Source organism: Streptomyces sp. NPDC046870, assembly GCF_040704595.1.
Classification (GTDB): domain Bacteria; phylum Actinomycetota; class Actinomycetes; order Streptomycetales; family Streptomycetaceae; genus Streptomyces; species Streptomyces argyrophylli.
Genome location: NZ_JBEYXM010000001.1, coordinates 512437 through 570107 on the forward strand (window position 1 = coordinate 512437; position 57671 = coordinate 570107).

General features: G+C 71.6%; 48 protein-coding genes and 2 tRNA genes (2 of these 50 only partly in view). 19 read left to right on the top strand and 31 right to left on the bottom strand.

The features are described from left to right. The 11 genes from AB0946_RS02285 to AB0946_RS02335 form a co-directional block, all read right to left on the bottom strand. Positions 1-819, bottom strand: partial view of a TIGR03960 family B12-binding radical SAM protein gene (locus AB0946_RS02285; protein WP_366758745.1) — the beginning only. 1143 nt of this gene lie to the left of the window's left edge; only the first 819 of its 1962 coding nucleotides appear in the window; it begins with the start codon at positions 817-819; its stop codon lies beyond the left edge, outside the window. Between the two features lie 39 nt (positions 820-858). Beyond that, complete coding sequence (locus AB0946_RS02290) at positions 859-2391, bottom strand: CYTH and CHAD domain-containing protein (protein ID WP_366758746.1); 1533 nt, start codon at positions 2389-2391, stop codon at positions 859-861. A gap of 48 nt (positions 2392-2439) precedes the next feature. Further along, the gene (rodA, locus tag AB0946_RS02295; RefSeq protein WP_366758747.1) at positions 2440-3636 is read right to left on the bottom strand and encodes a rod shape-determining protein RodA; all 1197 of its coding nucleotides are present in this window, start codon (positions 3634-3636) and stop codon (positions 2440-2442) included. Continuing rightward, positions 3633-5885 (bottom strand): penicillin-binding protein 2, encoded by a 2253-nt coding sequence (mrdA, locus tag AB0946_RS02300; protein WP_366758748.1) that lies wholly within the window; start codon positions 5883-5885, stop codon positions 3633-3635. Before mrdA ends, rodA begins: the two co-directional genes overlap by 4 nt. Before the next feature lie 131 nt (positions 5886-6016). Beyond that, positions 6017-6694: a rod shape-determining protein MreD gene (gene mreD / locus AB0946_RS02305; RefSeq protein ID WP_366758749.1), complete on the bottom strand. Its 678-nt coding sequence runs from the start codon at positions 6692-6694 to the stop codon at positions 6017-6019. A 13-nt stretch (positions 6695-6707) separates the two neighbouring features. Continuing rightward, the gene (mreC, locus tag AB0946_RS02310) at positions 6708-7646 is read right to left on the bottom strand and encodes a rod shape-determining protein MreC (RefSeq protein WP_366758750.1); all 939 of its coding nucleotides are present in this window, start codon (positions 7644-7646) and stop codon (positions 6708-6710) included. A gap of 164 nt (positions 7647-7810) precedes the next feature. Next, complete coding sequence (locus AB0946_RS02315) at positions 7811-8830, bottom strand: rod shape-determining protein (protein ID WP_014672705.1); 1020 nt, start codon at positions 8828-8830, stop codon at positions 7811-7813. A gap of 259 nt (positions 8831-9089) precedes the next feature. After that, on the bottom strand, positions 9090-9503 hold the full coding sequence (gene ndk, locus AB0946_RS02320) for a nucleoside-diphosphate kinase (RefSeq protein WP_366758751.1): 414 nt from the start codon (positions 9501-9503) through the stop codon (positions 9090-9092). A 65-nt stretch (positions 9504-9568) separates the two neighbouring features. Beyond that, positions 9569-9931: a DUF4233 domain-containing protein gene (locus AB0946_RS02325; protein WP_366758752.1), complete on the bottom strand. Its 363-nt coding sequence runs from the start codon at positions 9929-9931 to the stop codon at positions 9569-9571. 9 nt (positions 9932-9940) lie between these two features. Continuing rightward, positions 9941-11455: a folylpolyglutamate synthase/dihydrofolate synthase family protein gene (locus tag AB0946_RS02330; RefSeq protein WP_366758753.1), complete on the bottom strand. Its 1515-nt coding sequence runs from the start codon at positions 11453-11455 to the stop codon at positions 9941-9943. Between the two features lie 200 nt (positions 11456-11655). Continuing rightward, complete coding sequence (locus AB0946_RS02335) at positions 11656-14280, bottom strand: valine--tRNA ligase (protein WP_366758754.1); 2625 nt, start codon at positions 14278-14280, stop codon at positions 11656-11658. Positions 14281-14417: 137 nt separating this feature from the next. On the opposite strand from AB0946_RS02335, the gene AB0946_RS02340 reads away from it, so the two are divergent. Further along, positions 14418-15356, top strand: a complete 939-nt coding sequence (locus AB0946_RS02340) for a hypothetical protein (RefSeq protein WP_366758755.1) — start codon at positions 14418-14420, stop codon at positions 15354-15356. Between the two features lie 83 nt (positions 15357-15439). Here the strand turns inward: AB0946_RS02340 and clpX are convergent, their stop codons facing one another. The 5 genes from clpX to AB0946_RS02365 all read right to left on the bottom strand — a co-directional run bounded on the left by clpX (position 15440) and on the right by AB0946_RS02365 (position 20179). Further along, on the bottom strand, positions 15440-16726 hold the full coding sequence (clpX, locus tag AB0946_RS02345; protein ID WP_014672712.1) for an ATP-dependent Clp protease ATP-binding subunit ClpX: 1287 nt from the start codon (positions 16724-16726) through the stop codon (positions 15440-15442). A gap of 171 nt (positions 16727-16897) precedes the next feature. Next, positions 16898-17563: an ATP-dependent Clp protease proteolytic subunit gene (locus AB0946_RS02350; RefSeq protein ID WP_030648613.1), complete on the bottom strand. Its 666-nt coding sequence runs from the start codon at positions 17561-17563 to the stop codon at positions 16898-16900. Between the two features lie 67 nt (positions 17564-17630). After that, positions 17631-18236 (bottom strand): ATP-dependent Clp protease proteolytic subunit, encoded by a 606-nt coding sequence (locus AB0946_RS02355; protein ID WP_051009690.1) that lies wholly within the window; start codon positions 18234-18236, stop codon positions 17631-17633. A 283-nt stretch (positions 18237-18519) separates the two neighbouring features. Next, positions 18520-19908 carry a trigger factor gene (gene tig / locus AB0946_RS02360; protein ID WP_366758756.1) on the bottom strand — a complete coding sequence of 463 codons (1389 nt, stop codon included), beginning with the start codon at positions 19906-19908 and terminating at the stop codon, positions 18520-18522. A gap of 194 nt (positions 19909-20102) precedes the next feature. Beyond that, positions 20103-20179: transfer RNA gene (locus AB0946_RS02365), tRNA-Pro, on the bottom strand. A gap of 158 nt (positions 20180-20337) precedes the next feature. Here AB0946_RS02365 and AB0946_RS02370 point away from each other — a divergent pair. Next, positions 20338-20408 (top strand) — tRNA-Gly (locus AB0946_RS02370). A gap of 323 nt (positions 20409-20731) precedes the next feature. On the opposite strand, the gene AB0946_RS02375 is transcribed toward AB0946_RS02370, so the two are convergent. Further along, positions 20732-20926 carry a hypothetical protein gene (locus AB0946_RS02375; protein WP_030648672.1) on the bottom strand — a complete coding sequence of 65 codons (195 nt, stop codon included), beginning with the start codon at positions 20924-20926 and terminating at the stop codon, positions 20732-20734. Between the two features lie 440 nt (positions 20927-21366). On the opposite strand from AB0946_RS02375, the gene AB0946_RS02380 reads away from it, so the two are divergent. Further along, the gene (locus tag AB0946_RS02380) at positions 21367-22542 is read left to right on the top strand and encodes an acyltransferase family protein (protein ID WP_366758757.1); all 1176 of its coding nucleotides are present in this window, start codon (positions 21367-21369) and stop codon (positions 22540-22542) included. A 29-nt stretch (positions 22543-22571) separates the two neighbouring features. Here AB0946_RS02380 and AB0946_RS02385 read toward each other — a convergent pair whose 3' ends face one another. Both AB0946_RS02385 and AB0946_RS02390 read right to left on the bottom strand, forming a co-directional pair. Beyond that, positions 22572-23018, bottom strand: coding sequence for an HD domain-containing protein (locus AB0946_RS02385; protein ID WP_366758758.1), 447 nt, complete (start codon positions 23016-23018; stop codon positions 22572-22574). Positions 23019-23088: 70 nt separating this feature from the next. Next, positions 23089-24261 carry a PP2C family protein-serine/threonine phosphatase gene (locus AB0946_RS02390; RefSeq protein ID WP_171156339.1) on the bottom strand — a complete coding sequence of 391 codons (1173 nt, stop codon included), beginning with the start codon at positions 24259-24261 and terminating at the stop codon, positions 23089-23091. 160 nt (positions 24262-24421) lie between these two features. Here AB0946_RS02390 and AB0946_RS02395 point away from each other — a divergent pair, with 160 nt between their 5' ends. Beyond that, positions 24422-25663: a GNAT family N-acetyltransferase gene (locus AB0946_RS02395; protein WP_366758759.1), complete on the top strand. Its 1242-nt coding sequence runs from the start codon at positions 24422-24424 to the stop codon at positions 25661-25663. A 22-nt stretch (positions 25664-25685) separates the two neighbouring features. On the opposite strand, the gene AB0946_RS02400 is transcribed toward AB0946_RS02395, so the two are convergent. Together AB0946_RS02400 and AB0946_RS02405 are read right to left on the bottom strand one after the other, a co-directional pair. Continuing rightward, positions 25686-26495 carry a DNA-formamidopyrimidine glycosylase family protein gene (locus AB0946_RS02400; protein WP_366758760.1) on the bottom strand — a complete coding sequence of 270 codons (810 nt, stop codon included), beginning with the start codon at positions 26493-26495 and terminating at the stop codon, positions 25686-25688. Positions 26496-26527: 32 nt separating this feature from the next. Then, positions 26528-27016, bottom strand: a complete 489-nt coding sequence (locus AB0946_RS02405) for a ribose-5-phosphate isomerase (RefSeq protein WP_014672723.1) — start codon at positions 27014-27016, stop codon at positions 26528-26530. Between the two features lie 214 nt (positions 27017-27230). Here AB0946_RS02405 and AB0946_RS02410 point away from each other — a divergent pair, with 214 nt between their 5' ends. After that, entirely contained in the window at positions 27231-28649 is a 1419-nt protein-coding gene (locus tag AB0946_RS02410) for an amino acid permease (protein WP_366758761.1), read from the top strand. A 555-nt stretch (positions 28650-29204) separates the two neighbouring features. Here the strand turns inward: AB0946_RS02410 and AB0946_RS02415 are convergent. After that, positions 29205-29786 carry a biotin transporter BioY gene (locus AB0946_RS02415; protein ID WP_366758762.1) on the bottom strand — a complete coding sequence of 194 codons (582 nt, stop codon included), beginning with the start codon at positions 29784-29786 and terminating at the stop codon, positions 29205-29207. Between the two features lie 436 nt (positions 29787-30222). Between AB0946_RS02415 and AB0946_RS02420 the strand changes: the two genes are divergently transcribed. The 8 genes from AB0946_RS02420 to AB0946_RS02455 all read left to right on the top strand — a co-directional run bounded on the left by AB0946_RS02420 (position 30223) and on the right by AB0946_RS02455 (position 38738). Continuing rightward, positions 30223-31422, top strand: coding sequence for an ROK family transcriptional regulator (locus AB0946_RS02420; protein WP_366758763.1), 1200 nt, complete (start codon positions 30223-30225; stop codon positions 31420-31422). A 206-nt stretch (positions 31423-31628) separates the two neighbouring features. Then, on the top strand, positions 31629-32672 hold the full coding sequence (locus AB0946_RS02425) for an ABC transporter substrate-binding protein (RefSeq protein ID WP_366758764.1): 1044 nt from the start codon (positions 31629-31631) through the stop codon (positions 32670-32672). Beyond that, positions 32669-33514 carry an ABC transporter permease gene (locus AB0946_RS02430; protein WP_366758765.1) on the top strand — a complete coding sequence of 282 codons (846 nt, stop codon included), beginning with the start codon at positions 32669-32671 and terminating at the stop codon, positions 33512-33514. Before AB0946_RS02425 ends, AB0946_RS02430 begins: the two co-directional genes overlap by 4 nt. Further along, entirely contained in the window at positions 33490-34224 is a 735-nt protein-coding gene (locus AB0946_RS02435; RefSeq protein WP_366758766.1) for an ABC transporter ATP-binding protein, read from the top strand. Before AB0946_RS02430 ends, AB0946_RS02435 begins: the two co-directional genes overlap by 25 nt. Beyond that, the gene (locus AB0946_RS02440; protein ID WP_366758767.1) at positions 34221-35558 is read left to right on the top strand and encodes an LLM class flavin-dependent oxidoreductase; all 1338 of its coding nucleotides are present in this window, start codon (positions 34221-34223) and stop codon (positions 35556-35558) included. Before AB0946_RS02435 ends, AB0946_RS02440 begins: the two co-directional genes overlap by 4 nt. Before the next feature lie 11 nt (positions 35559-35569). Next, a complete protein-coding gene (locus AB0946_RS02445) occupies positions 35570-36460 on the top strand; it encodes a TauD/TfdA family dioxygenase (protein WP_366758768.1) in 891 nt (296 codons plus the stop codon). A gap of 122 nt (positions 36461-36582) precedes the next feature. Then, positions 36583-37968: an amino acid permease gene (locus tag AB0946_RS02450; protein WP_366758769.1), complete on the top strand. Its 1386-nt coding sequence runs from the start codon at positions 36583-36585 to the stop codon at positions 37966-37968. A 122-nt stretch (positions 37969-38090) separates the two neighbouring features. Further along, positions 38091-38738: a superoxide dismutase gene (locus AB0946_RS02455; RefSeq protein ID WP_366758770.1), complete on the top strand. Its 648-nt coding sequence runs from the start codon at positions 38091-38093 to the stop codon at positions 38736-38738. Positions 38739-38849: 111 nt separating this feature from the next. On the opposite strand, the gene AB0946_RS02460 is transcribed toward AB0946_RS02455, so the two are convergent. Continuing rightward, positions 38850-39488, bottom strand: coding sequence for a DsbA family protein (locus tag AB0946_RS02460; protein WP_171156315.1), 639 nt, complete (start codon positions 39486-39488; stop codon positions 38850-38852). Positions 39489-39626: 138 nt separating this feature from the next. Here AB0946_RS02460 and pepN point away from each other — a divergent pair, with 138 nt between their 5' ends. The 3 genes from pepN to AB0946_RS02475 all read left to right on the top strand — a co-directional run bounded on the left by pepN (position 39627) and on the right by AB0946_RS02475 (position 44392). Further along, entirely contained in the window at positions 39627-42206 is a 2580-nt protein-coding gene (pepN, locus tag AB0946_RS02465; RefSeq protein ID WP_366758771.1) for an aminopeptidase N, read from the top strand. Positions 42207-42413: 207 nt separating this feature from the next. Next, positions 42414-43475 (top strand): hypothetical protein, encoded by a 1062-nt coding sequence (locus tag AB0946_RS02470; RefSeq protein ID WP_366758772.1) that lies wholly within the window; start codon positions 42414-42416, stop codon positions 43473-43475. A 107-nt stretch (positions 43476-43582) separates the two neighbouring features. Then, positions 43583-44392, top strand: coding sequence for an SGNH/GDSL hydrolase family protein (locus AB0946_RS02475; protein ID WP_366758773.1), 810 nt, complete (start codon positions 43583-43585; stop codon positions 44390-44392). Positions 44393-44396: 4 nt separating this feature from the next. Here the strand turns inward: AB0946_RS02475 and AB0946_RS02480 are convergent, their stop codons facing one another. From AB0946_RS02480 to AB0946_RS02505, 6 genes are all read right to left on the bottom strand, one after another. Then, positions 44397-45581, bottom strand: coding sequence for a glycosyltransferase (locus AB0946_RS02480; protein ID WP_366759128.1), 1185 nt, complete (start codon positions 45579-45581; stop codon positions 44397-44399). A 141-nt stretch (positions 45582-45722) separates the two neighbouring features. After that, positions 45723-46850, bottom strand: coding sequence for a serine hydrolase domain-containing protein (locus AB0946_RS02485; protein WP_366758774.1), 1128 nt, complete (start codon positions 46848-46850; stop codon positions 45723-45725). Positions 46851-46945: 95 nt separating this feature from the next. Continuing rightward, positions 46946-48697, bottom strand: coding sequence for a TIGR03767 family metallophosphoesterase (locus tag AB0946_RS02490; RefSeq protein ID WP_366758775.1), 1752 nt, complete (start codon positions 48695-48697; stop codon positions 46946-46948). A gap of 200 nt (positions 48698-48897) precedes the next feature. After that, entirely contained in the window at positions 48898-49362 is a 465-nt protein-coding gene (locus AB0946_RS02495) for an NUDIX hydrolase (RefSeq protein ID WP_366759129.1), read from the bottom strand. Between the two features lie 27 nt (positions 49363-49389). Continuing rightward, a complete protein-coding gene (locus AB0946_RS02500) occupies positions 49390-50295 on the bottom strand; it encodes a pyridoxamine 5'-phosphate oxidase family protein (protein ID WP_366758776.1) in 906 nt (301 codons plus the stop codon). 2 nt (positions 50296-50297) lie between these two features. Continuing rightward, positions 50298-50744, bottom strand: coding sequence for a VOC family protein (locus tag AB0946_RS02505; protein WP_366758777.1), 447 nt, complete (start codon positions 50742-50744; stop codon positions 50298-50300). Between the two features lie 124 nt (positions 50745-50868). Between AB0946_RS02505 and AB0946_RS02510 the strand changes: the two genes are divergently transcribed. Beyond that, a complete protein-coding gene (locus tag AB0946_RS02510; RefSeq protein WP_366758778.1) occupies positions 50869-51411 on the top strand; it encodes a CGNR zinc finger domain-containing protein in 543 nt (180 codons plus the stop codon). A gap of 153 nt (positions 51412-51564) precedes the next feature. After that, positions 51565-54861: a S8 family serine peptidase gene (locus AB0946_RS02515; protein ID WP_366758779.1), complete on the top strand. Its 3297-nt coding sequence runs from the start codon at positions 51565-51567 to the stop codon at positions 54859-54861. Positions 54862-54930: 69 nt separating this feature from the next. On the opposite strand, the gene AB0946_RS02520 is transcribed toward AB0946_RS02515, so the two are convergent. Both AB0946_RS02520 and AB0946_RS02525 read right to left on the bottom strand, forming a co-directional pair. Then, positions 54931-55869 (bottom strand): hypothetical protein, encoded by a 939-nt coding sequence (locus AB0946_RS02520; protein ID WP_366758780.1) that lies wholly within the window; start codon positions 55867-55869, stop codon positions 54931-54933. 1 nt (position 55870) lies between these two features. After that, positions 55871-56422 (bottom strand): sigma-70 family RNA polymerase sigma factor, encoded by a 552-nt coding sequence (locus tag AB0946_RS02525; RefSeq protein ID WP_171160015.1) that lies wholly within the window; start codon positions 56420-56422, stop codon positions 55871-55873. 329 nt (positions 56423-56751) lie between these two features. On the opposite strand from AB0946_RS02525, the gene AB0946_RS02530 reads away from it, so the two are divergent. After that, positions 56752-57671, top strand: the 5' portion of a protein-coding gene (locus AB0946_RS02530) for an aspartate-semialdehyde dehydrogenase (RefSeq protein ID WP_366758781.1). It continues 100 nt past the right edge of the window; only the first 920 of its 1020 coding nucleotides appear in the window; it begins with the start codon at positions 56752-56754; the stop codon falls past the right edge of the window.

A 57671-nucleotide genomic window follows, 5' to 3' on the forward strand; every position in this document is an offset into this window, starting at 1 on the left:
GCCGCGGAAGATCTCCACCGACATGCGCTCGTGGACCGTCTCGGCGAGGGGGACGAGGGGCTGCTTGGGGTAGGGCCACTCGTCCAGGTCCATGACCGTGTGCTTGGACACGCGCCACGGGACGCCCGACTTGTTCGGGACCACGCGGGCGATACGGCCGTCGGGGAGGTACTCGACGTCGTAGAACGCCGGTACGTAGACCCCGCCGGTCTTCGCGAGACGGAAGAGGACCTCCTCGCGGCCACCGGGGCGGCCCTCGGCCTTCCACTCACGGACGATCCGGGTCATGTCCAGCACGGCCTGCTCGCCGTCGCCGATGACCGCCGCGTCGATGAAGTCGGCGATCGGCTCCGGGTTGAAGGCCGCGTGACCGCCGGCCAGGACGATCGGGTCGTCGACCGTGCGGTGCCTGGACTCCAGCGGGATGCCGGCCAGGTCCAGCGCGGTGAGCATGTTGGTGTAGCCCAGCTCCGTGGAGAAGCTGAGGCCGAACACGTCGAAGGCCTTCACCGGGCGGTGGCTGTCCACCGTGAACTGCGGGACGCCGTGCTCCCGCATCAGCTCCTCCAGGTCCGGCCACACGCTGTAGGTGCGCTCGGCGAGGACGCCCTCCTGCTCGTTGAGGACCTCGTAGAGGATCATGACGCCCTGGTTGGGCAGACCGACCTCGTAGGCGTCCGGGTACATGAGCGCCCAGCGGACATCGCACTCGTCCCACGGCTTGACCGTGGAATTGAGCTCTCCGCCGACGTACTGGATCGGCTTCTGCACGTGCGGGAGCAGAGCTTCGAGCTGCGGGAAAACCGACTCGACAGGCATCTCGCGACCTTCATGAGCTGACAGGGGGGACCATCAAGCCTAACCCGCCCGGCGGCCTCCCCCGAACGCCCTCCGGGCCGCCTTCGACCCGTTCTCCTTCCAGCGCCGGGGCAGCTCCGCCTCCGTCGCCGCCGCCCGTGCCTCCTCCCTGCCGTACAGCACCCCGTAGGTGAACGTGCTCTCCCCCGCCGCGTGGGCCACCGCCGCGAGCTCGCGGAGGGTGCGGCGGGCCATGACGCTGTCCTGGTGGTCGCCCAGGAGGGTGGTCAGGGACTTCATGGCCCCGGTGAGGGCGCGGGCGGGGGTGCCGAGCGCTTCGGTGGCGGCCTCGGCGGCGTAGCGGGTGCGCTTGGCCTTCTTGCGCGCCTCGTGCAGGGCGAGGTCGCGGTCCTGCCCCGGCGGCAGCGCCAGCGCGTGCTCCATGACGTCCGTCAGCTTCTTCACGTCCTTGCGTACGGCCTTGGCGAGGGCCTTGTCCGGCTTCTTGCCGGCGGCCCCGCGCAGCGGCGGGTCCGCGAGGAGGGCGTCCAGGGCGTCGAGCAGGGCCAGGTGGCGGCGGGAGTCCAGCACGCCGGTGAGGTGGGCGTGGGCGCCGCTGTGCCGGGCCCGGGACCAGGCGGCCAGCCGCTCGGGCACGGGGCCGGTGACCAGGGCGGGCGGGAGAGCGTCGAGGGCGGTGGTCAGACGGTCGGCCAGCACCTCCTGGTCGCGGTCGACGCCCAGCTCGCCGGCGAGCCATTTCAGCTCGGCGCCGAGGGGGTCGGTGACCGTGCGGTCCAGGAGGGCGCCGAAGGTGCGCAGGGTGCTGCGGGCGCGGCGGGTGGCGACCCGCATGCGGTGCACGGCGTCGGGGAGGTCACGGCGGACGGCGGGGTCCAGCTCGACCAGGGCGTCCCGCTGGGCGCGGAGGTAGGCGAGGACGTGATCGCCGGCGGTCACCGGAGGAGGGGGGCCGGCCTCCTTCCGGCGCTTGCCAGGGGCCGTCTGTTCCAGGGCGCGGGCCAGTTTCGACGGCGACCGGGACGGACGCACGCCCGCCTTGCGCAGCCGCTTCTCCATCTGGTCGAGGAGGGCCGGGTCGCCGCCGTCGGCCAGTTCCACCTCGATCTCGGTCCACTGGACGACCCCGCCCCCGCCGCTCAGCCGCTCGGCGGTCACGGCGTCGACGCTGGCCTCGGCCAGCAGCGCGCCCTGGGCGTCGAGCAGGTGCCGGACGTCGCGGGCGGAACGCAGCCGGACCAGTGGGACGAGCTCGCTGTCCCGGACGCGGGAGCGGACGAGGGCCGCGATCTCCTCGGGGACGGTGTCGGAGAGCGGGGCCTGGATCTCGTCGCGGACTCCGGGGGCGACCGGGAACTTCAGGTGCCAGCCGGCGTCCGCGCCGCCGGTGCGGCGGCGCAGGGTGAGGGCGGCGGCGGCCAGACGTTCGTCGACGGTGTCGTAGTACGTGGCGTCGAGTTCCATCAGGCCCTTGTCCAGGACGGCCGCCACCGGGCCGGCGCCGGTCAGGTCGGGCAGCCCGCTGTCGTCGGACTCGTACTTGCGCTCGATCTCGCGTTTCGCATCCGCCATGCACCGAATCTAGTGTCCGGAACGCCGGTACGGCGAGGGGCGCCGGGGCTACGCCGACATGGGCCGTTGCACCTTGATCGATTGCAGCAGTCCCACCGCGACCCACACCGCGAACATGGAGGAGCCGCCGTACGACACGAACGGCAGGGGCAGACCGGTGACGGGCATGATGCCGAGGGTCATGCCGATGTTCTCGAAGGACTGGAAGGCGAACCAGGCCACGATCCCGGCGGCGACGATCGTCCCGTACAGCTCGGTCGAGTCACGCGCTATCCGGCAGGCGCGCCACAGGAGGACCCCGAGCAGGAAGATGATGAAGCCGGCGCCGACGAAGCCCAGTTCCTCCCCGGCGACCGTGAAGACGAAGTCGGTCTGCTGCTCGGGCACGAACTGGCCGGTGGTCTGCGAGCCGTGGAACAGTCCGGCGCCGGTGAGTCCGCCGGAGCCGATGGCGATGCGGGCCTGGTTGGTGTTGTAGCCGACACCGGCCGGGTCCAGGTCGGGGTTGGCGAAGGCCGCGAACCGGTTGATCTGGTACTCGTCCAGGATGTGCAGCTGCCAGATCGCGATGCAGCCGATGACACCGGCGGTGAGCAGACCGAAGACCCAGCGGTTGGAGGCGCCGGAGGCGAGCAGCACGCCGAGGATGATCGCCACCATGGCCAGCACCGAGCCGAGGTCTGGCATGAGCAGCAGGATCAGGATCGGGACGGTGGCCAGGCACAGGGACTGGAACACGGTCCGGTGGTCGGGGTACGGCTTGTCGCCCGCGTCCACCCGGGCGGCCAGCATCATGGCCATGCCCAGGATGATCGAGACCTTGAGGAACTCGGCGGGCTGGAGCGAGAAGCCGCCGATCACCAGCCAGTTGCGCTGGCCGTTGATCGTGGCGCCGAGCGGGGTGAGGACCACCAGGGCGAGGAGCACGGACAGGCCGTAGAGGATCGGCACGGCGTTGCGCAGGGCGCGGTGGCCGAGCCAGACGGTGCCGATCATCAGGGCGATCCCGATGCCGAGGTTCATCAGGTGCCGGAGCAGGAAGAAGTACGGGTCGCCCTGGTTCAGTTCGGTGCGGTTGCGGGTCGCCGAGTACACCAGCAGGGAGCCCAGCAGGGACAGGGCGGTGGCCGCGAGCAGTATCGGCCAGTCCAGCCGGCGGGTGAGCGAGTCGCGGGCGAAGAGTCTGGTCCAGCCGGCCCGCTCGGGGCCGTACCCGGAGACGGAGAAGCTGTTCGCGCCGGTCATGAGGGCATCCTCCGGCTTCCCCTCCTGCGAGGCCGTCTGCGGGTGTCGCGGTTGCCCGTGCCGGGCGACGGCGTGGTGCCGGCGGGCTGCTGGTCGTCGCCGTTGGTCGGGTTGTCCTTCTGGGCGGCCTCGGCGTCCTTCGCCGGGTCTCCGGTGATCTTCGGGGCGGTGATGGTGCCGTCCGTGCGGACCTTGGGCAGGCCCTTCTGCGGCTCGGGCAGCAGCGCCTTCCCGCTGTCGATGGAGCCGTCGCCCCGGACGCCGTAGAGGGCGCTGTAGATGTTGCGCACGGCCTCACCGGAGGCGCCGGAACCCGTACCGGCCTGGGCGATCGTCATGATCACCGTGTAGTCCTTGGAGTAGGTGGCCAGCCAGGACGTGGTCTGCTTGCCGTAGACCTCGGCCGTGCCGGTCTTGGCGTGCAGGGGGATCTTGTCCTGCGGCCAGCCGCCGAACTTCCAGGCCGCGGTGCCGCGGGTGATGACGCCGGCGAAGGCGTCGTCCATGCCCTTGAGGGTGGCCTGGCTGACGGGGAGCTTGCCGCGCTTGGTCGGCTTGATCTCCCGCACGGTCTTGCCGTCGGCGCTGATGATCGCCTTGCCGATGGTCGGCTGGTACATCGTGCCGCCGTTGGCGACGGCGCCGTAGATCACGGCCTCCTGGATCGGGGTGACGAGGGTGTCACCCTGGCCGATGGAGTAGTTGATCGAGTCGCCCTCGCGCATCTTGTTGCCTTCGAGGCAGTTCTCGTAGGCGATCTTCTCGACGTAGGAGCCGTCCTTCTTGCCGCTCTTGCACCAGGCGTCCTTGTTGGCCCTCCAGTACGCCTGCTTCCACTGGCGGTCCGGGACGCGGCCGGTGACCTCGTTGGGCAGGTCGACGCCGGTCTCCTTGCCGAGGCCGAACTGGTGGGCGGCCTTGTAGAAGTAGTCCTTCGGCTGGCCCTTCCTGGGGTTGATGCCGCCGTCCTTCTTCCACTCGCGGTCGGCGAGGCCGTAGAAGACGGTGTCGCAGGAGACCTCCAGGGCGCGGCCCAGGGAGATGGGGCCGAAGTTCTCGCCCTCGAAGTTCTTGAAGACCTGGCCGCCCACCGAGTAGGAGCTGGTGCACGGGTAGCGGCCGTCGAAGGGGTAGCCGGCCTCGACCGCGGCGGCCGTGGAGACCACCTTGAACGTCGAACCGGGGGCGGCCTGACCCTGTATGGCCCGGTTGAGCAGGGGGTAGTCCGAGTCCTTGCCGGTGAGGGCCTTGTAGTCCTTGGCGGAGATGCCGCCGACCCAGACGTTCGGGTCGTACGTCGGCGCCGAGGCCATGGCGACGATGCGGCCGGTCTTGGCCTCCATCACCACGACGGCGCCGGAGTCCGCCTTGTAGTTGGTGCCCGTGATCTTGTCGAACTGCTGGCGGGCAACCTTCATCGCCCTGTCCAGCTCGTACTCGGCGACCCGCTGGACGCGGGAGTCGATGCTGGTGACCAGGTTCGAACCGGCCTCGGCCGCGTCCGACTTGGCCTTGCCGATGACCCGGCCGAGGTTGTCGACCTCGTAGCGGGTGACGCCGGCCTTGCCGCGCAGCACCCTGTCGTACGTCCGCTCCAGGCCGGAGCGGCCGACCATGTCGGAGCGCAGGTAGGGCGAGTCGGTGTCCTTGGCCTGCTGGATCTCGGCGTCGGTGACCGGCGAGAGATAGCCGAGCACCTGCGCGGTGTTGGACTTGCCGGGGCCCGGGTAGCGGCGGACGGCCTCGGGTTCGGCGGTGATGCCGGGGAAGTCCTCGGAGCGCTCGCGGATCTGCAGGGCCTGCTTGGCGGTGGCCTCGTCGGTGATCGGGATCGGCTGGTACGGCGAGCCGTTCCAGCAGGGCTGGGGGGTCTTGGCGTCGCACAGCCGGACCTTCTGCATGACCTCCTCGGGGCTCATGCCGAGGACGCCGGCCAGCTTGGTGAGGACGGCCTTGCCGTCGTCCTTCTGCTTCAGCAGGTCGGTGCGGGAGGCGGAGACCACCAGGCGGGTCTCGTTGTCCGCGAGGGGGACGCCCCGCGCGTCCAGGATGTCGCCGCGCACGGCCGGGTCGACGACCTGCTGGACGTGGTTGCCCGACGCCTCCTTCTGGTACTCGGCGCCCTCCCGGATCTGGAGGTACCACAACCGGCCGCCGAGCGTGCCGAGAAGGGAGAGAACGAGGATCTGGATCACGACGAGCCGGATCTGGACCCGTGGGGTCCGACCGGTCTCGGGGATGTTGGTCACTGCGGCTGCCTCCCCCTCTCAGTGCACCTGTGCGAGAACGCGTACGAAGGTTGAACGACCAGCCCGTGAAGCCGCGTTCCGGCCAGGCTGACCCGTTCGGGTGAACTCACCCGGGTGGAACTCCCCGCCCCTCACAGTCGCTTGACCCCCTTGATGCGGCCGACCCGGGCGGAGCGCGTGCGCGCCTTGGCCTTCAGGGCGCCCAGGCCGCCGCGCTGGCTGCCGATGCGCAGACCCGTGCCGGAGGAGAGCCAGCCCGAGGAGATGTCCCCGGCCTTGGCCGCGGGCCCGGTCTCGGTGAGCGGGTCGTTGTCGGCGCGGCGGGCCAGCCACATCACGCCGGGCACCACGAACGGGGCGAGCAGCAGGTCGTACAGGGCGGCGGAGAACAGCAGCCGGGGCAGGCCGACATGGCGGGCGGCGGTGTCGCCGACCAGGGCGCCCACCCCGGCGTAGAGCAGGGTGGAGCCGATGGCGGCGGCGACCACGACGGCCATCGGGCCGGCCGCCGACTTGAGCCGGCCGTTCTCCGGCCTGACGAGCCCGGCGAAGTAGCCGATGACGCACAGCACGAGCGCGTACCGGCCGGCCGCGTGGTCGGCCGGCGGAGCCAGGTCGGCGAGGAGTCCGGCGCCGAACCCGACGAGGGCGCCGCCGACGTGGCCGTAGACCATCGCCAGGCCGAGGACGGTGAGCAGCAGCAGGTCGGGGACGGCGCCCGGCAGGTGCAGCCGGGCGAGGACGCTCACCTGGATCACCAGGGCCACGACGACCAGCGGGATGGAGAGCAGGATCCGGTTGACACGCATGGGGATACAGCTCCTACTGCTGCTCGTCGCTGGCGGGGGCGTCTGCCGACGGGGTGACCGTCACGGTCACCGTCGGCGTCGGGACCGGCTTCGGCTTGGCCGGGAGCACGGTGTCCCGCGGGTCCTGTTTCGGTGGCGCCACGACCACGCCGACGATGTCGAGCTTGGTGAAGCTGACGTACGGGGTGACGTACAGCGTGCGGGTCAGGCCGCCGCCGGAGGGGTCGACGCGGGAGACCACGCCGACCGGGACACCGGGCACGAACGGCTTGTCGGCCTGCGAGCCGAAGGTGACGAGCCGGTCGCCCTTCTTCACCTCCGCCTTGCCGTTGAGCAGTTCCACGCGCAGCGGGCGGTCGCCCTGGCCGGAGGCGAAGCCGAGTTCGTCGCCCGCCTCCATGCGGGTGCCGACGGTGAAGTCCGGGTCGTTGGCGAGCAGCACGGTGGAGGTGCTGGGGCCGACGGTGGTGACCCGGCCGACCAGGCCGTCGCCGTTCAGGACGGTCATGTCCCGCTTGATGCCGTCGTCGGCTCCGGCGTCGATGGTGATGGTCCAGGAGAAGCCCTGGGCCGAGCCTATGGCGATGACCTGGGCGCCCTTGATGCCGTACTGCCCCTCGCCGGCCACCTTGAGCAGCTTGTCGAGCTGCCGCAGGCGGCTGCGGTTGCGGTCGTCGCTGCCGAGCTTGGCCTTGAGGGCCGCGTTCTCCTTCTCCAGCGCGGCGAGCCGGTCGTGCCGGCTGCCGGAGTCGCGGATCGCGGAGACGGCGTTGCCGACCGGGTCCACCGCGGAGGACAGTCCGTTCTCGACCGGGCCGAACGCCGCCGCGGCGGCGTGCCGGGCACCGTCGACCGGGGAGTTCCGGCCTCCGCGGATGTCCACCGTGATCAGCGCGAACGCGATGGCGACCAACAGGACCAGGAGCAGCCGGCTCTCTTTCGTGTCCCTCACGTGCGGCGGCCGTGCCCTTCCTCAAGTAGGAATCGGTCGGGCCCCTGGACGACGCGCATGCGGTGGCGCGGCCCAACAGGCCCGTTCGTGGGAGCTTATGCCTCTATATCAACGATCCGCCGCACGAGAGGAGAACGTCTCGTACGGCGGAATCGCAAGTCGCGTCATCTGCGCGGCTGGGCGTCCAGGACCTGCTGCAGCGCCTCGAACTCCTCGACGCACTTGCCGGAGCCGAGCGCGACGCTGTCCAGCGGGTCCTCGGCGATGTGGATCGGCATGCCGGTCTCCCGCCGCAGCCGCTCGTCGAGCCCGCGCAACAGGGCTCCGCCGCCGGTCAGAACGATTCCCCGGTCCATGATGTCGCCGGAGAGCTCCGGCGGGCACTTGTCGAGGGTGGTCTTCACGGCGTCCACGATCGCGTTGACGGGCTCCTCGATCGCCTTGCGGACCTCGGCCGCGGAGATGACGACGGTCTTCGGCAGCCCGGACACCAGGTCCCGGCCGCGGACTTCGGTGTGCTCGTCGGTGTCGAGGTCGTACGCCGAACCGATCGTGATCTTGATCTGCTCCGCCGTGCGCTCACCCAGGAGGAGGCTGTACTCCTTCTTGATGTACTGGATGATGGCGTTGTCCAGTTCGTCGCCGGCGACGCGGATGGACTGGGCGGTGACGATCCCGCCGAGCGAGATGACCGCGACCTCCGTGGTGCCGCCGCCGATGTCCACCACCATGTTGCCCGTGGCCTCGTGGACCGGCAGGCCGGAGCCGATGGCGGCGGCCATGGGCTCCTCGATGATGTGCACCTGGCGGGCGCCGGCCTGGGAGGACGCCTCGATGACCGCGCGGCGCTCGACGCCCGTGATGCCCGAGGGCACGCAGACGACGACCCGCGGCCGGGCCAGATAGCGCCGCTTGTGGATCTTCAGGATGAAGTAGCGGAGCATCCGCTCGGTGATCTCGAAGTCGGCGATCACGCCGTCCTTCAGTGGACGGACCGCCACGATGTTGCCCGGAGTCCGGCCGATCATCTTCTTCGCTTCGGCACCGACCGCGAGGATCCCACCCGTGTTGGTGTTGATCGCCACGACGGACGGCTCGTTCAGTACGATCCCGCGACCCCTGACGTACACCAGCGTGTTGGCGGTCCCGAGGTCGACAGCCATGTCACGGCCGATGAACGACATTGAGTTCCCCATCCGGATTCATCTGGCCGTCCTGAGCCTTTGAGGGCATGTCAGGTCGGCGAGGCGGGTGCTGTGACGTGAAGGCTTCCATCGTAAACGCGCCTGCACGAACACTGCGCGAGGGTCTCCGCCATTGTCACCAGATGGCGTGCCGCCCCGCTTGTGGAGACGGGCGTTCGGGGGCGCTCGTTCCCTCAAATGCCAGGACTGTGCCGGAAAGGGCCGGGCGTGGCCCGGACCTTTCCGCGGCGGGCGGGCGTTACGCGCGGCCCGGGAAGAAGATCTTCACCTCGCGCTCGGCGGACTCCTCGGAGTCGGAGGCGTGGATCAGGTTCTCGCGCACGATCACGCCGTAGTCACCGCGGATCGAGCCGGGCCCGGCGGCGATCGGGTCGGTGGGGCCGGCGAGCCGGCGCACGCCCTCGATGACCCGCTCGCCCTCGACGATCATCGCCACGACCGGACCGGAGGACATGAACTCGACCAGCGGCTCGTAGAAGGGCTTGCCCTTGTGCTCGCCGTAGTGCTGCTCCAGGGTGTCCTGGTCCAGGGTGCGCAGCTCCAGCGCGGTGATCTGCCAGCCGGCCTTGCGTTCGATGCGGCTGATGATCTCGCCGGTCAGGCCACGACGGACGGCGTCGGGCTTGAGCAGGACGAGGGTGCGCTGGCTCACGAGGGGCTCCTTACACGACGTGCGGGTGCGGTGGGACGAGGTTACAGGGCGTGTCGGGCCCTTCGTCACGCAGCGTCAGCCGTGGAGGAGGAGGACTGGGCCTGGGCCGCGAAGCGGGCCTTCGCCTCGTCCACCTTCCTCCCGAAATGCACCGAAGCCCACCACAGGGCCGCGAAGACCGCGCCCAGGAAGTACATGATCGGGACGAAGACACCGGAGGCGATCAGGGCGATCTGCAGGGCCCAGCCGAGGGCCACGCCGCCGGGACGGGTCACCATGCCGCACAGCAGCACGCACAGCAGCATGGCGATGCCGCTCACCAGCCAGACCGTCGACGTCGACAGGTCCGGGTCCTTCATGGCGACGAGCCCGGCGAAGCCGATGACGAAGAACTCGCCGATCAGGGTCGATGCACAGAGGGTACGCATCTTCGGCTCTCAGCCCTTCCCGAGCAGCAGCCGGGCCTCGCCGACCGTGATGACGGAACCGGTCACCAGCACACCGCCGCCCGCGAACTCGCCCTCCTCCTCGGCCAGCGTGATCGCGGCCTCCAGGGCGTCCGGCAGCCGCGGCTCGACCTGCACGCGCTCGTCGCCGAACACCTCGACGGCGATCGCGGCCAGCTCGTCCGCGTCCATGGCACGGTGGCTGGAGTTCTGCGTGACGACGACCTCCGCGAAGATCGGCTCGAAGGCCTCCAGCAGCCCGCGCACGTTCTTGTCGCCGCTCGCGCCGACGACCCCGATCAGCCGGGTGAAGTCGAACGCCTCCCGCACGGCCTCCGCGGTGGCCTCGGCGCCCGCCGGGTTGTGCGCGGCGTCCAGCACGACGGTGGGAGAGCGCCGTACGATCTCCAGCCGGCCCGGGGACGACACGGCCGCGAACGCCTTGCGCACGGTGTCGATGTCCAGCGGCTCGGCGCGCTGCGCGCCCACGCCGAAGAACGCCTCCACGGCGGCGAGCGCGACGGCCGCGTTGTGCGCCTGGTGGGCGCCGTGCAGCGGCAGGTAGACCTCGGGGTACTCGCCGCCGAGGCCGCGCAGCGTGAGCAGCTGCCCGCCGACGGCGACCTGGCGGGCGACGACCCCGAACTCCAGCCCTTCGCGGGCCACGGTGGCGTCGGCCTCGACGGCCTTCTTCAGCAGCACCTGCGCCGCGTCCACCGGCTGCTGGGCCAGGATGACGGTGGCGTCCTGCTTGATGATGCCGCTCTTCTCGCCGGCGATCTCCGCGTGCGTCTCGCCGAGCCGGTCGGTGTGGTCGAGGTCGATGGGGGTGACGACGGCGACGTCACCGTCGATCACGTTGGTGGCGTCCCAGGAACCGCCCATGCCGACCTCGACGACGGCGACGTCCACGGGGGCGTCCGCGAAGGCCGCGTACGCCATGCCGGTGAGCACCTCGAAGAAGGACAGCCGGTACTCCTGCTGCCCGTCCACCATCTCGACGTACGGCTTGATGTCCTGGTACGTCTCGACGAACCGCTCGGCGGTGATCGGGGCGCCGTCCAGGCTGATCCGCTCGGTGATCGACTGCACGTGCGGGCTGGTGTAGCGGCCGGTGCGCAGCTCGAAGGCGCCGAGCAGCGCCTCGATCATGCGGGCGGTGGAGGTCTTGCCGTTGGTGCCCGTGATGTGGATCGAGGGGTACGACCGCTGGGGCTCGCCCAGCACGTCCATCAGCGCGGCGATGCGGCTGACCGAGGGCTCCAGCTTGGTCTCGCCCCAGCGGGTGGCCAGCTCCGCCTCGACCTCACGCAGGGCCCTGTCGACCTCGGGGTCCTCGGGCCGGGCGGGTACGTCCGCCTGCGGAGGGCCGCCCTGGGTGCGCAGGGTGCGGCTGCCGGCCTCGATGACCGCGAGGTCGGGGTCGCGGGTGGTCTCGGCTTCGATGATCTCGTCGAAGGAGTCGAGGGGGTCGGGGGTGTCGCTGGTGCCGGGCGCTTCGCTCACGGGGCCCAGTCTACGGAGCGGATGCCCGCGGCGCGGCGCCGGTATGGGATGGCTTGTCTTGTCGGCCGGCCGCGGGACGCCCTCGGCCGGTGGGGCCCGCGCGGCTGAGCCGCGCACCGGTACGGACCCGCGCCCCTGACGGGGCACGGCGAAGGCCCCGGTGCCGTGCAGCACCGGGGCCTTCACCCGCGTACACCCCGCTACGCCTGCGGCAGCTTCTCCAGCTGGGCGGTGATGCGGGCGATGTCCTCGTCCGCCTTGGCCAGGCGCGTGCGGATCTTGTCCACCACGTTCTCCGGGGCCTTGGCCAGGAACGCCTCGTTGCCGAGCTTGGCCGTGGCCTGGGCCTTCTCCTTCTCCGCGGCGGCCAGGTCCTTGGCCAGGCGCTTGCGCTCCGCGGCGACGTCGATCGTGCCGGACAGGTCGAGGGCCACCTCGGCGCCCGCCACCGGCAGGGTCGCCGTGGCCGTGAAGCCCTCGCCCTCCGGCTGGAGGCGGAGCAGCTGGCGGATGGCGGCCTCGTGCGGGGCGAGGGCCGTGCCGTCGAGCGTCAGCCGGGCCGGGACCCGCTGACCGGGCTGGAGGCCCTGGTCGGCGCGGAAGCGGCGGACCTCGGTGATGACCGACTGGAGGGTGGCGATCTCCTGCTCGGCCGCCGCGTCGCGGAAGCCGCTGTCGGTCGGCCAGTCGGCGATGACGATCGACTCGCCGCCGGTCAGCGTCGTCCAGAGGGTCTCCGTGACGAACGGGACCACCGGGTGCAGCAGCCTGAGGGTGACGTCCAGGACCTCGCCGAGGACGCGCTTGGAGACCTCGGCCGGCTCGCCGCCCGCCTGGAAGACCGTCTTGGACAGCTCGACGTACCAGTCGAAGACCTCGTCCCACGCGAAGTGGTACAGGGCGTCGCTGAGCTTCGCGAACTGGTAGTCCTCGTAGAACGCGTCGACGTCGGCGACGGTCTTGTTGAGGCGCGACAGGATCCACCGGTCGGTGGCGGACAGCCGCTCCGCAGCGGGCAGCGGGCCGTCGACCGTCGCGCCGTTCATCAGCGCGAAGCGGGTCGCGTTCCAGATCTTGTTGGCGAAGTTGCGGGAGGCCTGGACCCAGTCCTCGCCGATCGGGACGTCGGTGCCGGGGTTGGCGCCGCGGGCCAGGGTGAAGCGGACGGCGTCGGAGCCGTACGTGTCCATCCAGTCCAGCGGGTCGACGACGTTGCCGAAGGACTTCGACATCTTCTTGCCGCGCTCGTCGCGGACCAGACCGGTCAGCGCGATCGTCTTGAAGGGAACCTCGCCGTCCATCGCGTAGAGGCCGAACATCATCATCCTCGCGACCCAGAAGAAGATGATGTCGTGCCCGGTGAGCAGGACGTCGGTCGAGTAGAACTTCCGCAGGTCGTCGGTCCGTTCGGGCCAGCCCAGCGTGGAGAACGGCCACAGGCCGGAGGAGAACCAGGTGTCGAGGACGTCGGTGTCCTGGTGCCAGCCCTCGCCGGCGGGCGGCTCCTCGTCGGGGCCGACGCAGACGACCTCGCCCTGCGGGCCGTACCAGACCGGGATGCGGTGACCCCACCACAGCTGGCGCGAGATGCACCAGTCGTGCATGTTGTCGACCCAGTCGAAGTACCGCTTCGACATGTCCTCGGGGTGGATCCTCACCCTGCCGTCGCGGACCGCGTCACCGGCGGCCTTGGCCAGCGGGCCGACCTTGACCCACCACTGCATGGACAGGCGCGGCTCGATCGTGGTGCTGCACCGTGAGCAGTGGCCGACGCTGTGCACGTACGGCCGCTTCTCGGCGACGATCCGGCCCTGCGAGCGCAGCGCGGCGACGATCGCGGAGCGCGCCTCGAAGCGGTCCAGGCCCTGGAAGGGACCGTGGACGGTGATGACCGCCCGCTCGTCCATGACCGTGATCGACTCCAGGCCGTGGCGCTGGCCGATCGCGAAGTCGTTGGGGTCGTGGGCCGGGGTCACCTTGACGGCGCCGGTACCGAACTCGGGGTCGACGTGGGTGTCCGCGACGACGGGGATGCTGCGGTCGGTCAGCGGCAGCTTGATGTGCTTGCCGACCAGGTGCTTGTACCGCTCGTCGTCCGGGTGGACCGCCACGGCGGTGTCGCCCAGCATGGTCTCGGCGCGGGTGGTGGCGACGACCAGCGTCTCGTCCCCCTCGCCGTACCTGATGGAGACCAGCTCGCCGTCGTCCTCCTGGTACTCCACCTCGATGTCCGAGATGGCCGTCAGACAGCGCGGGCACCAGTTGATGATGCGCTCGGCGCGGTAGATCAGCTCGTCGTCGTAGAGCTTCTTGAAGATGGTCTGGACCGCCTTGGACAGGCCCTCGTCCATGGTGAAGCGCTCGCGCGACCAGTCGACGCCGTCGCCGAGGCGGCGCATCTGGCCGAGGATCCTGCCGCCGTACTCCTCCTTCCACTGCCAGACTCGCTCGACGAACTCCTCGCGGCCCAGGTCCTGGCGGGACTTGCCCTCCTCGGCGAGTTGCTGCTCGACCTTGTTCTGGGTGGCGATGCCGGCGTGGTCCATGCCGGGCAGCCACAGCGCCTCGTGGCCCTGCATGCGCTTACGGCGGGTGAGGGCGTCCATCAGCGTGTGCTGGAAGGCGTGGCCCAGGTGGAGCGAACCGGTGACGTTCGGCGGCGGGATGACGATCGTGTACGGCGGCTTGTCGCTCTTGGCGTCCGCCTCGAAGTAGCCCCGCTCTACCCAGCGCTCGTACAGCGGCCCCTCTACATCGGCCGGCGCGTACTGGGTCGGCAGTTCGGTGTCGGGCGCGGGTGGCTGCTGCTGAGCGTTCTCGGTCACGGGGGTCAGTTTAGAGGTGTCACGGGGTGGTCCCGAAACGCCTTTGTTCTGTAACGGTGCGGCCCCCGGTGCCGTGCTGTTCCCGGGCCTGGGCCAGGATGTCAGGAACACATAAGCTTCTGGAGGGGAACCCAGGAATGAGCAACAACCAGCCGGGCCCGTACGGCCAGCCGCCCCAGCAGCCGGGTCCGTACGGCCAGCAGGGGCAGCCTGGGCCGTACGGCCAGCCGGGCCCCTACGGCCAGCCGCCGCAGGCTCCCCAGCCCGGCTACGGCTACCCCCAGCAGACCCCTCCGGCGCCGCAGCCGGGATACGGCTACCCGCAGCAGGGCGCGCCGCAGCAGCCCGGCCCCTACGGGCAGCCGCAGCCGTACGGCACGCCGCAGGCGCCGCAGCCGGGCGGGGGCAAGAAGAAGACGGGCCTGGTCATCGGCGCGGTGGCCGTGGTGGCGGCCGTGGCGGTGGGCGCGTACTTCCTGCTGAGCGGCAGCGGCGGCGGCAGCGTCGCGGACGACGGCCCCCACAAGCTGACGACTCCGGCGACGGTGCTGTCCGAGTACAAGAAGTCCAAGGGCGACAGCGACACCATGACGGCCAGCGACCTCAAGGACGCCGAGAAGTGGGGTGTGCACGACCCCAAGGACGTCAGCGCAGCGTACGAGGCGGGGGACCCGGACAATCCGCTGAGCAAGAAGGGGATCAACTTCGGCGGTGTCTACGGCACCATCGACGACCCCGAGAAGACCGTCGACGCGATGTTCGCCTGGTTCAAGTCCGAGTCCCAGAAGGACAGCGACAGCAAGGACGTCGCCCTGAAGGGCGAGCCGAAGGCGTACAACCCGGCCGGGCTCGACGGCGCGGTCCTCAAGTGCCAGCAGGCCACGGCCCCCACCGGCGCGGGCAGCGGCGGACCGAAGGACGTGACGCTCACGATCTGCGTCTGGGGCGACCACAGCACCATAGGCATGGTCATGCCGATGGACTTCGCCAACCTCGCGGCGGGCCGGGGCAGCGACCCGGCGACGGACGCCGAGCTGACCGCGAAGTTCCGCAGCCAGGTGCGCGTCAAGAGCTGACGCTTTCCGTGGCGGCATGAGGAGGGGCCCCGGTCGGTCGACCGGGGCCCCTCCTCTGTGCCTCGTGTGCGTGACGGCCGCGGTTACGCCGTCTTCTGCTCCCCCGAGCCCCGTCCCCGGGCGTCCCTCGGGATCAGGGTGGGGTTGACGTTGGAGAGGACCACGTCGGCGGTGATGACGACGCGGGCGACGTCCTTGCGGGACGGGACCTCGTACATCACGCCCTGGAGGACCTCCTCCATGATGGCGCGCAGGCCGCGGGCGCCGGTCTGGCGGAGGATGGCCTGGTCGGCGATGGCCTCCAGCGCCTCCCGCTCGAAGTCCAGCTCCACGCCGTCGAGTTCGAACAGGCGCTGGTACTGCTTGACGAGCGCGTTGCGGGGCTCGACCAGGATCTTCAGGAGCGCTTCGCGGTCCAGGTTGTGGACCGACGTGATCACCGGCAGGCGGCCGATGAACTCGGGGATCATGCCGAACTTGACCAGGTCCTCCGGCATGACGTCCTCGAAGACGTCCTTGGCCTCCAGCTCGCGCTTGGAGAGGATCGTGGCGCCGAAGCCGATGCCCTTCGCGCCGGCGCGTGCCTCGATGATCTTCTCCAGGCCCGCGAAGGCGCCGCCCACGATGAACAGGACGTTCGTCGTGTCGATCTGGATGAACTCCTGGTGGGGGTGCTTGCGGCCGCCCTGCGGCGGGACCGAGGCCGTGGTGCCCTCCAGGATCTTCAGCAGGGCCTGCTGGACACCCTCGCCCGACACGTCGCGGGTGATCGACGGGTTCTCGCTCTTGCGCGCGACCTTGTCGATCTCGTCGATGTAGATGATCCCGGTCTCGGCCTTCTTGACGTCGTAGTCGGCCGCCTGGATGAGCTTGAGGAGGATGTTCTCGACGTCCTCGCCCACGTAGCCCGCCTCGGTCAGCGCCGTGGCGTCGGCGATCGCGAACGGGACGTTCAGCATGCGCGCCAGCGTCTGCGCGAGGAGCGTCTTGCCGGAGCCCGTGGGGCCCAGCAGCAGGATGTTGGACTTCGCCAGCTCGATGGCGTCGTCACGGCCGCTCGCGCCGCCGTTCTCGCCCGCCTGGACCCGCTTGTAGTGGTTGTACACCGCGACGGAGAGCGCCTTCTTGGCGGCCTCCTGGCCGACCACGTAGCCCTCGAGGAACTCGTAGATCTCGCGGGGCTTGGGCAGTTCCTCCCAGCGCACCTCGCTGGTCTCCGCGAGCTCTTCCTCGATGATCTCGTTGCAGAGATCGATGCACTCGTCGCAGATGTACACACCGGGCCCTGCGATGAGCTTCTTGACCTGCTTCTGGCTCTTGCCGCAGAACGAGCACTTGAGCAGATCGCCGCCGTCACCGATGCGTGCCACGGTGTGCTTCCCCTTCGCCTGGGAGACGCCTGGACGCTATGAGTCCAGCGGCTCCTGGTGCTGCCTTATGTCCGACGGTACCTTGCCGGGCCCGGTGTTCGGGCCCCCCTTGGCAGGGTTCACTTTGACGTGCACCGTGCCAAGAGGGGCCGGACGTGCGTGGTTGCGCTGTCAGCGGACCGCGCTGTTGTTCAGCTTGCGGGTGGAGATGATCTGGTCGACGAGGCCGTACTCCAGCGCCTCCTCGGCCGTGAGGATCTTGTCCCGCTCGATGTCCTCGCGGACCTGCTCGATCGGCCGGTTCGAGTGCTTGGCCAGCATGTTCTCCAGCTGCTCACGCATCCGGGTGAACTCGTTGGCGATGATCTCCAGGTCGGAGAGCTGGCCGCGGCCGGTGGAGCCGGCCGGCTGGTGGATCAGCACCCGGGAGTTCGGCAGCGCCATGCGCTTGCCGGGGGTGCCGGCGGCGAGCAGGATGGCCGCGGCGGAGGCCGCCTGGCCCATGCAGACCGTCTGGATGTCGGGCTTCACGAACTGCATCGTGTCGTAGATCGCCGTGAGGGCGGTCATGTCGCCACCGGGGCTGTTGATGTAGATCGAGATGTCCCGGTCCGGGTCCATCGACTCCAGGCACAGCAGCTGCGCCATGACGTCGTTGGCGGAGGCGTCGTCGATCTGGACGCCCAGGAAGATCACGCGCTCCTCGAAGAGCTTCGCGTACGGGTCGTACTCGCGGATGCCCTGGGAGGTGCGCTCGACGAAGCGCGGGATGACGTAGCGGCTGTCGGGGCGGGGCCCTTCGTACATGCCGCTGGCGGCGCCGGGGAAGTTGCTCATGGGGTTCACCGTCCTGGTGGCGTTCGGGGGGCTGGTGTCTCGGCGGTGCGTGGCGTGGCCGGACCGGTCAGGCACCGGTGCCGCCGCCTCCCGGAACACCCGAGGCGTGCGTGATGATCTCGTCAATGAGACCGTACTCCTTGGCCTCCTCCGGGGTGAACCAGCGGTCGCGGTCACCGTCGCGGATGATCGCCTCGACCGTCTGGCCCGAGTGGAGGGCGGTGAGCTCCGACATGCGCTTCTTGGTGCGCATCAGGTACTCGGCCTGGATCTTGATGTCCGAGACCGTACCGCCGAGACCCGCGGAGCCCTGGTGCATCATGATGTCCGCGTGCGGCAGGGCGAAGCGCTTGCCGGCCGCGCCGCCGGTCAGCAGGAACTGGCCCATCGAGGCGGCCATGCCCATGGCGATCGTCACCACGTCGTTCGGGATGTACTGCATGGTGTCGTAGATCGCCATGCCGGCCGTGACCGAGCCGCCCGGGCTGTTGATGTAGAGGTAGATGTCCTTGTCCGGGTCGGCGGCAAGGAGCAGCAGCTGCGCGGTGATCTTGTTGGCGATGTCGTCGTCAACCTGCTGGCCGAGGAAGATGATCCGCTCGTTGAGCAGCCGGTTGTAGACCTGGTCGCCGAGGCCACCACCGATGGAAGGCTCGCCGGCGGCGGAGGGCATCAGATTCGTCACGTATCCACCTGCTCGTCTTACGACGGCGCCGGGCCGTCTCATTGTTCTGCCTTTCATGGACCCTAACGCGACGTTCCCTCCGGGGAATCCCGGTAAGTGAGCTGTTCGCTGTGAGCGCAGGTCGCTCGGCGGGGGCGCCGGGGAACGCCCGTCACGGCCGTGCCGGGGCAGGCGGCGGGGGAAGGGTCCGGGAGGTCCGGGAGAAGGCGACGGGCCCCGGGGGAAGCCCCCAGGGCCCGTCGTGCGTGCCTCACAGGCGCCGCGGGACCGCTCAGCCCTCGGCCTTCTCCTCGGCGGAGTCGGACGCCTCGGTGGCCTCGGCCGTGGCCGGCGCCTCCTCGGTCTCCTCCTCGTCGTCCAGGTCGACGATCTCGCCGTTGGTGTCCTTCACCGTGGCGGACTCGACCACGACGGCCAGGGCCTTGCCGCGGGCGACCTCGCCGACCAGGAGCGGCACCTGGCCGCCCTCGACGACGGCCTGGGCGAACTGGTCGGGGGACATGCCGGAGGAGGCCGCACGCCGCATGAGGTGCTCGGTGAGCTCCTCCTGGTTGACGTTGAGGTTCTCCTTCTTGACCAGCTCGTCCAGGACGAACTGGGTCTTGATGCCCTTGACCGCGGCCTCGCGGGTCTCGGTCTCGAACTCCTCGGCGGTCTTGCCCTGGATCTCCAGGTACTTGTCGAGGGTGAGGCCCATCTGGGCGAGCTGGTGGTGCTCCAGGTTGTGCTTGCGGGTGTTGATCTCGTCCTCGAGGAGCTTCTCGGGGACGGGGACCTCCACCAGCTCCAGCAGCTTCTCCAGGACGCGCTCCTGGGCCTGCGTGGCCTGGTCGAACTGCTTCATGTTGGCGAGGCGCTTGCGGCTGTCCGCCTTCAGCTCCTCCAGGGTGTCGAACTCGGAGGCCAGCTGAGCGAACTCGTCGTCCAGCTCGGGCAGTTCGCGGGCGGCGACCTGGGTGACCTTGACGGTGACCTCGGCCTCCTTGCCCGCGGCGGAGCCGCCCTTCAGCTCGGAGGTGAAGGTGGCCTCCTCACCGGCGGACAGGCCCTTGACGGCGTCGTCGATGCCGTCAAGCAGCTCTCCGGAGCCGATGGTGTAGGAGACGCCGTTGGCGATGCCGTCCTCCAGCACCTCGCCGTCGACCTTGGCCTCCAGGTCGATGGTGACGACGTCGCCGTCCTCGGCGGCGCGCTCGACCGGGGAGGTCGACGCGAAGCGCTCACGGAGCTGCTCCACGGACTTCTCGATGTCCTCGTCCGTCACCTCGACGGCGTCGACCTCGACCTCGATACCGGAGTAGTCCGGGATCTCCAGGGCGGGGCGGACGTCGACCTCGGCGGTGAAGTTCAGCGTCTCGCCGTCCTTCAGCTCGGTGATGTCGACCTCGGGCTGGCCCAGCGGGCTCAGCTCGGCCTCGTTGACCGCCTCGGTGTAGAACTTGGGCAGCGCGTCGTTGACGGCCTCCTCCAGCACCGCACCGCGGCCGAACCGCTGGTCGATCACGCGGGCCGGGATCTTGCCCTTGCGGAAGCCCTTCACCGTGACCTGCTGGTTGATCTTCTTGTACGCCGCGTCGAGGCTGTCCTTGAGCTCCTCGAAGGGCACCTCGACAGTGAGCCGAACCCGGGTCGGGTTCAGGGTCTCCACGGCGCTCTTCACGGTTCGGTCTCCTTGTGGCTGACTTCTCGGGTTCTGCCGGAGCCCGATGGGTCCGGCGGATTTCGCCGCCCGGAGGAGTTCGTAGGCCGTGAGGGCCGGGACACACGGGCGCGCAGCTTGCATAGTAACCGCAGCCGGTCGGCGCCCCAAAAGGCGATCATCGGGACGTCACTGAGCCGGACGTCCCGAGCCGGTGGTCGGGGTGGCGGGATTTGAACCCACGGCCTTCCGCTCCCAAAGCGGACGCGCTACCAAGCTGCGCCACACCCCGTCTGGTGCGACACGTAGGGTACATGGCCGGACCCGGTCCGTCGGCCGCATTCTCCGGGCGGGACGCGCGGTGCGGCGCGGCCGACTCGGTGGCCTCGGCGGCGGGCGACCCGCTACGATGCCTTCAGTGCCGCGGTCGCCGACCTGCGGCGCACTGCTGCGGGCGTAGCTCAATGGTAGAGCCCTAGTCTTCCAAACTAGCTACGCGGGTTCGATTCCCGTCGCCCGCTCTGGATGCCGAAGGCCCAGGTGAGAGGGTGTTTCCCTCTGACCTGGGCCTTCGGTCGTACCAGGGGCGGTCCGGTCCGGCGCGCCCCCGCCCCACAGGGGCCGGGCAGGAGCGGGGCGGGACGGCGGACGGGGTGCCGACCTTGACCGGGTCTCCGCCCGCACCGCGATCCGGAGCGGCGCCGGGGCGAGGGCCCCGTGGAGAGGTGCGGATCGCGGGCGGCGGGGCGCGGCCCGCCCGGACGAAGAGGGCACCGTCCTTCCGGGTGCGGCCGTGCGGCCGGACGCGGGTTGCCGGCCGTCGTCCGGGCCCCGGCTCCCCGGGTCAGAACCTGATCGAGTTGATGGACTCCGCTATCGAGTTCAGGAACCGGTTGATCGACGGCGCCATGCCGGTCGAGGCGAGGAAGAAACCGAAGAGGATGGCGACGATGGCCGGGCCGGCCTTGATGTTCCCCCCTCGGATCAACACCACCAGGATGATCGCCAACAGCAGCACCACAGACAGTGAAATGGCCACAACTGATCACACCCTCGGTCGGTCCGCTCTCCCGGCCCGGAGGTACGGCCCGCGCACCCCCGCCAGAACCATCGTGCCACCAACACGCCCCCCTTATGCGGGTCCTGACGCAACGCCGGACGGACACACACGCGCGGGACACCTCGCACAGGAATGCGACCGGCGACGCGGTCACGAAATCCACACGAATTCACGGGACTTCGTTTCAATAACCACGCAATGCACGGGAAGAGGAATCCGCGTACGGGACACAGAGGGCCGTATGCCCGAATTAGTCTGTATTAATCGGTACATCCGGGGCGAACGGACGACACCTGTGTGCCCATCATCACGTCGACCAGGATGGCAAGTTCGGCGAATTACGGGGTACCCGGGCGGGATAACCAGGAATGACAGTGCGGGTTTTACGGAATCCCACAGCCGACGCTAGGGTGCCTGAGATGTTCGACGCCGCAACGTCCCCCGGCCACAGCCGCAGGCCGCTCCCCCCGGCACAGCCGCCGGTGCGTGGGCTGCCCGACCGGCCCACCCCGACGAGCGCGCGGGAGCAGTCGCGGACCGACAGACCCGGCAGGCAGCGCGACGCGTTCTTCGACAACGCCAAGTACCTGGCGATCGTGCTGGTGGCACTGGGGCACTCCTGGTCGGCGATCAAGACCGACAACCGGGTCCTCGAAGGCCTGTACAACGTCGTGTACACCTTCCACATGCCGGCGTTCATCGTCATCTCCGGCTACTTCTCCCGCAGTTTCGACATGCGCCCGGACCGGCTGAAGCGGCTGGTCACCGGCATAGCCGTCCCGTACCTGCTGTTCCAGATCGCCTATTCGCTGTTCCGGCGCTACGCGGGCCACGCCGACGACCCGATCAGTCTCGTCTCCCCGTACTACCTGACCTGGTTCCTGTGCGCGCTGTTCATCTGGCGCCTGACCACCCCCCTGTGGAAGCTGGTCCGCCGGCCGCTGCCCCTCGCGCTGGGCATCGCCATGGTCGGATCGGTCACCCCGGGCCTCGACGACAACCTGGACCTCGGCCGGGTCCTGCAGTTCCTGCCCTGCTTCGTCCTCGGGCTGCTGCTGAAGCCCGAGCACTTCACGCTGATACGCCGGCCCGCGGTGCGGGTGCTGTCCGTACCGGTGTTCGCCGCGGCCCTGGCCGTCGGCTGGTGGTCCGTGCCGCGTGTGGACGGCGGATGGTTCTACCGGCAGAGCTCGGCGCAGGACATCGGTGCGCCCTGGTGGACCGGGCCGCTGATGACGCTGGCCATGTTCGGCTGCGCGTTGCTGCTGACCGCCTGCTTCCTGGCCTGGGTGCCGGGCCGCCGCACGTGGTTCACCGCGCTCGGCGCGGGCACGCTGTACGGCTACCTGCTCCACGGTTTCGTGGTCAAGAGCACGCTCTACGCGGGCGGGTTCGACCTCGCCGAGCGGTACGGCGCCCTGGGCACGGTCGTCGTCACCGTCCTCGCGGCCGCCGCCGTGACGGTGCTGTGCACCAGGCCGGTGCAGCGCGTCTTCCGCTTCGCGATGGAGCCGAAGATGGAGTGGGCGTTCCGGCAGGACGCGGCCGAGGTGGCCCGCGAACGGCACAAGCCGCGGGAGACGGTCGGCGTCTAGCCGGTCCCGCTCCCCCTCGGGAACCCCGCTCAGGCTTCCAGGCCGAGAAGCGCGCGCGTCCTGGCGTACTTCTCGGCCAGCCGTTCCCGGGTCGGCTCGTCGAGCGCGGCGAGCCGGCCCGGGTCGGCGTTGTGCGCGAGGTCGGCCTCCTTCACCAGCAGCGCGCCCGGCGTGTCGAGGATGCGGCGCGTGTACGCCTCCAGTTCCTCCCCGGGACGCTTGGTGAGGGCGTCCACGATGGCCTTGGTGCGCGGGGTGAGGGCGGCGCCGGCCAGCCACTCCCGGCTGAGCGCGTCGTCCTCGACGGAGTCGTGCAGCCAGGCCGCCGCGATCTGCTCCGGGTCACCGCCGCGCTCCCGCACTCCCCGGGCGACGGCCGCGAGGTGTCCGGCGTACGGCTGCCCCGCCTTGTCGGTCTGCCCCTCGTGGGCGGCCCGCGCGACGGCCTCGACCTCCGCGAGCGTGAGCTGCGTCATGGCACCAGTGTCCCCCCGCACCGCACCCGGCGCCCGCCACCGGGAACGGCCGCGGCCCGGCGAGCGCGGGTCAGCGGCCGTTCGCCGTCGGCTGGCGGCAGATGAGGAGCAGGGCGCGGTCGTCGTTGACGTCCTTGGCGACCGCCTCGATGAGGTGCCAGGCGGCGCCGTGGAAGCCGCCGGCCACATAGCGGTCGGCCTCGCCGGTGAGCCGGTCGATGCCCTCCACGATGTCCCGGTCGGAGGTCTCCACCAGTCCGTCGGTGAACAGCATCAGGACGTCCCCGGGGCGCAGCGAGCCCTTCACGGGGTCGAACTGCGCGCCGTCGTACACCCCGAGCAGCGGCCCCTCGGCGGCCTTCTCCTCCCAGCGTCCGCTGCCCGCGCTGAGCTGGAGCCCCGGGGGGTGTCCGGCGGAGTACAGCTCGTAGTCCCCGGAGTCCAGGTCCAGGACCAGGTGGATGGAGGTGGCGAAGCCCTCCTCCCACTCCTGGCGCAGGAGGTAGCCGTTGGCGGCCGGGAGGAAGGCGTGCGGCGGGAGGGAGCCCAGCAGGCCGCCGAAGGCGCCGGACAGCAGCAGGGCGCGCGAGCCCGCGTCCATGCCCTTGCCGGACACGTCGGTGAGCACGACCTCCAGCGTCCGGCCGCCGTTCGTGCGGGCGGCGACGACGAAGTCACCGGAGAAGGACTGGCCGCCCGCCGGGCGCAGGGCCATCTCGTGGTGCCAGCCCTGCGGCAGCTTCGGCAGCTTGCTCTGCACCCGGATGCGCTCGCGCAGGTCGAACAGCATGGTGCCGCCGCGCCGCCAGGGCACGCCGACCCGGCTGCGGAACTGCGCGGTCAGCAGTCCGAAGAAGCCGCAGGCGGCCACCACCAGGACCACGCCCGGGGTGACCCGGGAGGGGCCCTCGGTGTACGGGCCGAGGCGGACCGACTCCACGATCAGCGCGGTGGCCGCCGCCGCGTACAGGCCGAGCAGGCTCGCCGGGCGCAGCAGCAGGCCGCCGGCGACGATCGGCAGCACCAGGGTGGCCGGGGAGCACCACACGGAGTCGAGGAGGGTCATGGTCGCGAGGACCGGGACCATCAGGAGCAGTCCGGCGAAGGCGATCCAGTCGGAGCCGTCCCCGCGGAAGTAGTCCACGGCACTTCTGCGCAGGCCGACGCGGGCCCGGTGCCACTGCATCTTCCACCGGGCCGTCAACGTCTCGGCCTTCGCGCGCCGCTGTCGTCCTGCTGCCATCAGTTCGCGACCCTATCCAGCGGACCGGCTGCTTGGCACGGGAGGTCCCACTTGTCCCCCTGTGGGATTCCACTTCGCCGCTCCTCGGCCGGGTTCCGGCGGCCCGGCCCGGGGTCGAAAATCACTGGCTCGCCCCCCTTCGCCCTGATAGGCATGGCGCATGGGGACTGAGAGCGGGACCGAGTTGAAGACGCTGCGCCAGGAGGAGTTCGACCGGTGGTGGGAGCACCTGGTCCGCGCGTTCGGCGGCGGGCCGATGTCCGCCGAGGAACGCGAACTGGACAAGTCGCTCACCGAGTTCGACCGTTCCCTGGCCGCCTGGGACGGGGACGCGCTCGTCGGCACGTCCGGGGCGTTCAGCTTCCGGATGACCGTGCCGGGCGGGGCGGTGGTGCCCACCGCGGGCGTGACGATGGTCAGCGTGGCCGCGACGCACCGGCGGCGCGGGGTGCTGACGTCGATGATGCGCCGGCTGCTGGACGACGCGCGTGCCAAGGGCGAGCCGCTGGCGGCGCTGTTCGCCTCCGAGCCCGCGATCTACGGCCGTTTCGGCTTCGGCGCGGCGACCTGCCAGCTCATCGCCGAGATCGACACCGGCCGGGTGACCCTGGCGGTGCCCGAGGGCACCGACGCGGTGCGCGTGCGCTACGCGGCGCCCGCCGACGTCCTCGCGGAGTGCGAGGCGGTGTACGCGGCCCTGGTGCCCCGGCGCCCGGGCATGCTGGCGCGGCAGCCCGGCTGGGAGCGGACGGCGCTGCTCGACCCGGAGAGCGAGCGGGAGGGCGCGTCGGCGCTGCAGTGCGTGGTCGCCGAGCGGGACGGCGAGATCACCGGGTACGCGCGCTTCCGCACGAAGATGGGCTGGGGGCGGAGCGGCCACGACGGCACGGTGACGCTGCAGGACCTGGCCGCGCTCGATCCGGCGAGCGAGGCGGCGCTGTGGCGTTTCCTGTTCGGCATCGACCTGATGACGACGCTGAAGATGCGGGGGCGGCCGGTCGACGACGCCTGGCAGTACATGGTCTCCGACCTGCGCCGCTGCCTGCCGACGACACGGGACGCCGGGTACGTCCGGCTGGTGGACGTGGGGGCGGCCCTGTCGGCCCGTACGTATCTGACGCCCGTCGACGTCGTGTTCGAGGTCGAGGACGCCTTCTGCCCCTGGAACGCGGGGCGTTGGCGGCTGACCGGCGACCCGAAGGGCGCGTCCTGCGAGCGGACGGCGGACGCGGCCGACCTCGCGCTGTCCGAGCGTGAGCTGGGCGCGGCGTATCTGGGCGGGGTGACCCTGCTGTCGCTGGCGGCGGCCGGGCGGGTGCGGGAGCTGCGGCCGGGAGCGCTGGCCGAGGCGTCGGTGGCGTTCGGCGCACCGGTGGCCCCGTGGCTGCCCCACGGGTTCTAGGCCGGCGCTTCCGGCGGGCCGGTCAGCGTTTCTGGCAGGTCGGGCACCAGAAGAGGTTGCGGGCGGCGAGGTCGGCGGTGCGGACCTCGCCGCCGCAGACGTGGCAGGGCAGGTTCGCCCGGCGGTAGACGTACACCTCGCCGCCGTGGTCGTCGACGCGGGGCGGGCGGCCCATGGCCTGCGGGGTGTGCTCCGGGCGGACGGTGTCGATGCGGTTGTCGCGGACGCCCTCCCGCATCAGCGCGACCAGGTCGGCCCAGATCGCGTCCCACTCGGCCGGGGTGATGTCCCGGCCCGCGCGGTAGGGGTCGATACCGTGCCGGAACAGCACCTCGGCGCGGTAGACGTTGCCGACGCCGGCCACGATCCTCTGGTCCATGAGCAGCGCGGCGATCGTCGTACGGCTGCGGGAGATCCGGCGGTGGGCCGCGGCCGGGTCGGCGTCCGCGCGCAGCGGGTCGGGGCCGAGCCGGTCGTGGACCGCCCGCTTCTCGGCGTCCGTGATCAGGGCGCAGGTGGTGGGGCCGCGCAGATCGACGTACGAGGTGTCGTCGGCGAGCCGGAGCCGGACGGTGTCGGCCGGCGGGGGCGCCGGGGCGTCCCCGAAACCGACCTTGCCGAAGAGGCCGAGGTGGATGTGGACCCAGTCGCCGTCCCGGAAGCCCAGGAAGAGGTGCTTGCCGTGGGCTTCCGTGGCGGTCAGCTCGCTGCCGTCCAGGAGGGCGGCGGCGTCGGAGAACTTGCCCTGGGGGCTGGTGACGCGGACGGCCCGTCCCGAGAAGCGCTCGGCGTAGTCCTGGGCCAGCCGGTGGATCGTGTGCCCCTCTGGCACGGGTCCCTGTTCCTTCCCGCCCCCTGGAGGGCTCAGTCCTGCTGCGGGTGGTGCGCCGGGATCGGCGGGAGGTCGCCCGTGGTCTCGTACGCCGACAGCATGTCGATGCGGCGGATGTGACGCTCGTCACCGGAGAACGGGGTGTTGAGGAAGACCTCGACGAACTTGGTCGCCTCCTCCGTGCTGTGCATGCGCGCACCCACGGCCACCACGTTGGCGTTGTTGTGCTGCCGGCCGAGCGTGGCCGTCTCCTCGCTCCAGGCCAGCGCCGCGCGCACGCCCTTCACCTTGTTCGCGGCGATCTGCTCGCCGTTGCCGGAGCCGCCGATGACGATGCCGAGGGCGTCCGGGTCCGCGGCCGTCCGCGCCGCGGCACGGAGGCAGAAGGGCGGGTAGTCGTCCTGGGCGTCGTAGATGTGCGGCCCGCAGTCGACGGGCTCGTGGCCGGCGGCCTTCAGCCACTCGACGAGGTGGTTCTTGAGTTCGTAGCCCGCATGGTCGGAGCCGAGATACACGCGCATGCCACGAGTGTGACACGCCCCCATCGGGGCAGCAGCCCCAGGGTGTCGCCGGGTATCCGGGGCAGCGCATGTGAGGCAGACCATAGATCCTCAAGGGAACCTCAAGTAACGATACGGATTCAGAGGTTCCCGAATTCGTTCACCTCGGATTCACTGGACCGACTCGTACACCGCTCGTACGGGCAGCTCTACCTGGCGCAAAGGAAATCCGTCCATGACCCCTGGTTCGGGCCTCCAAGCAGGACTGAAAAACCGCCACCTTTCGATGATCGCGATCGGTGGCGTCATCGGAGCCGGCCTTTTCGTCGGTTCCAAAGCCGGTATCGCCACCGCGGGACCGGGCATCCTCCTGTCGTACGCCCTCGTCGGCACGCTCGTCGTCCTCGTGATGCGCATGCTCGGCGAGATGTCCGCCGCCAACCCCACCTCCGGCTCGTTCTCGGCGCACGCCGACCGCGCGCTGGGCCGCTGGGCCGGGTTCTCCATCGGCTGGCTCTACTGGTTCTTCTGGGTCGTCGTGCTCGCCGTCGAGGCGACCGCCGGTGCCCAGATCCTCGAAGGCTGGGTCCCGGCCGTCCCGCAGTGGGCTTGGGCGCTCATCGTGATGACCGTGCTGACCGCGACCAACCTGGTCTCCGTCGGCTCCTACGGCGAGTTCGAGTTCTGGTTCGCCGGCATCAAGGTCGTGGCGATCGGCGCGTTCATCGTCGTCGGCCTGCTGGCCATCTTCGGCGTCCTGCCGGGCGTGCACGCCGACCAGGCGAGCTTCGGCAACCTGACCTCGCACGGCGGGTTCCTGCCGCACGGTCCGGGCTCGATCCTCACCGGTGTGCTGCTGGTCGTCTTCTCCTTCATGGGCAGCGAGATCGCCACGCTGGCGGCCGGCGAGTCCGAGGACCCGCAGCGCGCGGTCACCAAGTCCACCAACAGCATCATCTGGCGGATCGGCGTCTTCTACCTGGGCTCGATCCTGGTCGTGGTCTCGCTGCTGCCGTGGGACGACGCGTCCATCGCGAAGGACGGCTCCTACGTCGCCGCGCTGAACTCGCTGGGCATCGCGCACGCCGGTCAGATCATGAACTTCATCGTGCTGACGTCGGTGCTGTCCTGTCTGAACTCCGGCCTGTACACGGCCTCCCGCATGGCCTTCTCGCTCGGCGAGCGGGGCGACGCGCCGAAGGCGTTCGCGCGGGTCAACAGCCGCGGCGTGCCGATGGCGGCGATCCTCGCGTCCGTGGTGTTCGGCTTCGTCGCCGTCTTCTTCAACTACCTGTCCCCGGACAAGATCTTCCTCTTCCTCGTCAACTCCTCCGGAGCGGTGGCCCTGTTCGTGTGGCTGGTCATCTGCTTCTCGCAGCTGCGGATGCGGAAGATCATCCAGCGCGAGGCGCCGGAGAAGCTGGTCGTGCGGATGTGGCTGTACCCGTACCTGACCTGGGCGACGGCCGCGCTGATCGTGTTCGTGCTCGGCTACATGCTGACGGACACGAAGCACGACGGCCGCGAGACCGTGCTGCTGTCGCTGCTGGTCGCGGCGGTCGTGCTGGTGATCGCCGTGGTGAAGGAGCGGATCCGGGCCGGCCGCCCGGCCCCCGCCGCCGAGGCCCCGGCCGACAAGGTGTCCGTCGGCTGATCCGGCCCTGCACGGCCTTACCACATGGCCGCATGACCTGACGGAGGCTGTCAGGTCATGCGGCCTTGCCGCGTTCCGTGACGCACACGGGCGCCTGGGCGGCGGGCTCGGCTTCCCGGCCCGGGGGTCCGGGTACGCGGCCGGCCACGCGCGGTCGCCGGAGCTCGTCACCGCCGACGGCACGCTCCGCCGGGTCTCCCCGCACTCCGGCCCTGACCTGCGCCGGGCGCCGCTCGGACGCGCCCGAGCCGGACGTCGAGCGGGCCGGGGCGGCAGCGGACCTGGTGGGTGCGGGTCGGCGCCGGAGGCGATGCCCCACCGGGAGGGGCGGTTCCCGGTGCGGGTGCCGACCGTCGGGGGCCGTCGGCGGGCGCGGGCCGTGCCGGACCCGGTGGTCGCGCCGCCGGCCGACGGCGCGCTCGGCCGGTCGCTCGACTTGGCCTTCGGCGCGGGCGACCGGATCGCGGGGGTGTACGACGCCGGGACGCGGAAGAGGCCCGCCCGGGTGAAGGAGACCTTCGACCCGGGCGGGCCTCTTCCGCGGGAATCGCGGCGTCAGCGCTTGTCGACCAGCTTCCAGGCGGTGGGCAGCACGCCCATCGCCAGGGCGGCCTTGAGGGCGTCACCGATCAGGAACGGGGTGAGGCCGGCCGCGACGGCCTGGGACGCGGACAGGTGGGCGGCCAGGGCCAGGTAGGGAACGCCGACCGCGTAGACGACGGCCTCGCCGAGGATCATCGTGCCGGCCGTGCGCAGCGCGGAGCGGTCGGCACCGCGGCGGGCCAGGGCGCCGACGAGCGCGGAGGCGAGCACCATGCCGAGCACGTAGCCGAAGGAGACCATGCCCGCGCCGGAGGTGCCCTGCGCGAACCACGGCACGCCCGCCACACCGGCGACCGCGTACAGCGCGAGGGAGAGGAAGCCGCGGCGGGCCCCGAGCGTGGTGCCGACGAGCAGCGCGGCGAAGGTCTGGCCGGTCACCGGCACCGGGGATCCGGGCACCGGCACGGACAGCTGGGCCGCGAGACCGGTGAGCACCGCGCCGCCGACGACGAGGGCGACGTCACGGACGCGGGACGCGGGCAGCAGGTCGGCGAGGACGGCGCCGGGGCGGGCGGTGGCGGTGGCGGTGCTCATGGGGACTCCGCGGGTGACGGGGACATGCTGGGACAGGGTGACGCTATCCGAGCGAGCCGTGGACGATCACCGTCAGCGCCCGACAAAGGGCGGAACGAGAGCTTCGTGGGCTCCGGACAAAGAGTGCCGGCTACACCGTCCGAGGCGTGACCCTGATCACGGAGGCAGGGACGTTTCGCTCACGTGAAGCCCGTGCTGACGAAACTGTGCGGTCTCACCAAACGGACGCCGGTCGTCTGGTCGGAGTCCCGCTGCCTGCCCTACCCTTCAGCCATGGTTGCCCAGGCCCGTTATCTCACCTCGCGTCGCTATGTCGATCTGCGACGCCAGGGCACGGCCACCTGTCGCCGTCCGGGATAGGGGCGGGCCGTCCGGCACGCCTCACCCCCTCCGAGCCTCCGAGACGTGTCGGCCCCGCTCCCGAGGACGGTCCTCCATGCCCCGTACCGCCGTTCCCACCCTGCCCTCGCCCGTGCCGCGTGCCGCCGACAGCGACCGGCGGCGCACCAGCGCCAGCGTCGTGCTGCGCTCCGTGCTGGAGCACGGCCCGGTGGCGCGCAGCACCATCGCCCGGCTGACCGGGCTGTCCCCGGCGTCGGTGACCGAGCACTGCGCCCGGCTCGCCGAGCGGGGCCTGATCCGGGAGTCGGCCGCGCCCCGCCGCTCGAACGGGGTCGGCCGGCCGCACGTGCCCGTCGACCTCGACGACACCCGTTTCCTGGTCGCCGGGGTGCACGTGGCCGTGCCGTACACCACGGTGGCGCTGCTGGACCTGCGGGGCCGCGTGGTGGCCCGGCGGGAGCTGCGGCACGAACGGACCGACCCGGCCTGGGTGGTGGCGCGGGCCGCCGAGGGGCTCGCGGGGCTGCTGGCCAGGATGCCGGGCCGGCGCCCGCTCGGGGTCGGGCTGGCGGTCGGCGGCTGGGTGGACCGGGAGACGGGCACCGTGGTCGAGCACGAGCTGCTGGGCTGGCGGGACGTGCCGGTGCGGGAGCTGCTGCGCGCCCGCACCGGGCTGCCGGTCCAGGTGGACGGGCACGCGCGGGCGCTGGTGCACGGGGAGCGGCTGTTCGGACGGGCCCGGGGCAGCCGGAGCGTGCTGCACCTGTTCGTCGGCAACGTGGTCGACGCCGCCTTCGCCACCCATGACGAGGTGCACTACGGCCCCCGGTCCGCGGCCGGCGCGATCGCCCACCTGCCGGTGCCGGGCGGCACCGAGCCGTGCGCGTGCGGCCGTACCGGCTGCCTCCAGGTGGAGCTGGGCGAGCGGACGTTGTGCCGGCGGGCGCGGGCGGCCGGGGTGGCCGATCCGGCCAACCCGATGCGTGTGGTGGCCGCGGCGGCGGCCGGGGACCCGGTGGCCCGGCGGCTGCTGGTGGAGCGGGCGCGGGCGACGGGGCGGGCGGCCGGGTTGCTGCTGGACGTGCTGAACCCGGAGACGGTCGTCGTCACCGAGGTGGGTGTCATGCATGTCGAGGGGTGCCTCGAGGCACTCCGGGACGCGGTCGGCACGGAGCGATCCGCCGCCGTCCTCCCGACGAGTTTCCCGGATTCCGTGCTGGCGCTGGCGGGCGGGTCCGTCGTACTGGACGCGTTGTTCCGGGATCCGCTGGGTGCGTCACCTGAGGGTATTTAATTCAGAAACTCGGAATGTTGACACGGGTCGAGCATGGCCGGGAACATCCTGGTCATGAGCCCTCTCACGAGCTGTCGCACCCTCTGTTGCTGACATGTTGCCGCGCATGAAGCGCGTGTTTCCCGCTGCGTGAGTCCTCTTCCTCCGGCCTGCTTCTCCCGGAATTCCTCCTGCTTTTCTCTTCTTTTTCTCCTGGGAGTCCTCCCATGCACCGTCGTGCCTTTCTCACCTCCGTGTTCGGCGCGTCCGCCGCCGTCGCCGGGCTGTCCGGCTGCGCGCACGGCAACGCCGCCGCCGACACCCGTGGTGCCGCCACCGAGCCGCTCGCCGACAAGGTCCCGGCCAGCACCAGCCTGAAGATCGCCTCCTACCTGGGCCAGCAGCAACTCCAGTTCAGGCTGGCGAAGCTGCCCGAACTGCCGTTCAAGGTGGCCGACTGGCTGAACATCGGCGCGGGCCCGGACGTGATCAACGCGTTCCGCGCCCGTTCCCTGGACCTGGCCAACAACGCGGGCATCCCGCCGATCCAGGCCCACTACCAGGGCTTCGACGCGAAGATCGTGGCGATCGACATCACCCGCAAGCCCAACTACCTCTTCGCCACCAGGCCCGGCAGCGACATCCGCGCGGTCGGGGACTTCAAGGGCAAGAAGCTCGCCTTCTCGCAGGGGCAGGCCCAGGGTGTCGTGCTGCTGCGGGCGCTGAAGAAGGCGGGCCTCGGCTACGACGAGGTGAAGCTGGTCCCGCTGACGAGCAACCAGTTCCTCACCGCCCTGCAGTCCGGGCAGGTGGACGTGGCCCCGCTCGCCATCAACCAGGCGCCCGCCTACCTGAAGCAGTACTCCTCCAAGGGCGCCCGCTCCATCCCCACCGACGTCGTCGACCTGCTCAACCTGCTGTGGGCGCCGCGGTCCGTGCTGGACGACCCGGCGAAGGCCGCCGCGATCGCCGCCTACATCCCGCAGTGGGCCAAGGGCCAGGTGTGGCAGTACGAGCACCCGGACGTCTGGAACGAGGAGTTCTACGTCAAGACGCAGAACCTGACCCTCGCCCAGGCGCGGGGCATCGCCGCCCTGGCCAACAAGCCGCTGTTCCCGCCCAGCTGGGACGAGGCGATCAGGTGGGAGCAGGAGACCGCCGACCTGCTCGCCGAGGGCGGCTTCGTGAAGAAGTTCGACGTGTCCTCGCTGTTCGACCACCGCTTCGAGTCCCTCGCCGCCAAGGCCGTACCCGAGGAGTACCGGAGGTGACCGCCGTGACCACGACGACCGCCGTTCCCCGGACCGCCGCCGGGGACCTCCCCCAGGTCCGCCGGCGCCGCCGGCTCTCCCCCGGACGCCGGCTGCCGGCCGCCCGGCTCATCGGCCCGCTGGTGCTGCTCGCCGCGTGGGCCGCCGCCTCGGCCGCCGGAACGCTGGACACGGGGGCGATCCCCGCGCCCTGGACCGTCCTGCGCACCGCCGGCCACCTGTGGACCGACGGCACCCTGCCCACCGACGTGCTGACCTCCCTGGAGCGGGCCGGCTACGGCTTCGCGATCGGCCTGAGCGCCGGGGTGCTGCTCGCCCTCGCCTCCGGCCTGAGCCGGGCCGGGGAGGCGCTGATCGACGGGACCGTACAGCTCAACCGGGCGATCCCCACCCTCGGTCTGATCCCGCTGTTCATCCTCTGGCTGGGCATCGGCGAGACCTTCAAGATCGCCATCATCGCGATCGTCGTCTACGTCCCGGTCTACCTGAACACGCACGCCGCGCTGTCCGGCATCGACAGCCGCTTCGTCGAACTCGCCGAGGTGCAGGGCCTGTCACGGCTCGCCTTCGTCCGCCAGGTGGTGATCCCCGGCGCACTGCCCGGATTCTTCGTGGGACTCCGGCTCGGCGTCACCGGCTCCTGGCTGGGACTGGTGGTCCTGGAGCAGATCAACGCCACCAGCGGGCTCGGCTACCTGATGTTCCAGGCGCAGAACTACGGCCAGTCCGACGTCATCCTGGTCGGCCTGCTGATCTACGGCGTCTTCGGCCTGGTCTCCGACAGCGTGGTCCGTCTGATCGAACGGAGGGTGCTGTCATGGCGCCGCACACTGAGCAACTGACCCGGCCCGCCGTGCGGCTGCGCGGCCTGACCCGGTCGTTCGCGGGCCGTACCGTCCTCGAGGGCATCGACCTCGATCTGCCCGCCGGACAGTTCACGGCCCTGCTCGGGCACAGCGGTTCCGGCAAGTCGACCCTGCTGCGGGCCATCGCCGGCCTGGACCACGGAGTGGCCGGCGGCGGGCAGCTGACCGCGCCCGAGCGGGTGTCGGTCGTCTTCCAGGACTCGCGGCTGCTGCCCTGGCGGCGGGTGCTGGACAACGTCCTGCTCGGCCTGGACGGCAAGGACGCCGGGGAGCGCGGCCGGGCCGCCCTGGCGGAGGTCGGCCTCGCGGGACGGGAGCGGGCCTGGCCGGGTGAGCTGTCGGGCGGCGAGGCGCAGCGGGCGGCACTGGCCCGCTCCCTGGTCCGCGAGCCGGAACTGCTGCTGGCGGACGAGCCGTTCGGGGCACTGGACGCGCTCACCCGGATCAAGATGCACCAGCTGCTGCGCGAGCTGTGGACGCGCCACCGGCCGTCCGTCCTGCTCGTCACCCACGACGTGGACGAGGCGATCGTGCTCGCCGACCGGGTCCTCGTCCTGGACCGGGGCCGCATCGGCCTCGACCTGACCATCGACCGGCCCCACCCGCGCTCGTACCGCGAGCCGCTGCTGGGCGAGTACCGCGAGCGGCTGCTGGCCGCCCTCGGCGTCACGGAGGACCACCGGTGACCGCGAGACAGCTCCACCTGAACGCGTTCCTGATGAACACCGGGCACCACGAGGCGTCCTGGCGGCTGCCCGAGAGCGACCCGTACGCCCACGTGGAGCTCAGCCACTACGTCCGGCTCGCCCGGATCGCCGAACGCGGCACCTTCGACTCGCTCTTCCTCGCCGACGGCCCCCAGCTGTGGAGCAACCTCGCCCAGCGGCCGGCCGGCGCGCTGGAACCGCTCACCCTGCTGACCGCGCTGGCGACGGCCACCGAGCACATCGGCCTGATCGCCACCGCGTCCACCTCCTACAACTCCCCGTACAACCTGGCCCGCAGGTTCGCCTCGCTGGACATCGTCAGCGGCGGCCGGGCCGGCTGGAACATCGTCACCACCGCCGGCAAGGAGGCCGCCCGCAACTTCGGGCTCGCCGACGAGCCCCCGCACGCGGAGCGGTACGCGCGCGCCGCCGAGTTCCTGGACGTGGCCCTCAAGCTGTGGGACAGCTGGGAGGACGACGCGATCGTGGCCGACAAGGCGGCCGGCGTCTGGGGCGACGACAGCAAGATCCACCCGCCCCGGCACCGGGGGACGTACTTCAGCGTCGCCGGCCCCCTCAACGTGCCGCGCACCCCGCAGGGCTACCCGCTGCTGGTCCAGGCCGGTTCCTCGGAGGACGGCAAGGCCTTCGCCGCCCGGTACGCCGAGGCGGTGTTCACCGCCCAGCAGACCCTCGCCGGTGCCCAGGACTTCTACGCCGACCTCAAGTCCCGGGCCGCCCGGGCCGGCCGGGACCCCGGGCACCTGAAGGTGCTGCCCGGGATCGTCCCGGTGCTCGGGTCCACGGAGGCCGAGGCGCGGGCCGCCGAGCGGCTGCTGGAGGACCACATCGTGTACGAGCACGGCGTGGACCGCCTGGAGAACCTGCTGCGTCTGCCGGCGGGCACGCTGGAGCTGGACGGCCCGCTGCCCGACGACCTGCCGCCCGAGTCCGCCATCGAGGGCGCCAAGAGCCGCTACACGCTCGTCGTGGAGCTGGCCCGGCGCGACCGGCTCACCGTCCGTCAGCTCATCGGCCGGCTCGGCGGCGGGCGCGGACACCTCACCTTCGCCGGGACGCCGGAGCAGGTCGCCGACCGGATCGAGACGTGGTTCACGCGGGGCGCCGCCGACGGCTTCAACATCATGCCGGCCGTGCTGCCCTCCGGCCTGGACGCCTTCGTCGAGCACGTCGTACCGCGCCTGCGCGCCCGCGGTCTGTTCCGCACCGAGTACGGGCCCCGGCAGACCCTCCGGGAGCGCTACGGCCTCCCCCGCCCCGCCAACCAGTACCTGACCCCCGCCTTCAGCTGAGGAGAACCCCGATGTCCATCGAGATCACCAAGGTCACCGCCCGCATCGGCGCGCGCGTCTCCGGCGTCGACATCACCCGGCCGCTCGCCCCGGAGGAGGTCACCGCGATCCGTGAGGCCCTGGGCGTCCACAAGGCGCTCGTCTTCGACGCCGGTGACCTGGACGACGCCGGCCAGCAGGCCTTCGCCCGCCACTTCGGCGAGCTGACCACGGCGCACCCGACGGTCGGCGCGGTCGACGGCGCCCCGAACGTGCTGCCGGTCGACAGCGAGCGGGGCCGCGCCAACCACTGGCACACGGACGTCACGTTCGTCCTGAACCCGCCGCAGGCCAGCACCCTGCGTTCGCTCACCGTGCCGCCGTACGGCGGCGAGACGCTGATCGCGAACGCGGCAGCGGCCTACCGCGACCTGCCCGAGCCGCTACGCCGCCTGGCCGACACCCTGTGGGCGGAGCACACCAACGACTACGACTACGCGGTGCCGGACGAGGAGATCGACGAGGAGCGGGCGGCCCAGCGCGCCCAGTTCACCTCCATCAAGTACCGCACCGCGCACCCGGTGGTCCGGGTGCACCCGCTGACCGGGGAGCGCGGGCTGTTCATCGGCGGGTTCGCGCAGCGGATCGTCGGCCTGTCGGCGGGCGAGTCCCGCAAGGTCCTGGACCTGCTCCAGGGGTACGTCACCCGTCCGGAGAACGTGCTGCGCCACCGCTGGTCGGAGCGCCAGCTGGTCCTCTTCGACAACCGCATCACCCAGCACTACGCCATCGACAACTACGACGGTCTGCCGCGCCGCCTGCACCGGGTGACCGTCGCCGGTGACGTGCCGGTCGGCATCGAGGGCAAGGAGAGCTACTCGATCGAGGGCGACGCGTCGCACTACACCCCCGTGGCCGCGTAACCGTAGATTCACCCTGTGTACCCCGGGTGTCCGGATGGTGGGCGGCCTTGTCGTGCGGGGGGACGGGCCGCCCAGACTGGCGGGGTTTTTGCCCCCCTATAGCACTGGGAGAGCCGCCCCCCATGCCCAGCAGCACGACCACCGGGACGCCACCGCGACAGCGGGCGGACGCCTCCCTCTCCCACGGCCTCAAGCAGCGCCACCTGTCGATGATCGCCCTGGGCGGGGTGATCGGCGCGGGCCTCTTCGTCGGCTCCGGCGCGGGCATCGCCGCCGCCGGCCCGTCCATAGTCGTCGCCTACGCCCTCTCCGGCGTCCTGGTGATGCTGGTGATGCGGATGCTCGGCGAGATGTCGGCCGCCCACCCGTCCTCGGGTTCCTTCTCGGCGCATGCCGAGCGGGCGATCGGCCCGTGGGCGGGCTTCGCCGCGGGCTGGTCCTTCTGGGTCCTGCTCTGCACGGCGGTGGGCCTGGAGGGCATCGGCGCCGCGAAGATCGTCCAGGGCTGGCTGCCGGGCACCCCGCAGTGGATGTGGGTCGCGCTGTTCATGGTCGTCTTCTGCGGGGCGAACCTGGCCGCCGTGAAGAACTTCGGCGAGTTCGAGTTCTGGTTCGCCGCGCTGAAGGTGGGCGCGATCAGCCTGTTCCTGGTGCTGGGCGTGCTGGCCATCGCGGGCGTGCTGCCCGGCACCGACTCCCCCGGCGCGTCGCACCTGACCGACTTCCTGCCGCACGGCAGCGAGGGCCTGCTGGTCGGCCTGCTCGCCTCGGTCTTCGCGTACGGCGGCCTGGAGACGGTCACCATCGCGGCGGCCGAGTCGGAGGACCCGGTGCGCGGTGTCGCCTCCGCCGTCCGCACGGCGATGTGGCGGATCGCCCTGTTCTACATCGGTTCGATGGCGGTCGTGGTCACCCTCGTGCCCTGGGACTCCGCGGAGGTCGTGGCGAAGGGCCCCTACGTCGCCACCCTGGACCACCTGGGCATCCCCGGCGCGGGCCAGCTGATGAACGTGGTCGTCCTGGTCGCCCTGCTGTCCGCGATGAACGCCAACATCTACGGCTCCTCGCGCATCGCCTACTCGCTGGTCGAGCGCGGCCAGGGCCCGAAGGCGCTGGCCCGGCTGTCCGGCGGGGTCCCCCGCGCCGCGGTCCTCACCTCCTGCTTCTTCGGCTTCGTGTGCGTGCTGCTCAGCTACTGGCGCCCGGACGACGTCTTCCCCTGGCTGCTGAACATGATCGGCGCGGTCATCCTGGTCGTCTGGATCTTCATCGCGGTCTCCCAGCTGCTGCTCCGCCGCCGCATCGAACGCGAGGCCCCCGGGAGGCTGGTCGTGCGCATGTGGGGCTTCCCGTGGCTGACCTGGGTCGCGCTGGCCGGCATGGTCGCGATCTTCGCCTTGATGGCCCGCGAGCCGGACACCCGGGTCCAGCTGTACTCGACGGGCGGGATGACGCTGGTCCTGGCGGCGGTGGGGTACGCCCGGCAGCGGGCGCGTGCCGGGCGCTGACCGCCGTATCCCGCAAGAGGCCCCCGCGTGCGACACGTGGGGGCCTTTCTGTTGCGCCGGGCTTGTTGTTGCTAGCGTGCAGTTGCAAGATACTTGCAATAAGGTTCCGGAGGGGATCACCCATGCCCGTCTACACGCTGCCCGACCTGCCCTACGACTACGCGGCGCTCGCTCCCGTGATCAGTCCCGAGATCATCGAGCTGCACCACGACAAGCACCACGCGGCCTATGTGAAGGGCGCGAACGACACGCTGGAGCAGCTCGCCGAGGCGCGGGACAAGGAGGCGTGGGGCTCGATCAACGGCCTGGAGAAGAACCTGGCGTTCCACCTGTCCGGGCACATCCTGCACTCGGTCTACTGGCGGAACATGACGGGCCCGAAGGACGGCGGCGGCGAGCCGCTGGCCGCCGACGGCGTGGGCGAGCTGGCCGAGGCGATCAAGGAGTCCTTCGGCTCCTTCGCCGCCTTCAGGACCCAGCTGTCCAAGGCCGCCGCGACCACCCAGGGCTCCGGCTGGGGCGTCCTCGCCCACGAGCCGCTGAGCGGGCGGCTGGTCGTGGAGCAGGTCTACGACCACCAGGGCAACGTCGGCCAGGGCTCCACCCCGATCCTGGTCTTCGACGCCTGGGAGCACGCCTTCTACCTCCAGTACAGGAACCAGAAGGTCGACTTCATCGAGGCCATGTGGCAGGTGGTCGACTGGCAGGACGTCGCGAAGCGCTACGAGGCGGCGAGGTCCCGCGCGGACGTGCTGCTCCTCGCGCCCTGAGAACGTCCCGTCTCGTGATCGTCTTCTCACCCTTCACGACGGCGGGCGGATGGGAGAAGACCCCCGTGAGGACGTGACTCACGGGGGTCTTCGCCTGCGCGGCGGCGAGGGTCACAGGTTGCTGAAGTCCGGGCCCTTGGTGCGGGTGCGCTTGATCTCGTAGAAGCCCGGGACCGAGGCCACGGCGATCGTGCCGTCCCACAGGCGGGCCGCCTCCTCGCCCTTGGGGGCGGGGGTGACGACCGGGCCGAAGAAGGCGATCTGCTCGCCGTCGGGGCCGGGCACCGCGATGACCGGGGTGCCGACGTCCTGGCCGACCTTCTCGATGCCCTCCTTGTGGGAGGCGCGCAGCTCGGGCTCGTACGGGGTGGAGTCCCAGTGGTCCATGAGGGACTCGGGCAGCCCGACGTCCTTCAGCGCGGCGGCCACGGCCGGCTTCTCGGGGCCCTCGCCCTGGTTGTGGATGCGGGTGCCGAGCGCGGTGTAGAGGTCGCCGAGCACCTCCGCGCCGTGCTCCTGCTGGGCCGCGATGACGACGCGGACCGGCCCCCACGCCTTGGTCGCGAGCATCTCGCGGTACTCCTCGGGCAGCTCGTCGAGCCGGTTCTCGTTGAGCACGGCGAGGCTCATCACATGCCAGCGGACCTCGATGTCCCGTACCTTCTCCACCTCCAGCACCCAGCGGGAGGTCATCCAGGCCCAGGGGCACAGCGGGTCGAACCAGAAGTCGACGGGGGTCTTGTCCGACATGTCTCTCCTCGTGGGGAACGCCTTTCCCGGGGAAACGCGGCCGCCGGCTGTGCCATTCCCCGTCCCCGCTGTCAGGAGCACATGGCAGGATCGGTGCTGTTCAGCCGCCATACACGCGATCACGAGGGAGTGCCGTCCGTGCCCGGTGAGAATCTGTCCCGCGACGAGGCCCGGGAGCGGGCCGCCCTGCTGTCCGTCGACGGCTACGAGGTGTCCCTGGACCTGCGGTCCGCCGTCGGCGACGCGGGCGGCGAGCCGCGCACGTTCCGCTCGGTGACCACCGTCCGCTTCCGCTGCAACGAGCCGGGCGCGTCCAGCTTCGCCGATCTGGTCGCGCCGGGCGTGACGTCCGTGTCGCTCAACGGGCGGGACCTGGACCCGGGCGAGGTGTTCGACGGCTCCCGGATCCTGCTGGAGGACCTGGCCGCGGAGAACGAGCTGGTGGTGGACGCCCGGTGCGCCTACTCCCGCACCGGCGAGGGCCTGCACCGCTTCGTCGACCCCGAGGACGGCGAGGTGTACCTGTACACCCAGTACGAGCCGGCCGACGCCCGCCGGGTGTTCGCGAACTTCGAGCAGCCGGACCTGAAGGCGCCGTACCGCTTCGAGGTGCGGGCGCCGGAGGGCTGGACGGTGTGGAGCAACGGCGCCGGTGAACTGGCCGACGGGGTCTGGCGGTTCGCGGAGACGAAGCCGATCTCGACGTACATCACGTGCGTGGTGGCGGGCCCGTACCACTACGTGACGGACTCCTACACCCGGACCTTCGAGGACGGCACGAAGCTGGAGATCCCGCTCGGCGCGATGTGCCGCAAGGGTCTCGCGCCGCACTTCGACGCGGACGACGTGTTCCTGGTGACCAAGCAGGGCCTGGACTTCTTCCACGACCACTTCGACTACCCGTACCCGTTCGGGAAGTACGACCAGGCGTTCGTGCCCGAGTACAACCTGGGCGCGATGGAGAACCCGGGCCTGGTGACCTTCCGCGAGGAGTACATCTTCCGCGGGAAGGTGACGCAGGCGTCGTACGAGGCGCGGGCCAACGTCATCCTGCACGAGATGGCGCACATGTGGTTCGGCGACCTGGTCACCATGGAGTGGTGGGACGACCTGTGGCTGAAGGAGTCCTTCGCGGACTTCATGGGCACGTTCGCCAACGTGGGCGCGACCCGCTTCAAGGACGCGTGGACCACCTTCGCCAACCGCCGCAAGGCCTGGGCGTACCGCGCGGACCAGCTGCCGTCCACGCATCCGATCACGGCGGACATCCGTGACCTGGAGGACGCCAAGCTGAACTTCGACGGCATCACCTACGCCAAGGGCGCCTCGGTGCTCAAGCAGCTGGTGGCGTACGTCGGCCAGGACGCGTTCCTGGAGGGCTCCCGGCGCTACTTCAAGCGGAACGCGTACGGCAACACGCGCCTCGGCGACCTGCTGTCGGTGCTCGCGGAGACCAGCGGCCGGGACATGACGGCGTGGGCGGCCTCGTGGCTCCAGACGGCCGGGGTGAACACGCTGACCCCGCAGGTGCTGCTGGACACCGAGGGCGGCCGGATCGCCGAGCTGGCGATCCTCCAGGAGGCCCCGGAGTCGCACCCGGAGCTGCGTCCGCACCGGATCGCGGTGGGCCTGTACCGGCGTACGCCCGGGGGCACGCTGGAGCGGTACGCGCGCGTGGAGACGGACGTGCACGAGCCGCGCACCGTCGTGGCGGAGCTGACGGGCGCCGAGGCGCCGGAGCTGGTGCTGGTCAACGACGACGACCTGACCTACTGCAAGGTCCGCTTCGACGAGACCTCGCTGATGACGCTGCGGACGCACCTGGGCGCGCTCACCGATCCGCTGGCCCGCGCGCTGTGCTGGTCGGCGCTGTGGAACCTGACCCGGGACGCCCTGCTGCCGGCGCGGGACTTCATCGGTCTCGTGCTGCGCTTCGCGGGCCGCGAGTCGGACATCGGGGTGCTCCAGATGCTGCACGCCTGGGCGAACGCGGCGCTGACCCACTACGCGGCGCCCGCCTGGCGGGAGACGGGCGGGGAGCTGCTGGCCGAGGGGGCGCTGCGGGAGCTGCGGCAGGCGGAGCCGGGCAGCGAGCACCAGCTCGCGTGGGCGCGGTTCTTCGCGTCGGTGGCGTCCGCCGGGCCGGACCTGAAGCTGCTGACGGACCTGCTGGACGGCACGGTCGAGGTCGAGGGGCTGGAGGTGGACCAGGAGCTGCGCTGGGCGTTCCTGGAGCCGCTGGCCGCGCACGGGGCGGCGGACGAGTCGGTGCTGGCGGCGGAGCTGGTCCGGGACGACACGGCGTCCGGCAAGCGGCACCAGGTGCGCTGTCTGGCCGCGCGGCCCTCGGCGTCGGTCAAGGCGCAGGCGTGGGCGCAGGTGGTGGAGTCCGACGCGCTGTCGAACGCGCTGGTGGAGGCGACGATCTCGGGCTTCCAGCAGCCGTCGCAGCGGGAGCTGACGGCACCGTACGCGCAGCTGTACTTCGCGGCGGTCGAGCGGGTGTGGCGGGAGCGGTCGATCCAGATCGGCATGGACGTGGTGCGGGGTCTGTTCCCGGCGTACCAGGACCGGCCGGAGACGCTGGACGCGACGGACGCGTGGCTGGAGGCGCACCGGGACGCGGCACCGGCGCTGCGCCGGCTGGTGCTGGAGGCGCGGGACGACCTGGCGCGGGCGCTGCGCGCGCAGGAGTGCGACGCCGCGGCCGGCCGGTGAGCTTTGGCCTGAGCTTGCCCGGCCGGTGACCGTTACGAAATTCGGGCAAACATAGCCGTAACCCCTGGTCCGCACCCGATCGGACCAGGGGTTTTGCTTCCCTACTCGGCATCCGAACACCTGACCTTTAGTCCCGCCTTGTCCGCATTTCTCGACGGGCGTGTAACAGCGGTTACGGTCCGCACCGGGCGCGGGAATCCCGAGGCCATGACCCACAACACCCCGCTCTCCCCCCGCCCCCTCCGCCACCTCTCCGACGTCCACCGCCGCGTCCTGACGGCCGCCCAGCTGCGCGCCCACGGCGTGCCGACGGCCGAGCTGACCGAGCAGTGCCGGCCCGGCGGCCCCTGGCGGGAACTCCTCCCGCACGTGATCCTGCTGCACCCCGGCCCGCCCACCGGCGAGGAGCGGCTGCACGGGGCCCTGCTGTACGCGGCCCGCACGACGGAGCCGGGCGTCCCGGTCCAGCCGACGGCCGGCAGCCCGCACCGGCCGCAGTACCAGGAGGCGGTGCTCACCGGGCTGGCGGCGCTGACCCTGCACGGCTTCTCGTCCACCCCGGCGCTGACCGACCTGGACCACGTGGACGTCCTGGTCCCGCGCCAGCGCCGGCTGCGCTCCGCGCGCTACGTCCGCGTCCTGCGCACCTCCGCCCTGCCCGCCCCGCAGACGGTGACCGGTCTGCCGGTGGCGCCGGTGCCCCGGGCGCTGGCGGACGCGGTGGCGGAGCTGACGGACGCGGAGGCGGTACGGCGGCTGCTGACCGAGGCGGTGCGCGGCGGCCACTGCGAACCGGCGGCGGTCGTGCGGGAGCTGACCCTCGCCAAGCTGCTGAACCGCCCGCACGTGGTGGACGCCGTGGACGCGCTGCTCGCGGAGGGCCGCTCGATCGCCGAGGACCGCCTGTACCGCATGGTCCGCGAGTACGGCCTGCCCGACCCGGTCTGGAACGTCGACCTGCGCCTGCCCGGCGGCCCGCACCTGGGCGGCCTGGACGCCTACTGGCCGGACCAGGCCGTCGCCGTCGAACTCGACACCCGCGCGCCCCGGCAGGGCCGTCGCCAAGGCCAGGGAGAGGACGAGGACGCGCTGTGGTCCGAGTACGCCCGCAAGCGCGAGCACCTGGAACGCCTCGGCATCACGGTCGTGTACATCACGCCCAGGAAGCTGCGGGACGCCCCGGAGCAGCAGGCCGCGGTGGTGCGGACGGCGCTGATGGCGTCCGGGGACCGCGACCCGGCGGCGTACGTCGTGGTGCTGCCCCGGTAGCGAGGGCCGCCCGCTTCTCCTGTTTTCCTGCGCCGGACGGGTGAGGAGTCACCGCAACGGACGAGCAGGGCGGGCGGGGCGGGGGCGGGCCACGGTAGAGGAGAGTCATGAGACACCCCCGAATAGCGGCAGGCGCGTGCTCCCTCCTCCTCGCGGCCGCGTGCGCGTTCGCCGGTCCCGCGACGGCACAAGTGGCGCCGCGTACCGTGTCCGGCGGCTACGTGGCCCTCGGCGACTCCTACTCCTCCGGTGCCGGAGCCGGCGACTACCTGGACTCCGGCAAGGAGTGCAAGCGCAGCAGCCGGGCCTTCCCCGTGCTGTGGGCCGAGGCCCACGCGCCGGCCTCCTTCACCTTCGCCGCGTGCAACGGCGCCGGTGCCGACGACGTCCTGGCCGACCAGCTCGGCCACCTCAGCCCCCGCACCGGGCTGGTCACGCTCACCGTCGGCGGCAGCGACTCGGGCTTCGTGTCCGTCATCGCGAAGTGTGCGCTGGGCGGTACGGACGGGTGCCTGTCCGCCGTCTCCCAGGCCCGCACCACGATGGACGGGTCCCTCGCGGGCAGCCTCGACCGGCTCTACTCCGCCATCCGGGACCGGGCCCCCGCCGCCCGGGTCGTGGTGCTCGGCTACCCGCACCTGTACCACCTCCAGGGCTCCTGCGCGCTGGGCCTGCCGGACGGCGAACGCGCCACGCTGAACGACGCCGTGGACCACCTCAACGCCGTGATCGCCGGGCGCGCCACCGCCCACGGGTTCACCTTCGCCGACGTCACCACCGCCTTCGCCGGGCACGAGATCTGCTCGTCCCGGCCCTGGCTGCGCGGCGTCGACGTGCTGGCGATCACCGAGTCCTACCACCCGACGGCATCGGGACAGTCCCTCGGCTACCTCCCGGTGCTCAGCCGGGTGTCGTGACCCGCTACAGCGGCTCGGGCAAGCGCGAGGCCGCCGTGTGCACGCCGGCCAGCAGGGCGGCGTACGCCGCGATCATGCGCGTGCGGCTGAAGCGTTCGCGGCTCGCCGCCAGCGCCGGGGCCAGTACGGCGCGGTCGGCGACCGCCGCCGACCAGGCCAGGGCGATGGCCTCGGGGTCCTGCGGGGTCACGAACCCGTGGCCCCGGACGATCCGCGCGCTGTCGCCCACGTCCGTCGTGACCGGGACCGCGCCGCACATCATGCCCTCGATCAGGCACAGCGGCGCCGCCTCCCCGGAGGCGGAGGTGAGGGCGACGACGTCGGCGGCGGCGTACACGGTCTCCATGTCCCGGCGCACGCCGAGCAGCCGCACCCGCTGCGCGAGGTGCCGGTCCGCGCCGAACGCGACCTCGAGGTCGGCCCACAGCGCCGGGTTGCTGTCCGTCATGCCCGCACCGCACATCAGGACGTGCCCCTCGGGCTCACGGGCGAGCCACGCGCGGGCGGCGCGCAGGAACAGCGGGACGTTCTTCATCGTGGCGTAGCGGGCCGCGAAGACGGTCACCGGTGCCGGGGCCGGGATGTCCAGGCAGGCGCGCAACGCCGTCCGGGCGGCCGGGTCCGGGCGGAAGCGGAGCAGGTCCACCCCGTTGGGGATGACGTGCAGCAGCTCGCGCGGGATGCCGGCCGCCGCGTAGGCGTCCCGCGTGGACTCGGCGCAGCACACGCAGGCCACCACGGTGCCGTCGGCGATCGCGGCCTTCAGCTCGGCCAGCGCCGGGCCCTGGTTCTCCGGGTCGGAGCGGTGCAGGCAGACGACGACCGGGCGGCGGGGCAGCCCGGCCTGGTTCAGCAGCGCCAGCGGCTGCTCCTTCAGCGACAGGATCACGTCCGCCGCGGCCATGGACCGCGCTGTTCCGGCCAGCTCGGGCCCGCTGAAAACGTTCGCCGCGACCGTGCCGTCCACCAGCCCCGCGGTGCGGCCGAGCGAGGTGACGCCGACCCCGCCCGCGGTCAGGGCCCGGTAGCAGGCGTCGTCCTCCATGCGCTGCCGGGTGGCCTCGCGGTGGACCTCCCCGTGGATGCTGAGTACCTGGTGGGACTGACCGCCCTCGGCCAGTCCCAGAACGACGTCGGAGTGCACGATCCGGGCCCCTCCGGAGAAGAAGCCCTCGTAGACCGACAGCACACGCAGTCCGTGCCTCGCGCGCACACGACCACCCGCCTTGCACATGAATCGAGCCATCCCCGTGAACAGCGGGTTAGCCGATATGAGGCGGTACGGACATGGCGTGCGCGTTAACGCGGAGCTACGCGGACGAAACGTTGGCTAACAGAACTCCTTCTCCAGCACGTCCACCGTGTCCCCGGCCCAGTCCCCGTTGAAGTTGACCGCCACGGAGTGCCGGCCGTCCGCCGTCGACGCCGCCTCGGACACCGAGCCGTGGATGCCGCCGTCGTGGCCCCAGACGCGGACGCCGCAGCTCAGCCGGGTGTTCATGAGGCCGAGTCCGTACCGGATGTGCGGGGCGTCGGCCTCCGTGGCCACGGTGGTCTCCATCTCCTTCAGCTGCCGGGCCGGGAGCAGCTCGCCGCCGAGCAGGGCGCCGTAGAAGCGGGACAGGTCGGCGGAGTCCGAGATCATCTCTCCGGCGGAGGAGGCCATGGACGGGTTGAGGTCGGTGACGTCGTACGCCGGGCCGCCGGGAACCCTGAACGTCGAGTACGCCCTGCTGCTCGGCCGCGGCAGGGTGGCCCGCGTGCCGGGCACGGAGGTCGCCCCCAGGCGCAGCGGGCCGATGATCCGGCGGTTGATCTCGGCGGCGTACGACCGGCCCGTCACCTTCTCGATCACCATCCCGGCGACGACGTAGTTGGTGTTGGAGTACCGCCAGGAGGTGCCCGGCGCGAAGTCCGGCGCGTGCCGCATGGCGAGGTCCACCAGGTACCGCGGGGTGAGGGTGTCGTAGCGGTGCCGGAAGAAGCCGTCCTTGGTGAAGTAGGCGGTGCTGAAGCCGGGGTCGGCGAGGTAGTCGTGGATGCCGCTGGTGTGGTTCAGCAGCTGCCGGACGGTGGTCCGGCGGCCGTCGTGGCCGTGGCCGCGGACCACGCCCGGCAGCCACCGGTCCACCGGGTCGTCGAGCGAGAGCCGGTCCTCCGCCTCCAGCTGGAGCAGGACGGTGGCGACGAAGGTCTTGGTGATGCTGGCGACGCGGAAGCGGTCGGCGGGCGAGCGCGGTTCGCCCGTGCGGGTGTCGCCCACGCCCGCGGTGGCGGACCACACGCCGTGGCCGTCGCGCGCGGTGACGGTCGCGCCGGGGGCGCCGGCCTCGACCGCCGCCTCGACGGCCTCGCGGGTGCGTTCGTGGGGTGCGGGGCCGGCCGCGACGGCCGGCCCCGCGAGGGCCGCCGCGAGGAGCAGGGCGGTGCCGCCCACCAGAGCTGTGCGTGCGCGCATGTCTTCCCCAACCTGTGGTGTGCCGGTGCGGTCGGGGGGAGGGACCCGGGAGCGTTGTGCGAAGGTTGCCCCGGTGTACTCCGGTTGAGTGAATATCAGCCCTTCTTCAGCACCAGCTCGGTGTTCCGGTCGGCCGCCTTGCCCCCGAACGTCTTGCTGGCGCCGGGGGCGTTGAAGGACAGCTCACGGTAGAGGGCGGCGAGCCCGGTCTGCGAGAGGTCCGCGAAGTCGGTGCGGTGCGGGGCCGCCGACTCGATGAGGGTGGTGAAGACGGAGAGCGTGCCGTCCTTGTTGTCGACCAGCTCGACGACACGGGCGAGCTGGGGGTGGTCGATGTGCGAGGCGGTGGAGATCTCCCAGAAGGAGTGGCCGCCGGAGGCCGCGTGCGGGGTGATGATGTTCTTGTGGACGTGGCCGTTCACCCAGGCGAGCACGTTGCGGTGCCGGGAGAGCAGGGCCACCAGTTCCTCGCCGGTGTGCCGGCGCTCGCCGGGACGGGCCGGGTCGGGACGGGTGTTGGTCATGGTCTTGCTGGTGTGGTGGCTGAAGACCACGGCGTAGGAGTCCTTGTTGTCCTTCAGGGTCCTGTCCAGCCAGTCGAGCTGGGCGGTGCCGAGGGAGCCCTCGAAGTGGCCGCCGGCGTCGTTGGTGTCGAGGCTGATCCCGATGACGTCGTCGGAGACGCGGAAGGAGTAGTACTGGGTCCCGGCGTCGAGGTTCGCGGAGGAGTAGCCGTGCCCGACCGGGCCGACGCCCTGGTGGGCGGGGTCGAGGTGGGCCTTGAGGTAGTCGGCGGGCGTGTACGGTGCCCGCTTCTCGTCGGGGGTGACGGAGCGCATGGCGCGCGCGTGCGCCTTGAGGAACTCCCGGTAGCCGGCGCCCCGCGGGTCCCGGGCGTTCTTGTTGGTGTCCCGGAACTTCCTCGCCTCGGCGGCGGTGACGGTCATCAGCTTCCTGCCGCCGATGGCGGCCTCGGCCAGGTAGGGGTCGCCGTGGGAGCCGTAGACACCGAGCTGGAGCATGTCGTGGTTGCCGACGGTGGAGTACCAGGGCAGCTTCAGACCGGGGCTGCGCACCTCGCGGATCGCCGCGGCCAGGAACCCGTCCAGGTGCGGGAAGCCGAGCGCCTTGTCGTCGTCGCGCAGGGCGGAGCCGGGCTGCCAGTACAGCTTCAGGCCGCTGTTCTGTACGCCTTCGTAGTGCGCCGGGTCACCGGAGTTCGGGGTGAAGCGGCCACCGCTCATCACCTTCATGTACCACTCCAGCTCGCACAGCGCGTTGTTGTCGGTGTTGTCGCCGGTGGTCATCACGAAGTGGAGCGGGGCGCCGGTGACGGGTCCGCCACGCAACGCGTTGACCCGTTCGACGAAGGCGATGGCACCCTGCACGGTCAGCGCCTCCTGCGGGCGCCAGGCGTGCGGGTCGGCGGCGCGCACGAACTCGGCGCGCAGGGGGTGCTGCACATCGGTCAGGTGCATGTCAGTGAATTGCACGAACGCGGCGAGGGTCCGGCGGCGGCCGGCGCGGCCGGCCTTGGGCGTGGCCAGCTCCTCGCGTACGACCCGCTTCCAGCCGGGGCCGTCGCCGAGCCGGCGGTAGCCGGAGCTGTTCCGGGGGGCGGCGACGGAGGCGAGTGTCGTGCCCTTGGTGTAGGGGGCGAGCGGGGCGGCGGCAAAGGCCCGTCCGCCGTGGGCGACGGGCTCCTCGGCGGCGATGACGGCCTCGCCGCCGGGCGGGCGCAGGGCGTAGCCGACGCCCGCGGACAGCGAGACCGCCCCGGCGGCGGCGAGGACGGTACGGCGGTTGACCCCCGCGGCGGAGGTGGCGACAGAGCGTATGCGCGACATGCGCGGTCTCCCCGGGTGCGAACGCGTCGGCAGTGGTCGCGGGCCGTCACGGACGCGAACGCCCCGCTCACCGTGGATCGTTGGCACCGGGGATGACCTGCGCGTGAACGCGGCGGCAACGCGTGACGCCAATCACCGTACGTGGATCACGGGTTTACCGGACGCGGTCATGGAGCGGATCGCCGGTGGACCGGGACCGGTCACTCCTCGTTCAACTGCCGGGGTAGGGCCACGTCCTCCAGGTGTCCGTGCGGCGGCTGTTCGCGCCACAGCCGCAGCGCGGTGTCGACCAGCCGCACCCGGGTCAGCCCGGGTACGGCGTCGAGGTCCTGCCAGGCGGCGAAGTCGGTGGAACCGCCGACCTCGTGGCGGAGTTCACCGCCGACGACCTCGCCCGTGTAGAGGATCCGCACCCCGTGGTGGTCGGTGCGGCGGCGCGGGAAACCGCCGGGGAGGACGTGGCGGAAGGAGTCGACACCGAGGAGACCGGTCACCTCGATGCGGTAGCCGGTCTCCTCGCCGACCTCGCGGCGGACGGTGTCGTAGGGGTCCTCGCCGTGTTCCATGCCGCCGCCGGGCAGTACCCACTCGGGCGTGCCGTCCGGCGCCGGCGAGCGGGCGAGCAGGAGCTGTCCGTCGCGGACGCACACGGCGTAGGCCGCCACCCTCAGTTTCCGTCGCATGGACGGACGTTAGCGCCCGGTGTCCGGGTTGGCAGGCGAATACTCCGGCGCGGACCAGCGCAGGGGCAGGGCGGCCGGGGTGCACACGGCCTCGGTGAGCGTGAAGCGGACGGTACGGGCGCCGTCCGGGGCGAACTCGGTACGGGCCTCGCCGGTGAGCTGGAGGGTGGTGCCCGTCTCCCAGTCCAGGAAGAGCAGACCGGCGCGGGGGTCGGTGCGCAGGTTGCCGAGGCTGAGGAACATGGCGTTGCCGGGGTAGTCCGGCCAGGTCAGCTCGCGCGGGGACGTGACCTCGACGAAGCCGGGGCCGCCGCCGCGGTGGCTGGCGTCGGCGCCGGAGCCGTGCACGGTGGCGAGGAAGAAGGTGTCGGCGGACCGGATGAAGCCGGCTTCCGTGTCACCGAGTTCGGTGAGGTGGCGGGGGGTGCCGGGGGTGCGGTCGGCCGTTTCGTACGACTCCCTTCGCTGGATGTGCCTCGGGCAGTTGGAGAAGACCTGGTCCGCCTCCACGGTGAATCCGGTCGCCGTGGGGTGAAGGCGGCCGTTGAGGCGCATCCGGCGGCGGGTTCTCGGGTCCAGGGCGATGGTGCCCACGCGCGGTGGGCCGTCGTCCGGCTGTGCCCCTTCGGGCCGGTCGCACAGCCGTCGGGCAAACGCCCGGGCGGTGTCTCCGTCGACGGCTGTCCGCCTCGGGCCCGTCGCCCGTACGAAACCGGGTGCTCCCGTGAGCGCCGAGGCCCACACCCTTCCCGTCCCCGGGTCCGCCGCGCCCACGATCAGCAGGGGCTGCTGCTCCAGGAAGGCCGCCGCGACCGGCTTGATGTCCTGGCCGAGGGAGCGGCCGACGTGGTCGGCCCGGTCACGCACGCCGGTCCGGTCCTGGAGGGCCCGCGAGCCCGCGTGAAACACGCCCATGACTAGAAGAAACCGCAGGTCGGGGCGGACGCGTGCGGGGCGGGGGCCTGCTCGGCGCCGTGCGGGACGGAGATCTCCAGGCGGGTGCCGTCCGGGTCGTGGAAGAAGATCCCGCCGGAGGACGCGCCTTCCCGGTGGGCGACCACGCCGTCGTGGGCGAACTCCACCCCGGCGGTCCTGAGCGCCGTCTCGTACTCCCGGACCCGGTCCATCGAGTCGGCGGTGAAGGCCAGGTGGTGCAGGCCGGCCCGGCCGCGGTCGTACGACGTCCGCGCCTGCTGCCAGAGGGTGAGCAGGAGCTGGTCGCCGCCGTCGCCGAGGAACGCGTAGCGCCGGTCGTCCTCCTTGCCCTCGGCCACCACGGTGAAGCCGAGGACGTCCCGGTAGAAGGCGAGCGAGCGGTCGAGGTCGGTGACGTTCAGGCCCGTGTGGCCGGTGCTCAAGGTCATGACTCTTCCCTTCGGCGTGCCCTCACCGGGCATCTCTAACCGTCATTCATCACGTTAGGAGGTTAGAGTCGACAGAGTCAACCGTTCACGTACGCTTGACTGGTTAGCCGAGGAGGAGTGCCCGATGTCCAGCACCCGCGACCCCCGCCCGCTCACCGGAGAGCCGCTCGCGCTCGACCTGCTCAACACCCGGTGGAACAGCGACGGCGTCGTCCAGGACCTGCTCGTGGACACCGAGGGTCTTGCGGTCTGGCTCGCGGGCAACGGCCTGGCCGGAATCCACCCGGCCGACGCGGCGGTGCTGCGCCATCTGCGCACGGCGCGCGAGGCGGTCAAGGCGGCCGTGGACGGGTCACCGCGGCGGGCGGCTCCGCTCGTGGACGCCGTACTGGAGCACGGCCGCATCCGGGCCCGGCTCACCGCCGGCGGTCCGGCCGAGGAGCCCGAGTTCACGGATCCCGCCTGGGGCCCGGCCTGGCTGGCCGCCCGGAACTACCTGGACCTGCTCACCCGGGCTCCCGAGCGGATCCGCACCTGTGCCGGCGGCGGCTGCGTCCTGTACTTCTTCGACACCTCCCGCAACGGCACCCGCCGCTGGTGCTCGATGGCCGCGTGCGGCAACCGGGCCAAGGCCTCCCGGCATTACGCCCGTTCGAAGGAGGGGTGAGCGAAATCCGGACCATACCGGCCGACTTCGCTCATATCCCATCGCGGGTTTTCCCCATACCTTGATTTCGATTCGGTCAACGGTCCCCAAAATCCGAACCCTTCGGTCAGGCTGAGCGCTCCGTCCGCTCGTTCCTTGACCTGAGGGATGCCGATGACCCACACGCCCGCGCGTGATCCGATACCCGGTCCGAGACGCCTGGCCCGCATAGCCGTGGCCGTGGGCGTCGTGGCCGCCCTCTCCGCGGCGGGGCCCGTACCCCTGGCCCTCGCCGCGGACCCGGCCCCCGCCCCGGCCGCCGACCCCGCCGTGAAGTCCGCCCACGACAAGCTCGGCTCCGACGACGCCGCCCTGCTCGCCGAGGCCAAGGCCGACGGCGACAAGAACGTCACGATGATGATCGCGACCTCGCCCGGGAAGACGGAGCAGGTCGCCGGGCAGCTGGACGCGGTCGAGGGCGGCCTGGTGGGCCGTACCGACGACAAGCTCGGTTACGTCCGCGCCACCGTCCCGACGGGCCGGGCGGACTCGGCCATCGCCGCCGCCGCGAAGCTCTCCTCCGTCCAGGCGATCGACCTCAAGCAGGAGATCCCGCTGGACGACCCGGCGCCGAACGGCGCGAAGTCCACGGCGGACAAGGGCACGTACCCCGCGCCGGGGAAGAAGACCCCGGCCGCGAACCCGTACAACCCGTCCTTCGAGACCGGTGCCGTCGACTTCGTCGAGGACCACCCGAAGGCGGACGGCCGCGGCATCACCATCGGCATCCTGGACTCCGGCGTCGACCTCGGCCACCCGGCCCTGCAGAGGACCACCACCGGCGAACGGAAGATCGTCGACTGGGTGACGGCGACCGACCCGGTCGTCGACGGCGACGGCACCTGGCGGCGCATGACCACCGGTGTCTTGGGCCCCTCCTTCTCCATCAGCACCGCCTCGCAGGGCACCGAGAAGTTCACGGCGCCCGAGGGCTCGTACAAGTTCAACTACATGTACGAGTCCGCCACCGCGGGCGGCGACGAGAAGGGCGACCTCAACCGGGACGGTGACACCACCGACGCCTGGGGCGTGCTCTACGACCCGGCCACCGGCACGGTCCGCGTGGACACCGACGACGACCTCGACTTCACCGACGACGCGGCGATGAAGCCGTACAAGGACGGCTACCAGGTCGGGTACTTCGGCACCGACGACCCCGCGACGGACGTCGTGGAGCGCGTCCCCTTCGTCGTCGAGACCCGCAAGGACGTCGTCTACAACTCCTCCGGCGCGAAGGCCGACTACGTCAACATCGGCGTCATCGAGTCCGAGCACGGCACCCACGTCGCCGGCATCACCGCCGCCAACGGCCTGTTCGGCGGGAAGATGAACGGCGCGGCCCCCGGCGCCAAGCTGGTCTCCTCGCGGGCCTGCACCTGGACCGGCGGCTGCACCAACGTCGCCCTCACCGAGGGCATGATCGACCTCGTCACCAAGCGCGGGGTCGACATCGTCAACATGTCGATCGGCGGCCTGCCCGCGCTGAACGACGGCAACAACGCGCGCGCCGAGCTGTACACCCGGCTCATCGACACCTACGGCGTCCAGCTGGTGATCTCCGCCGGCAACTCCGGCCCCGGCGCCAACACCATCGGCGACCCCGGTCTCGCCGACAAGGTGATCTCCGTGGGCGCGACCATCTCCAAGGAGACCTGGGCCGCCAACTACGGCTCGGTGGTCGAGACGAAGTACGCGATGATGCCCTTCTCCTCGCGCGGCCCGCGTGAGGACGGCGGCTTCACACCGACCCTCAGCGCGCCCGGCGCCGCGATCAACACCACCCAGACCTGGCTGCCGGGCTCCCCGGTCGCCGAGGCGGGCTACGCGCTGCCGGCCGGCTACTCGATGCTCCAGGGCACCTCGATGGCCTCCCCGCAGGCCGCCGGCGCCTCCGCGCTGCTGCTGAGCGCCGCGAAGCAGAAGGGCATCGACCTCACGCCCGCCGCGCTGCGCACGGCGCTGACCTCGACCGCCCACCACATCAAGGGCGTGCAGGCGTACGAGGAGGGCGCGGGCCTCATCGACATCGTGGACGCGTGGGACGCCATCAGGGACGGCGCCACCGCCCACGAGTACACCGTCAAGGCCCCGGTCGACACCGCGATCGACTACGCCCTGAAGACCCCGGGCTTCGGCACCGGCCTGTACGACCGCGAGGGCGGTCTGAAGGCGGGCCAGAAGAAGACGTACGACGTGACGATCACCCGTACGTCCGGCCCGGACAAGGCGGTCCGGCACGAGCTGCGCTTCGCGAACGACGCCGGCGGAACCTTCCGGATCGTCGGCGACGACGACGTCAGGCTGCCGCTGAACCAGCCGGTCACCGTCAAGGTCCAGGCGGCCCCCAGGTCCGAGGGCCTCAAGAGTGCGATCCTGGAGGTCGACGACCCGCGGACCGAGGGCGTCGACAAGCAGATCCTGTCCACCGTCGTGGTCGCGGCCCCGGTGAAGTACGCCTACTCCGCGTCCGGCTCGGTGCAGCGCAACAGCACGCGCTCCTACTTCCTGAGCGTGCCCGAGGGCGCCACCTCGCTGGAGGTCGCGATCGGCGGGCTGAAGGACAAGAGCCAGACCCGGTTCATCGCCATCCACCCGTACGGCGTCCCGTCCGACAACACCTCGACGCCGTACTGCTACAACAACTACCTGGACGGCAACGGCTGCAAGCCCGACGTGCGCTCCTACGCCGACCCGCAGCCCGGCGTCTGGGAGGTCGAGGTCGAGTCCCGGCGGACCTCCCCGCTGCTCGACAACCCCTACCGGCTGGACGTCACCGTCCTCGGCGCGGCCTTCGACCCGGAGACCGTGACCGTCCCCGAGGCCAAGGTGGGCACCCCGGCCACCGCCTCCTGGAAGGTGACCAACGCGTACGCCGCGCTGGACGGCAGGCTGACCGGCGGCCCGCTCGGCTCGGCCAAGACCGCACGCCCGGCCATCAAGGAGGGCGAGACCCAGACCACCACGGTGGAGGTCCCGGCCGGCGCCACCTCCCTCGACGTCGCCATCGGGGGCGTCTCGGACGCCGCGGCCGACCTGGACCTGATGGTGTACGACGCCTCCGGCAAGGAGGTCGGCAAGTCCGCCGACGGTGACTCGGAGGAGGCGGTGTCCGTGCCGTCCCCGGCCGCCGGCACCTACACCATCGAGGTCGTGGGCTACGCCGTCCCGTCCGGCTCGACCGACTACGACTACCGGGACGTGTTCTTCTCCACCGCGCTCGGCTCCGTCACGGTCGACGGCTCGGCCCCGGTCAAGCTCGGCACGGGCGACTCGGCCACGGTGACCGGCCAGGTCACGGCCGCCGCCGAGGCCCCGGCCGGCCGCGAGTTCTTCGGGCGGGTCCAGCTCGTGAACGCGCGCGGCACGGTCGCGGGCAGCGGCAGCGTGAAGATCGAGAAGGTCACGCCGTAACGGGGTGACGCGCACGAGGAGGGGCGGGTGTCCTGACGGACGCCCGCCCCTCTTCGTGTCGCTCCCGGCTCAGGGGCCGTCGCCGGAGGGGCAGGCCAGGTCCCGGGACCCGGGCAGCGCGTCGGTGATCCAGGCGCGCGCGGCCGCCACCCGGCGGTCGCCCACGGCCCACAGGTCCGCGTACCGCTCGCCCCGGCCGACCCGCACCAGCACGTGCCGGCCCGCGCGGGGCGCCGGCCGGGCGCCGGCGCCGAGCAGGAAGCGGACCTCGGCGGGGCCGTGCGCGGGCCGGTAGGAGCGGGTCACGGTGAGCGTGACCCGGCTGCCGGGCACGTCCCCGGCCCGTTCCACCCGCGCCACGGTCCCCTCCACGACGAGCCGGGAGCAGGCCAGCTCCCGCTCCGGGTACGCCGGCCGCCCGCCGGCCCCGGCCTCCTGGCCCGTCGCGTCGGCATTGCCCTTGGCCGCCGACGAGGCCCCGCTCTTGTCGTCCGCCCCGCCGGGGCCACCGCCCTGGGCCACCAGCCAGCCGAAGCCCAGGACCAGGGAGAACGCCGCGGCACCGGCGAGCGAGCCGAGCGCGATCCGCAGGGCCCGGCGAGGTCCGTCCGGCCGCCCGGGGCGCCCCGGCCGGGCCGGCCGGGTGGGGGCGGAGGGGCGGGCACGGCCGCGGGTCCGTCGGGCGGGGGGCGGGGCGGGTACGGGGTCCGGGGACGCCGCGGACACTTCCCCGGTGCTCGTCTCCCCCGTCAGCGCCTCGGCCAGCCGCACCAGCTGGTCCCGCAGCACGGCCACGTCGGCCTCGGCCGCCCGGTGCGCGGCGAGGAAGGCGGGGTCCCGCCGGGCCTCCTCCGGCAGGGGGTCCCCGGTGACCGCGGCCATGAGGGCGTCCATGCCGTCGTACTCCCCGCGCCCGCGGTACTCGCCGCTCCCCTGCCGCTCCCCGTGCCGCTCCCCCTGCTGTCCGGCGCCGTCGGCGCCCCGCGCGTCCTCGTGTCCGGCGGTCATGTCACGCCACCTCGTCCTCGTGCAGCCGGTCGCGCAGTGCGCGGACCGCCGTGTGCAGCCTGCTCTTGACCGTGCCCTCCGGGATGCCCAGCTCCTCCGCGATGGCCCGCACCGGCAGGTCGGCGAAGAAGCGCAGCACGACGACCTGCCGCTGGGCGGCCGGCAGCTCGTCCAGGCCCCGGGCGACGGCGAGGGAGAGCAGGCTGGTCTCCTCCCCGGAGGCGTGCGCGGGCGCGCGCAGCGCGGCCAGCCGCTCCCCCAGCCGTTCCTGGCGCCGCTTGGCCCGGTGCCAGTCCATGGCCAGGTTGGAGGCGACCACCGCCGCCCACGCCGACACGTCCCGCGGCGCCTCGCGCCCGCTCGCGGCCCGCTCCAGCAGCCGCAGCCGGACCTGCTGCACCCCGTCCGGCAGGTCCGACTGCGGCACCCCGCCGAGCGCGAGCACCGCCCGCACCCGGCGTTCCTGGGCCGCGTCCAGCGGATCGCCGCCGGTACCGTCCGTACCGGCGGCGTACTCCGCCCCCCGGTCGCGGCGCGCCTTTCCGCGCAGCACAAGCCACCCCCTCACGCGTTTGCCCCTACGACGCGGCGGCGGGCCGAAACGTTCGGCCGGTTCCGGAAGTCCGCGGAGGCGTACGTCACACCCCCGTATGGCCGGGATCCGGACGGGCAGGGGCGGGACAGCACAGCTTCCGGCGCGGACCCCCGGCAGAGGGAATTCCTGCAGCCCGGCCGGGTGCCCGGCGGAGGTTGGGAACCGTCCGCCGGGTGGGCGTGTCCCATTCCTCGGGCACGCGGGACAAAGAATTGGACAGGTGGACCGGGGTCGGCCGCATGATGGAAACGCCCCGGTCAGGCAAGAGACACACAGAGGGAGTCACCGTGAGGGTCGGAATCGTCGGAGCCACCGGTCAGGTGGGCACGGTCATGCGCAGGATCCTCGCGGAGCGGAACTTCCCGGTCACCACGCTGCGCCTGTTCGCCTCGGCCCGTTCCGCCGGGACCGTGCTGGACGGCGTGACGGTGGAGGACGCGGCGACCGCCGACTACACCGGCCTGGACATCGTCCTCTTCTCGGCGGGCGGCGCGACCTCCAAGGCGCTGGCCGAAAAGGTCGCCTCCCAGGGCGCCGTCGTGATCGACAACTCCTCGGCCTGGCGCAAGGACCCCGAGGTCCCGCTGGTGGTCTCCGAGGTGAATCCGCACGCCATCGCCGACCGTCCCAAGGGCATCATCGCCAACCCGAACTGCACCACCATGGCCGCGATGCCGGTCCTCAAGCCGCTGCACGAGGAGGCCGGCCTGGAGGCGCTGGTCGTCGCCACCTACCAGGCGGTGTCCGGGTCGGGCCTCGCGGGCGTGGCCGAGCTGCACGGCCAGGTGCAGAAGGTGGCCGCCGAGGCGGACAGGCTCACCCACGACGGCGCGGCGGTCGACTTCCCCGAGCCGCACGTCTACAAGCGCCCCATCGCCTTCAACGTGCTGCCCTTCGCCGGCAACCTCGTCGACGACGGTCTCAACGAGACCGACGAGGAGCAGAAGCTGCGCAACGAGTCCCGCAAGATCCTGGAGATCCCCGGCCTGAAGGTCTCCGGCACCTGCGTGCGCGTGCCGGTCTTCTCCGGCCACTCCCTCCAGGTGAACGCCCGCTTCGCCCGCCCGCTCTCCCCGGAGCGCGCGATCGAGCTGCTGGCGAAGGCGCCGGGCGTGGCCCTCTCCGACATCCCGACCCCGCTCCAGGCCGCCGGCCAGGACCCGTCGTACGTCGGCCGGATCCGCCGCGACGAGACGGTGGACAACGG

Bases quoted from the DNA above. Each gene is read 5' to 3' on its own strand.
- AB0946_RS02290 (WP_366758746.1), bottom strand. From the start codon at position 2,391: ATGGCGGATGCGAAACGCGAGATCGAGCGCAAGTACGAGTCCGACGAC.
- rodA (WP_366758747.1), bottom strand. From the start codon at position 3,636: ATGACCGGCGCGAACAGCTTCTCCGTCTCCGGGTACGGCCCCGAGCGG.
- mreD (WP_366758749.1), bottom strand. From the start codon at position 6,694: ATGCGTGTCAACCGGATCCTGCTCTCCATCCCGCTGGTCGTCGTGGCC.
- AB0946_RS02315 (WP_014672705.1), bottom strand. From the start codon at position 8,830: ATGTCGTTCATCGGCCGTGACATGGCTGTCGACCTCGGGACCGCCAAC.
- AB0946_RS02325 (WP_366758752.1), bottom strand. From the start codon at position 9,931: ATGCGTACCCTCTGTGCATCGACCCTGATCGGCGAGTTCTTCGTCATC.
- AB0946_RS02340 (WP_366758755.1), top strand. From the start codon at position 14,418: ATGAGCAACAACCAGCCGGGCCCGTACGGCCAGCCGCCCCAGCAGCCG.
- AB0946_RS02350 (WP_030648613.1), bottom strand. From the start codon at position 17,563: ATGAGCAACTTCCCCGGCGCCGCCAGCGGCATGTACGAAGGGCCCCGC.
- AB0946_RS02355 (WP_051009690.1), bottom strand. From the start codon at position 18,236: ATGCCCTCCGCCGCCGGCGAGCCTTCCATCGGTGGTGGCCTCGGCGAC.
- AB0946_RS02380 (WP_366758757.1), top strand. From the start codon at position 21,367: ATGTTCGACGCCGCAACGTCCCCCGGCCACAGCCGCAGGCCGCTCCCC.
- AB0946_RS02385 (WP_366758758.1), bottom strand. From the start codon at position 23,018: ATGACGCAGCTCACGCTCGCGGAGGTCGAGGCCGTCGCGCGGGCCGCC.
- AB0946_RS02390 (WP_171156339.1), bottom strand. From the start codon at position 24,261: ATGGCAGCAGGACGACAGCGGCGCGCGAAGGCCGAGACGTTGACGGCC.
- AB0946_RS02395 (WP_366758759.1), top strand. From the start codon at position 24,422: ATGGGGACTGAGAGCGGGACCGAGTTGAAGACGCTGCGCCAGGAGGAG.
- AB0946_RS02405 (WP_014672723.1), bottom strand. From the start codon at position 27,016: ATGCGCGTGTATCTCGGCTCCGACCATGCGGGCTACGAACTCAAGAAC.
- AB0946_RS02410 (WP_366758761.1), top strand. From the start codon at position 27,231: ATGACCCCTGGTTCGGGCCTCCAAGCAGGACTGAAAAACCGCCACCTT.
- AB0946_RS02415 (WP_366758762.1), bottom strand. From the start codon at position 29,786: ATGAGCACCGCCACCGCCACCGCCCGCCCCGGCGCCGTCCTCGCCGAC.
- AB0946_RS02420 (WP_366758763.1), top strand. From the start codon at position 30,223: ATGCCCCGTACCGCCGTTCCCACCCTGCCCTCGCCCGTGCCGCGTGCC.
- AB0946_RS02425 (WP_366758764.1), top strand. From the start codon at position 31,629: ATGCACCGTCGTGCCTTTCTCACCTCCGTGTTCGGCGCGTCCGCCGCC.
- AB0946_RS02435 (WP_366758766.1), top strand. From the start codon at position 33,490: ATGGCGCCGCACACTGAGCAACTGACCCGGCCCGCCGTGCGGCTGCGC.
- AB0946_RS02445 (WP_366758768.1), top strand. From the start codon at position 35,570: ATGTCCATCGAGATCACCAAGGTCACCGCCCGCATCGGCGCGCGCGTC.
- AB0946_RS02450 (WP_366758769.1), top strand. From the start codon at position 36,583: ATGCCCAGCAGCACGACCACCGGGACGCCACCGCGACAGCGGGCGGAC.
- AB0946_RS02455 (WP_366758770.1), top strand. From the start codon at position 38,091: ATGCCCGTCTACACGCTGCCCGACCTGCCCTACGACTACGCGGCGCTC.
- AB0946_RS02460 (WP_171156315.1), bottom strand. From the start codon at position 39,488: ATGTCGGACAAGACCCCCGTCGACTTCTGGTTCGACCCGCTGTGCCCC.
- AB0946_RS02470 (WP_366758772.1), top strand. From the start codon at position 42,414: ATGACCCACAACACCCCGCTCTCCCCCCGCCCCCTCCGCCACCTCTCC.
- AB0946_RS02475 (WP_366758773.1), top strand. From the start codon at position 43,583: ATGAGACACCCCCGAATAGCGGCAGGCGCGTGCTCCCTCCTCCTCGCG.
- AB0946_RS02485 (WP_366758774.1), bottom strand. From the start codon at position 46,850: ATGCGCGCACGCACAGCTCTGGTGGGCGGCACCGCCCTGCTCCTCGCG.
- AB0946_RS02490 (WP_366758775.1), bottom strand. From the start codon at position 48,697: ATGTCGCGCATACGCTCTGTCGCCACCTCCGCCGCGGGGGTCAACCGC.
- AB0946_RS02500 (WP_366758776.1), bottom strand. From the start codon at position 50,295: ATGGGCGTGTTTCACGCGGGCTCGCGGGCCCTCCAGGACCGGACCGGC.
- AB0946_RS02505 (WP_366758777.1), bottom strand. From the start codon at position 50,744: ATGACCTTGAGCACCGGCCACACGGGCCTGAACGTCACCGACCTCGAC.
- AB0946_RS02510 (WP_366758778.1), top strand. From the start codon at position 50,869: ATGTCCAGCACCCGCGACCCCCGCCCGCTCACCGGAGAGCCGCTCGCG.
- AB0946_RS02515 (WP_366758779.1), top strand. From the start codon at position 51,565: ATGACCCACACGCCCGCGCGTGATCCGATACCCGGTCCGAGACGCCTG.
- AB0946_RS02520 (WP_366758780.1), bottom strand. From the start codon at position 55,869: ATGACCGCCGGACACGAGGACGCGCGGGGCGCCGACGGCGCCGGACAG.